The organism is Variovorax sp. N23 (genome assembly GCF_025486315.1).
Classification (GTDB): Bacteria; Pseudomonadota; Gammaproteobacteria; order Burkholderiales; family Burkholderiaceae_C; genus Variovorax.
In genome coordinates this window covers 1-56206 of sequence record NZ_JAOOPY010000022.1, presented here as the reverse complement: position 1 = coordinate 56206, position 56206 = coordinate 1, and the positions used below count along the sequence as shown (strand labels likewise).

The following is a 56206-nucleotide window of genomic DNA, read 5'->3' as shown; positions in this document are numbered from 1 at the left end:
CGCACCAGGCCATGCAGATGGGCGCCGCGCATGGCCGCGGCGGCTTCGTCGTTGAGTTCGAGCAGCCGGTGCGCATAGGCCAGCATGGTCTGGCCCGCGTCGGTCAGTTCCAGGCCGCGGCCGGCCTTGCGAAACAGCGCCGTGCCGGCCTGCACCTCGAGCTTCTTGAGCTGCGCGCTCACCGCCGATGTCGACCGGCCCAGTCGGTCGGCGGCGCGCGCGTAGCTGCCGAGGGCGATGCCGCTCGCGAAGCTGCGAAGCGCGTCGAGGTCGAACATGGGTTGGGCCATGGAACAGTCCTGAATTTATGGATGGTCTGGCCCATATTTTCTGATATTCAGAACGGTTGCAAACTTCGACACTGCCGGCATGCCTTGCCATGCCTCCTCCACCGCAGCGCCGGCGCTGCTCGGCGGGTCCCCTTTCGACTCACGCCACCGCTGGAAGGTACTGACCGCCGGCGTGGTCGCGAACGCCGCTTTCTCCGTCGCCTTCAGCGGCATACCGATGACCGCGGTGCTGATGCGTTCCGGCTACCGGCTCGACACGGCCACCCTCGGACTCATGCTCGGCCTCATGGGCCTGGGCATCGCGTTGAGCGAGTTGCCCTGGGGATTGCTGACTGACCGTTGGGGTGACCGACCCGTGTTGCTGACAGGCCTGTCCAGCACCGCGGCCGCCTTGGCGGCCATGGCCCTGTGGGCTGCGCCGCACGGCGAACAGGTCCCACCGCTGAGCTGGCTCGCTGGCGGACTGCTGCTCGTCGGCCTGCTCGGTGGCAGCGTGAACGGCGCCAGCGGCCGGGCCGTGATGATGTGGTTCGGCGAAGGCGAGCGCGGCCTGGCGATGAGCATCCGGCAGACCGCCACACCACTGGGCGGTGCCATCGGCGCCCTGCTGCTGCCGGCGCTCGTCCTGCATGGCGGCTTCGGCGCGGTGTACGCCGTACTCGCCGGCCTGTGCGCACTGGGCGCGCTGCTCGTGATGGCCTGGGTGCACGAGCCACCTTCATCCGCAGGACGAACCCTGGCGCGCGACACGACGCGGGTACCGGCGAAGGTGCCGGTGAAAACGGCCTGCGTCGCCGTCGACCGGGGGCCGCTGCATGACCTGCGGGTCTGGCGCATCGTGGCCGGCATCGGCATCCTGTGCGGGCCGCAGTTCGCGGTGCTCTCCTTCGGCACGGTGTTCCTGCACGACTTCGGCCATGCGAGTCAGGCCACCATCACCGGGGCCATGGTGGCACTGCAGGTGGGTGCGATGGGCATGCGGATCTGGAGCGGCCGCTGGACCGACCGCCGCCGCAACCGGCCGGCCTATCTGCGCGGCTGCGCGCTGTTGAGCGTGTTGCTGTTCACGGCGCTGGGCATGCTGGCTCTCTCGGGCGGTCTGCTGACCGGCGCTTCCGCTGGACGCGTCGGCCTGGTCGTGCTGCTGGCGCTGACCGGCACCTGCGTGTCGGCCTGGCACGGCGTGGCCTACACCGAGCTCGCCAGCCTGGCCGGTGCCGCGCGCGCCGGCACCGCGCTCGGCATGGCGAACACCAGCGTCTTCGTGGTCTGCTTCGTCACGCCCTTGTCGATCCCGCATCTGATTGCGCTGCAGGGCTGGCCGCTGGTGTGGTTCGTCGCCGCGGCCTGTGCGCTGGTGGCCCGCCCGTTGCTGACGCCTTCGAGCGCACGGCCGATCCCATGACGGCGTGCAGAACGAAAAAGGCCGCCCGGGTCGAGGGCGGCCTTTTCGCTGGCGCAGAATGCCTTACTTCTTCTCGCCGCCCGGCACCTTGCCTTCGACGCCCTTGACGTAGAAGTTCACGCCCGACAGGAACTTGTCGTCGGCGACCGCGCCGGCAGCCACCAGCTCCTTGCCGTCCTGGCCGACGATCGGCCCCTTCCAGATCGAGAAGCTGCCGTCCTTCAGGCCGGCCTTGACGGTCTCGACCTTGGTCTTGATGTCGGCCGGCACGTCGTCGGCGATCGACACGATGTCGATGGCGCCTTCCTTCACGCCCCACCAGCTCGAGCCGGTCGCCCACTTGCCGTCGAGCGCGTCCTGCGTGGCCTTGATGTAGTACGGGCCCCAGTTGATGACCGCCGAGGCCAGGTGGGCCTTCGGGCCGTAGGCCGTCATGTCCGAATCCCAGCCGAAGGCGCGCTTGCCCTTTTCCTGTGCGGTCTTGAGCACGGCCGGCGAGTCGGTGTTCTGGAACAGCACGTCGGCGCCGCCGTTGATCAGCGCGGTGGCGGCTTCGGTTTCCTTCGGCGGGCTGAACCATTCGTTGACCCACACCACCTTGGTCGTGATCTTCGGGTTGACCGACTGCGCGCCCAGCGTGAAGCTGTTGATGTTGCGCAGCACTTCGGGGATCGGCACCGAGCCGACCACGCCGAGCGTGTTCGACTTGGTCATCGAACCCGCAATGATGCCGGCCATGTACGCGCCTTCGTAGGTGCGGCTGTCGTAGGTGCGCAGGTTCTCGGCCGTCTTGTAGCCGGTGGCGTGCTCGAACTTGATCTCCTTGTTGTCGGCGGCGACCTTGAGCATCGGCTCCATGTAGCCGAAGGTGGTGCCGAAGATCAGCTTGTTGCCCTGGCCCACCAGGTCGCGGAACACGCGCTCGGCGTCGGCCGATTCGGGCACGCTCTCGACGAAGGTGGTCTTGATCTTGTCGCCGAATGCCTTCTCGAGCGCCTTGCGGCCGTTGTCGTGCGCGAAGGACCAGCCGCCGTCACCCACCGGGCCGACGTAGGCGAATGCGATGTTCAGCGGCGCGGCCGGTGCGGGGGCGGCGGCGGCCGGTGCAGGGGCCGGCGGTGCAGCAGGAGCCGCCGCTTCTTCCTTCTTGCCGCAGCCGATCAGGGCAGCGGATGCGACGGCCGTGAGGGCAGCCAGCTTGAGCAGGGAGCGCTTGTTCAAATCATTCATTGTCGAGATCCTCGATGGTTGGCGGAAAAATCAAGAGCGATGGCGGTGGTCGAAACCGTCGCAGCCGAAGCGCGAACACCGCGGAACCGGCTCTGCCGGGCCGCTGGTGTTGCCCCTTGAGGGGGGCTCGGCTACACGAAGTGAGCCGATTCGGGGTGGACTGATTATGAGCCGGGGTAGAAGGGTTTCCCGATCGACGCAGGCATGTTGATGCGGATGAACGCGGGGTTGCGCGAGATCAGCGCCAGCACCACGATCGGCGCGATGTACTGCAGCATGCTCAGGAACTGGCTGGGCACGTCGACCCCGGTGCTCTGCAGGTGGAAGCCCAGCATCGACACGCCGCCGAACAAGTAGGCGCCCAGCAGCACGCGCACCGGCCGCCAGGTGGCGAAGGTGGTCAATGCCAGCGCGATCCAGCCGCGGCCGGCCACCATGCCCTCGACCCACAGCGGCGTGTAGACCGTCGACAGGTAGGCGCCCGCGAGGCCGCACAGCGCGCCGCCCGCCACCACCGCCATGAAGCGGATGCGCCGCACCGGGTAGCCCAGCGCATGCGCCGACTCCGGCGATTCGCCCACCGAACGCAGCACCAGGCCGGCGCGCGTGCGGTACAGGAACCAGATCAGGCCGATGGTCAGCGCCACCGCGAAATACACCATCGGGTGATGCCGGAAGAAGGCAGGGCCGACGAGCGGGATGTCGGCCAGCACCGGAATCGCATACGACACGCTCTCGGGCAGCTTGGCCTGCACGAAATTGATGCCGACGAAGGCCGAGAACCCCACGCCGAACAGGCTGAGCGCCAACCCGGTCGCGTACTGGTTGGTGTTGAGCCAGATCACCAGCACGCCGAAGATCGCGGCCAGCGCGGCCCCGGCCGCCATGCCGGCCAGGAAGCCGAGCCAGGGGTTGCGCGTGACCACCACCGTCGCGAAGCCGGCGATGGCGGCGCACAGCATCATGCCCTCGGCGCCGAGATTGACGATGCCGGCCTTCTCGTTGATCAGCAGGCCGAGCGCGGCGATGGCGAGCACGGTGCCGGCGCTGAGCGCCGAGCCGATGAGCAATGCGTACGAGTCCATCAGACGGTCCCCTCGGTGGTTCTGGCGGCCGGCGCGGTCAGCGGCGTGCTGGCCTGCAGCGACGAGGTGCTCGCCGCGGCGGACACCGGTTTGGCAGCGGCCTTGCGGCGGATGCGGTAGGCGATCAGCGTATCGCAGGCCAGCAGCGAGAACAGCAGCAGGCCCTGGAACACGCCGGTGAGCGACTTGGGCAGGCCCAGGCGCGACTGCGCCAGTTCGCCGCCGATGTAGAACATGCTCATCAGGATGGCCGAGAAGATCATGCCGACCGGATGCAGGCGCCCGACGAAAGCCACGATGATCGCCGCGAAGCCGTAGCCCGCCGGCACGTAGGGCGTGAGCTGGCCGATGGGGCCGGCCACTTCGAGCGCGCCCGCCAGGCCGGCCGCACCGCCCGAAGTCAGCAGCGCGATCCACACCGCCCGGCGCGACGAGAAGCCGGCGTAGCGCGCGGCGGCAGGCGCCAGCCCGCCGACCTGCTGCGCGAACCCTGCCCGCGTGCGGAACAGGAAGATCCACAGCGCACCCGCGCCGACCAGCGCGATGATCAGGCCGATGCTCACACGCGAGCCCTTGATGAGCCGCGGGATCTGCGTGACCGCGTCGAAGGTCTTGGTCTGCGGGAAGTTGTAGCCCATCGGGTCCTTCCACGGCCCGTAGACCATGTAGCCCAGCAGCAGCGTCGCGACGTACACCAGCATCAAGCTCACGAGGATCTCGTTGGCATTGCACTTGTCGCGCAGGAAGGCGACGATGCCGGCCCACACCATGCCGCCCAGGATGCCGGCCATGAGGATCGGCAGCACGATCCACGGGCCGGTGCCCTTGTCGGCCAGCAGCGCCACGCCGCCGGCCGCGATGGCGCCCATCACGAACTGGCCTTCGGCACCGATGTTCCACACGTTGGAGCGAAAGCAGACCGCCAGGCCGAGCGCGATGATGAGCAGCGGCGTGGCCTTGACCATCAGCTCGCCGAGCGCGTAGCCGCTCTTGATCGGCTCCCAGAAGAAGACGCCCAGGCCCTTGACCGGGTCCTTGCCGAGCAGCGCGAAGAGCGCGACGCCGATCAGCACCGTGATGACCAGCGCCAGGATCGGCGAGCCGTAACTCCAGAAGCGTGACAGCTGCGGGCGGGGTTCGAGCTTAAGCATGGGCCATCTCCTTCGCAGCGGTGGCGCCTTGCGCATCCCACAGCCCGCTCATCCATTCGCCGATCTGCGGCACGGTCGCCGCAGCCCGGTCGACCGAGGGCGACAACCGCCCCTTGGCGATCACGTAGAGCCGGTCGCTGATCTCGAACAGTTCGTCGAGCTCCTCGCTCACCACCAGCACCGCGCAACCGGCGTCGCGCAGCGCGAGGATCTCGTTGCGGATGAGCGCGGCGGCGCCCACGTCGACACCCCAGGTGGGCTGCGACACGATGAAGAGCTTGGGGTTGGCGTCGATCTCGCGGCCGACGATGAACTTCTGCAGGTTGCCGCCCGAGAGCGAGCGCGCCGCCGACTGCGGCCCACCGGCCTTCACGTTGAAGCGGCGGATGATCTCGCCCGCATGCCTGGCGAGCTGGCCGGTGCGAATCCATCCCCCCGCGCCGACCGCGTTGCTGCGCGTGAGCAGCATGTTGTGCGCGAGCCCGAGCGTCGGCACCGCGCCGCGGCCCAACCGCTCTTCCGGCACGAAGTGCACGCCCAGGGCACGGCGCTTGCGCGGGCGAAAGCGCGCCGCCGCCTGGCCGAAGACCTCGATCATCGCGGGCTCGGCGCGCGTGTCTTCGCCCGAGAGCGCATAGAGCAGTTCCTTCTGGCCGTTGCCCGACACACCGGCGATGCCGACGACCTCGCCGGCACGCACGTCGAGCGACACCGCGTCGAGGTCGACGCCGAACTGGTCCTCGCGCGCCAGCGTGAGTGCCTTGACCCGCAGCGCCACGGCGCCCGCCTTCAGTTCACGGTGCTGCAGCGGCGGCGGCTCGGCGCCGATCATCAGGCGCGACAGCGATTCATTGGTCTCGTTCTGCGGGTTGCACACGCCCGTGACCTTGCCGCCGCGCAGCACGGTGCACGCCGTACACAGCTCGCGGATCTCGTGCAGCTTGTGGCTGATGTAGAGGATGCTGCAGCCTTCGGACGCCAGCTTCTTGAGCACCACGAAGAGCTTGGTGACCGCCTGCGGCGTGAGCACCGAGGTCGGCTCGTCGAGGATCAGCAGCTGGGGGTCGGTGAGCAGCGCGCGGATGATTTCGACACGCTGCATCTCGCCGACCGACAGCGTGTGCACCGGGCGCGCGGGGTCGATGTCGAGCCCGTACTCGCTCGCCTTGGCCGTGATGCGGCGCGTGACCTCGGCCAGCGCCAGGTGCCTGTCGAGCCCGAGCCAGACGTTCTCGGCCACAGTCAGCGTATCGAACAGGCTGAAGTGCTGGAACACCATGCTGATGCCCAGTGCGCGCGCCTCCTGCGGGTTGCGCACGTTCACCGGCTGGCCGTTGAACATCACGCTGCCCTCGTCGGGCTTGACGGAGCCGTAGATGATCTTCATCAGCGTCGACTTGCCGGCGCCGTTCTCGCCGAGGACGGCATGCGTTTCGCCCGGCTGGACGATCAGCGACACGTCGCTGTTCGCCACCACCGCCGGGTAGCGCTTGGTGATGTGCGCGAGTTGGAGTCGTGGGGTTGTCATTCGATCGGTCTCAATGGATGTCCTTGGCGGCACCGGCCGGCGTGCGCAGCGATGCCGCCACCGACTTGATGCGGTCGCGCAGCCAGCGCGCGGAGCTCGACGCGTGGGTGCGCTCGTGCCACAGCTGGTAGTACATGAGGCGCGGGAAGTCGACAGGGCACGGCAGGATCCTCACCGGCAGCCGCGCGGCAAAACGCTCGCAGTACTGACGGCCGGTGGTCAGCACCAGCAAGCTCGATGCCACCATGTCGGGAATCAGGCTGAAATGCGCGCAGCGCGCCGTGATGTTGCGCTGCAGGCCCTGGGCGTCGAGCATCTGGTCGATGATGCCGCGCGCGCCAGGGTGCAGCGGCGTCGGCGCGATGTGCTCGGCGACGAGCCAGGTGTCGGCGTCCCAGCCGCGGCGAACCGCCGGGTGGTCGGTGCTCACCAGCGACACGATCTCGTCGCCGAAGAGCCGCGCCATGTGCAGGTCCTCCGGCGGCTTGAGCCAGTTGCCGATGACGAGATCGACATTGCCGAGCGCCAGGTGGGCGTGGTAGTTGGAGTCGGGCGACAGCGGGTGGATCTCGATCCGGCACAGCGGCGCCTGCGCCTTCACCTGCGTCACGAACATCGGCAGGAAGAGCGGGTCGAGGTAGTCGCTGGCGGCCACGCGGAAGGTATTGGTGGCGGTCTGCGGGTCGAAGCCGCGCGCGTCGCTGAACAGCACCTCCGCCGAGCGCAGGATGCTCGCGCTGGGCTCGATCATGCGCAGCGCGGCGTCGGTCGGCACCATGCCGGAGCCCGAGCGCACCAGCAGCGGGTCGCCCGACAGCGCGCGCAGCCGCTTGAGCGCCGACGACACCGCCGGCTGGTACATGCCCAGGCGGATGGCGGCGCGCGACACGCTGCGTTCGGTCAGCACGGTGTGGAGGACCCGAATCAGGTGAAGGTCGATCTTGTCGAAAAGGGCTTGGTCACGCATGCGGCGCCGCGGTGTGGAGGATGCGCAGCGTTATACCGCCGCTCAGGCCCCCGCCTGCACCGCGGTGATGGCATGGAGGATCGCCTCGCTGGTCGCCGGCGCGCGCAGCGGCGGGTCGACGCGGTGGCCGCCGGCGGCCGACACCGCGTCGCGGATCGCGAAGAACACCGAGAACGGCAGCAGCAGCGGCGGTTCGCCGACCGCCTTGCTGCGGTGGATCGAGTCCTCGAAATTCGGCCCCTCGAACAGCTTCACGTTGAAGACCGGCGGGCAGTCGTTGGCCGTCGGGATCTTGTAGGTGCTCGGCGCATGCGTGGTCAGCTTGCCGCTCTGCGGGTGCCACACCAGTTCCTCGGTGGTGAGCCAGCCCATGCCCTGGATGAAGGCGCCTTCAACCTGGCCGATGTCGATGGCGGGATTCAGCGACTTGCCGGCGTCGTGCAGGATGTCGGCGCGCAGCAGCTTCCATTCGCCGGTCAGCGTGTCGACGACGACCTCGCTCACCGCCGCACCGTAGGCGTAGTAATAGAACGGCCGGCCCTTGAGCGTGTCGCGGTCCCAGCTGAGGCCCGGCGTCGAATAGAAGCCGTCGGACCACAGCTGCACGCGGTCGAGGTAGGCCTCGCCGACCAGCGTGGCGAAGCTCAGCGTGCGGCCTGCCACCTCGACCTTGTCGTTGGCGAAGCGCACGTCGGCCGCCTCGCCGCCGTGGCGCGCCGCGGCGCAGGCCGCGAGACGTTCGCGAATACGGCGGGCGGCATCCTGCGCGGCCTTGCCGTTGAGGTCGGCGCCGGTCGACGCGGCCGTCGCCGAGGTGTTGGCGACCTTGGTCGTGTCGGTGGCCGTGGCGCGCACGCACTCGAAGCTCACGCCCAGCTCGTGCGCCACCACCTGCGCCACCTTGGTGTTCAGGCCCTGGCCCATCTCGGTGCCGCCGTGGTTCACCAGCACCGAACCGTCGTTGTAGACATGCACCAGCGCGCCGGCCTGGTTGAAGTGCGGCACGTTGAAGGAGATGCCGAACTTCAGCGGCGCCAGCGCGATGCCGCGCTTGAGCACGGGGCTGCGCGCGTTATGGGCCGCAATGGCGTCGCGCCGCGCCCGGTAGTCGCTGCTGGCCTCGAGTTCGCCGACCAGTTCGTGCACGATGTTGTCGGTCACGACCTGCGCGTAGGGCGTGACGTTGCGCTCGTCCTTGCCGTAGAAGTTGATGCGCCGCACCTCGAGCGGGTCGCGCCCGAGCCGGCGCGCGACCGTGTCGAGGATGTTCTCCACCGCGATCGCGCCCTGCGGCCCGCCGAAGCCGCGGAAGGCCGTGTTGCTCTGCGTGTTGGTCTTGCCCGAATAGCCGTGCATCGACACCTCCGGCAGCCAGTAGGCATTGTCGAAGTGGCACAGCGCACGGGTCATCACCGGCCCCGAGAGGTCGGCCGAGTGGCCGGCGCGCGAGACCATGGTGATCTCGGCGCCGAGCAGGCGGCCTTCGTCGTCGTAGCCGACCTCGTACTCGTACCAGAAGCAGTGGCGCCGGCCGGTGATCAGGAAGTCGTCGTCGCGGTCCAGCCGCAGCTTGACCGGGCGCTTGAGCTTGGCCGCCGCCACCGCCGCCACGCAGGCGAACAGGCCCGACTGCGATTCCTTGCCGCCGAATCCGCCCCCCATGCGCCGGCATTCGACATGCACCTCGTTGGCGTTGAGGTGCAGCGCGTGCGACACCAGGTGCTGCATCTCGGTCGGGTGCTGGGTCGAGCAGTGCACATGCATGCCGCCGCCCTCCTTCGGGATGGCATAGCTGATCTGGCCCTCGAGGTAGAACTGCTCCTGGCCGCCGACCTCCAGCGTGTCCTTGAGCCGATGCGGCGCGGCGGCGATGGCGGCGCGCACCGCCGCCTGCTCGTCGCCATCGGGGTCACTCGCGCTGCGCAGCAGGTGCATCGGCGGCATCACGTACTGGCCCTTGGCGTGCGCGTCCTGCGGCGTCAGCACCGGCGGGGCGGCCTCGATCGTCAGCACGTCCTTGGCGCGCGCGGCAACGCGGCGGGCCACCTCGCGCGTCTGCGCGATGACGGCGAACACCGGCTGGCCGAGGTAGCGGATCTCGCCGCTGCAGAGGATGGGGTCGTCGTGGACGATCGAGCCGCAGTCGTTGCTGCCCGGGATGTCCTCGGCCGACAGCACGGCCACCACGCCGGGCAGGGCGCGCAGCACGTCGAGGTCCATGCCCTTCAGCACGCCGTTGGCCACCGGCGACAGGCCGAGCGCGCAATGCAGCGTGCCGCGCAGTTCGGGGATGTCATCGATGTAGGTGGCCTCGCCAGCGACATGCAGCGCCGCAGATTCGTGCGGCCGGCTGATGCCGACGCGCGCGCCGCCGTCCTGCGCCTTGGCCTCGGCGCCGCGGTCGATGCGCGCGGCGATGTTGGCCTGGTAGTCGGCGAAGGGCTCCACGGGTTGGAGCAACGCGATGTCGATGGGCTTGTTCATCTCAGGCTCCTTGAACGGCTTGTGCCGCGGACGGCAGCACGTCGTGCGGCATCACGTTCCACACGCTGGTGGCGTCCGACGGCAGCGCGTCGGCCGTGCGGGTTTCGAGCCACAGGCGCTGGATCAGGTTCTGCGCCACCTGCAGCCGGTAGGCGGCCGAGGCACGCATGTCCGACAGCGGCTGGAAGTCGTCGGCCAGCGCCTGCTTCGCCGCATTCACCGACGCCTGCGTCCAGGGCTGGCCGACCAGCGCGGCCTCGGCCTTCGCGGCGCGCTTGACGATGCCGGCCATGCCGCCGAAGGCCAGGCGCACCTCCTTCACCACATCGCCGTCGAGCGCGAGGGCGAAGCCGCCGCACAGGGCCGAGATGTCGCAGTCGAAGCGCTTGCTGATCTTGTACGCCCGCACCTGGCGCCGCAGCGCGGCCAGCGGCACTTCCAGCCCCTGCACGAACTCGCCCGGCGCCAGCTGGTTCTTCATGTAGTCGACGTAGAAGTCGGTCAGCGGCAGGCGGCGCACCTGCGTGCCTCGGCGCAGCACGATCTGCGCATCGAGCGCCATCAGCACCGGCGGTGAATCGCCGATGGGCGAGCCGTTGGCCACGTTGCCGCCCATGGTGCCGGCATGGCGGATCGGCGGCGACGCGAAGCGCAGCCACACGTCGGTGAGCGAGGGCGCGCGCTGCGCCAGCGCGCGCCAGGCGTCTTCGAGCGAGGCGCCGGCGCCGATGTGCAGCGTGTCGCCGCGCGCCTCGACCGTCTTCAGCTCGGCCACGTCGCCGATGTAGATCAGATCGCCGACGTCGCGGAACTGCTTGTTGACCCACAGGCCGATGTCGGTCGAGCCGGCCAGCAGGCGGGCCTGGGGTTTGCGCTCGCGCAGCGCGGCGAGGTCGTCGAGCGTGGTCGGCGCATGGAAATGGTCGGTGCGGCCGTCGCGGACCGCCGCGTAGTCGAAGCTGCCCTCGCGCTGCAGCCGTGTCAGCGCCTGCACCACCGGCTGCGTGTCCAGCTGCATCGGCGGCAGGTCGAACATGCGCTGGCCGGCATCAAGGATCGGCCGGTAGCCGGTGCAGCGGCACAGGTTGCCCGACAGGTCGTCGGCCAGTTGCTGGCGCGTGGGCACGCTGCCGGCCGCACGGTGGTGCTCGTAGCTCGACCACAGCGACATCACGAAGCCGGGCGTGCAGAAGCCGCACTGCGAACCGTGGCAGTCGACCATCGCCTGCTGGACCGGGTGCAGGCACTGCACCGGGTGCTTGTCGTGGCGCCGCGCGTCGTGCGCCGTGCCGCCGTCGTTGAGCAGGCCGCTCTTGAGGTCTTCGACCGTGAAGAGCGCCTTGCCGTGCAGCGTCGGCAGGAACTGGATGCAGGCGTTGACCGTCTGCAGCTTCAGGCCACCGACTGCGCCCACCGCGCCCGGCGTGCCCTCGGCCGCCAGTTCGCCGACCACCACCGTGCACGCACCGCAATCGCCCTCGTTGCACCCTTCCTTGGTGCCGGTGCAGTGGGCGTCCTCGCGCAGCCAGTCGAGCACCGAGCGCGTGGGATGGACGCCCGCCACCTCGACCGTGCGGCCCTGGTGGAAGAAACGGATGGGGGTGGAGATCGGGGACATACTCATGGTCGCTGGGGCTGGCTCGTTCTTTTACGGGGCGGAATGCGCCGACACTGGAACTTAAGGGCTGGGCGGACGGCATTCATACCGCCGCGCCGATAGTGCCTATACGCGAACGCCGGTGGCATGTCCGCGGCCCATGAAGGCAGAGCAATTGTCGCGCCATGCGGCGCCTGCCCTACGCGACCAAGTCCCGCAGCATCATCAGCACCGCGAAGCCCATCAGCGCGGTGCCGCCCCACCCCAGCCAGCGGGTGCGGCGGCTGGCGACGAAGGCGCCCATCACGTCCTCGCGCGCCACCAGCATCATCATCGCCGCCATGATCGGCACGGCGACCACGCCGTTGATGACGGCGCTCGCGTAGAGCGCCTTCATCGGGTCGACCGGCGTGAAGTCGAGCGCGGCGCCGGCGAGCGTCGCGACACCGATGAGGGTGTAGAACTTCTTGGCCTCGTGCCAGTGGCGCTCCAGCCCTTCCTCCCAACCGAAGGCCTCGGCCACCGCGTAGGCGGCCGACGAGGCCAGCACCGGCACGGCCAGCAGGCCGGTGGCGATGATGCCGCCGGCAAAGAGCCAGAACGCGAAGTCGCCCGCCAGCGGACGCAGCGCCTCGGCCGCCTGCGCCGCCGACGCGACGTCGTGGACGCCGGCCTTGAACAGCACCGCGCCGCCGACCACCATCACGAAGAAGGCGATGGCGTTCGAGAAGATCATGCCGATCCAGGTGTCGAGCTTCACGCGGCGCAGGGCGCGCCGGACCTCGGCGTCGCTGCCCCGCCGGCCGCCGCGCTGGCGCAACTCCTCGACCTCCTGCGAGGCCTGCCAGAAGAACAGGTAGGGCGAGATGGTGGTGCCCAGCAGCGCGACGATCATCATCCAGTAGTCGCTGCGCCATTGCAGCCTGGGCACGACCAGGTCGTGCAGCACGCGCGCCCACGGCACATCCACCACGAACACGGCGGCCACATAGGCGAACAGGGTGAGCGTGAGCCACTTCAGGATGCGCGCCAGCCGCCGGTACGGCACGAAGATCTGCAGCAGCACCGTGACCACGCCGAACGCCAGCGAATGGAAGCGCTGGCCGCCGCCGACCACCAGTTGCAGCGCCTCGCCCATGGCGCCGATGTCCGCCGCGATGTTGATGGTGTTCGCGATCACCAGCAGACCGACCAGCCCCAGGAGCAGCCAGCGCGGCATGTGGTCGCGCAGGTTGGCGGCCACCCCCTGGCCCGTGACCCGGCCGATGCGCGCCGACACCATCTGGATGGCGATCATGAAGGGCAGCGAGAGGAACACGGTCCACAGCAGCCCGGTGCCGAACTGCGCGCCGGCCTGGGTGTAGGTGGCGATGCCGGACGGATCGTCGTCGGCGGCACCGGTGACGACGCCCGGGCCGACATGGCGCAGGAAGGAGGGGATGCGTTGCTTCACGGGCGCGACGCTATCACGCGTCTGTTCGTCCAAACGGACCCACGCGGACGAACGCGGCGAAACTAGCGGTCTCGCTTGTCGTCCTTGCCTCGGAGCCCACCCTTGTCATCCAAAGCCTTCCGCATCGCCCTCGCCGCCTCGGCCGCCGCCGTCGGCGGCATCGCGACCTACTGGACGCTGCTCGCCACGCGGCAGGGCCACATCCTCTTCAACGCCCGCAAGCTGCCGGTGGTGCCGCTGTCCGACGACTTCTCGACCTATTCGCACCCGGTGCCTGGCGGCATGGTGCGTGGCTATGTCTACCACCCGCATGGCGAAGACGCGCTGCAGGACCTGTTCATCTACTTCGCGGGGCGCGGCGAAGACGTGCGCGCCACCGCCAAGGCGCTGACCTGGCTGCCGGCGGGCTTCGGCTTCGCGGCGATCAACTACCGCGGCGTCGCCGACTCGGAGGGGCACCCGTCGGAGATCGCATCGGTGGAGGACGCGAACCAGTTCGCCAGGCACCTGCGCCGCGCCTTCCCGCAGGCGCGGCAGCACGTCGTCGGCCGCAGCCTGGGCACGGGGGTCGCGATCCAGCTGGTGGCGCGGCAGGACTTCGCGAGCCTGCAGCTGATCACGCCCTACGACTCGATGCTGGAAGTGGCCAAGCGGCGCTTTCCGCTGGTGCCGCTGTCGCTGCTGCTGCGCCACCGCTTCGACTCGCTCATGCACAGCCGCGAGGTCGCGGCCAAGACGCAGGTGCTGCTGGCCGAGCACGACGATGTCGTGCTGCCGGTGCGCTCGCAGAAGCTCATCGACGCCTGGCCCACGCCGATCCACGTGCAGACGGTGCCGGGCTCCGACCACCACAACATCCTGCAGCTCGAAGCGACCTGGCTGTACCTGGTCGACTTCGCGCTGACGGCGGTATTGCCCGAGCCCAAGGCTGCGTGATTCATGCGGACGGACAATCCGTCCGATGACCGCAGCTTCGACTTCCCCCCGCTACGCCGGGCTCGACCAGCGCGCTGCGGCGCTGGCCTTGCGCATGGCCTGTGCGGCCATCCTCGCCTTCTCCATCGCGGCCGTGCTGCACGTCCAGAACGCCTACTGGGCCGCCATGCCGGTCTGGGTGGTGGCCCAGTCGCAGCGCGGCCTGCTGTTCGAGCGCGGCTTCTTCCGCATCGTCGGCACGCTGCTCGGTGCCGCCGCCGGCTTCGTGCTGATCCAGGTCGCGCACAGCCCCTTCGTGCTGCTTCTTCTGTTGGGCGTGTGGGTCGCCTTGAGCGCCGGCGCGACGCATCTCCTGCCGGGCGTCGTGTCGTACGGCGCCACGCTGGCCGGCATGACCGCCGCGGTGGTGGTGCTGCCGTCGCTCGACGCGCCACAGCGCATGGTCGAGCTGGCCGCGGCGCGCGTCGAATGCACCCTGATCGGCGTGGTGGTCGTCACGCTGGTCACCGGCTTCTTCACGCCGGCATCGCCGCGGCAGGATTTCTACGCGCGCATCCGGCAACTCTGCGCCGACGCGGGCGACTTCGCCGCGCAGGCCGTGTCGGGCGTGTCGTCGACCCAGATGGCTGCCCTGGAGCGGCGCGTGCTGGCCGAACTCAGCGAAGCCGATGCCGCGGCGCGCACCTGGGCGGCCGGTTCGCTCGACGGCTACCGCCGCCTGCGGGCCAGCCGTGCGTTGGTGTCGGCCGCGCTGTCGATGATGGCTGCGGCCGTCGCGCTGCGTGGGCGGCTCGCGCGGGGTGCCGCGGTCGACGAGGGTCTTGCAGCGCGCGTGTCGGCGCATGCGCTCGCCTTGCGCGATGCGGCGCCGGGACCGGGCGCCGCGGCCCGGCCATCGCCGCCGACGACACCACGAGCCGGACCCGAGACGCGCCTGCACGACGCGATGGCGATGCTGGAGACGGCCGAGCTTGCACTGTTCGCCACCGCGCCGTCCACCAGGCAGTTGCCGCCGGCCCTTTCTCCGCCGCGCGACTGGCGGCGCGCGCGCATCAGCGGCCTGGTCTCGGGCATCGGCACCTTCGTCGTCGCATCGCTCGGTCACCTCTCGGGCTGGGGCGCCGCCGAGCTGACGGCGCTCGGCGTCTGCATCTTCTCGATGGTGCTGGGCTCGCTGCCCGAGCCGCGCCGGGTCGCGCCCAAAGTCATCGTCGGCGTGACGGTCGGCGTGCTGGTCGCGGCGGCCTACCGCTATGTCGTGCAGCCGCATGTGCACGACACGCTGGCCTTGATCCTCAGCGTGGCGCCCGTCATGGCCGTGGGTGCCTGGGCGCGCATGCACCCACGGATTGCGGCGCCGGCGCTGGATGCCAACATGTGCTTCTTGCTGGGCAGCCAGGCGGGCATGCCCGCCGTGCCGCTGGCGGTGATCGCCAACGGCGCGGCCGCGCTGCTGCTCGCGGCGCTCCTGGTCGCGGGCGGCTTCCTGCTGGCACCCGCCGGAGGTGCGGCCCGGCTGCGCAACGCGAAACAGGCGATCCGGCGTGACCTGGCACGGATGGTCGAACAACGGGGGCCTGCCACGACGACCGCTGCCTCGTCCGCGCGCAGGGACCGCCGCCTGCAGCGGCTCGCATTGGATCTGCAGCGCCTCCTGCGCCACGAAGGCAACGCCGGCGGTCTGCTGGCGATGCTGAACGTCGGCCACGGCGTGACCGCGCTGCAGCGCAGCGCCGACACGGTGCCCGGGGCCGCGGCCGTGCTCGCCACGCTGTCGGGCCACATGGACGACCCCGCCGCCGCGGGTCGCGCCCTGGCCGTCACGGGCTCCGGACTGGCGCAGCCCGTCGCCGACATCGTGCGCGACCTGGCCGACGCGCTGGCGCAGGTCGCCCCCTTGTGGAGCGATCCCGCGGGCCGGTCATAGTTGGCAGGAAGCCCATCTGGATCGTGGGCACCCCGCCAATCCGAAATCGGGGCGTGCGAGTTCGCACGCAGGGGTGCACGCGTCAGCGGCGGCAACACGCCGCTGGCCAGCGGGCTCTTCACGCCGGTCGACGGGCGCGCATGAGTTCTTCGACAGCGCCTGGCTTGTCATGGATGGCGAAGCGATCCACCAGGGTGGCGCTGGCCTCGTTCAGGCCGATGACGTCGACCGCGATGCCTTCCCGCTTGAACTTCATTACGACCTTGTCGAGCGCGCTCACCGCCGTGATGTCCCAGAAGTGCGCATGGGTCAGGTCGATGCGGACCTGTCGCACCGCCTCCTTGAAGTCGAAGGCGCGGACGAAGGCCTCCGACGATGCGAAGAACACCTGGCCGACGATGGCGTAGGTGCGGACTTCTCCGCCGGTATCGCTGGACCGATCCACCCGGAACACGCGCCCCACCTTGTGCGCGAAGAACAGGCCCGAGAGCAGCACGCCGACGAACACGCCCTTGGCGAGGTCATGCGTCGAGACCGTGACGACCACGGTCGCCACCATCACCAGCGACGAACTCGGCGGGTGCTCGCGCAGCTTGCGGACGGAGTCCCAGCTGAAGGTGCCGATGCTGACCATGATCATCACGGCCACCAGCGCCGCCATGGGGATCCTGCTGACCCACGGCCCCAGAAAGACCACCATCAGCAACAGGAAGATGCCGGCGACGAAGGTCGAGAGCCGCCCGCGGCCGCCCGACTTCACGTTGATCACCGACTGGCCGATCATGGCGCAGCCGGCCATGCCGCCGATGAAGCCGGTGGCGACGTTGGCGACACCCTGGCCGATGCACTCGCGGTTCTTGTTGCTCTCGGTGTCGGTGAGATCGTCCACGATCGACGCGGTCATCATCGATTCCAGCAGGCCCACGACCGCCATCGTTGCTGCGTAAGGGAAGATGATCTTCAGCGTTTCGAGGTTCAACGGGATGTCGGGCAGCAGGAACATCGGCAGGCTGTCGGGCAACTGGCCCATGTCGCCGACGGTGCGGATGTCCAGGCCCATCGCCAGCGCCACGCCGGTGAGCACGACGATGCAGACCAGCGGCGAAGGCACCGCCTTCGTGAGATACGGGAAGCCATAGATGATGGCCAGGCCGGCTGCGGTCATCGCATAGACCACCCAGGTCACGTTCGTGAGTTCGGGCAGCTGGGCCAGGAAGATCAGGATGGCCAACGCGTTCACGAAGCCGGTGATGACCGAGCGGGAGACGAAGCGCATCAGCGAGCCGAGCTTGAGGGCGCCGGCGATCATCTGGAGCACGCCCGTCAGCACGGTCGTCGCGAACAGGTACTGCAAGCCGTGCTCCTTCACCAGCGTGACCATGAGCAGTGCCATGGCACCGGTGGCGGCGGAAATCATGCCGGGGCGCCCGCCGACGATGGCGATGACGACCGCCATGCTGAAGGAGGCGTACAGGCCGACCTTGGGGTCGACGCCCGCGATGATGGAAAAAGCGATCGCCTCGGGAATGAGGGCCAGCGCCACAACGAGGCCCGCGAGCAGATCGCCACGGATGTTGGACAACCAGTCCTTGCGGATGGAAGAAGGAAGCATGGGAGGACTGGGCGGCACGGGGTCACCGGCCGTCTGAAAACGAGAAAGAGGACATGACGCCGCGGGCGGCCTGCCGGCCGGGTGGAGTCAAGAAGAGAGAAGAGGATGCCGCCGCGCTATGGCGGCGTGACCGCGCAGAAATAGCCGCGCGGAAGCTCCCGGCCCGGGCGGTGGACCGGGTTCAGCAGGAGGTGGCTGGAGCGATTGCGCATGGCGGCGATCTTAGCGAAGGAAGTCGGGAGCGGGCCGTCCGGAAGCGGGCGCGGGCACGCCCCCCCCTCTTCGCTCCCCCACGGAGCGACGACCCGAGCCATCTCCATGAGAATCTCCTATTGTTCGACTATGATTGAATCATGGAATCAAATGACGTCGTGCGCTCTCTCGCCGCCCTGGCTCAGCCCGTCCGCCTGCAGGTTTTTCGCTGCCTCGTGGTGGCGGGCCCCGAAGGGCTGACACCCGGCGCCCTCGTCGAAGCCATCGGCGTGCCCGCCACGAGCCTGTCGTTCCACCTCAAGGAACTGACGCACGCCGGCCTCGTGTCCCAGGAGCGCCAGGGCCGCCACCTCATCTACCGCGCCGCCTTCGACCGGATGAGCGCGCTGCTCGGCTACCTCACACAGAACTGCTGCCAGGGCGAGGCTTGCGTGGCCTCGGATGGCGCCATGCGTTGTTGACCTCCCTCCCCAACCCACCGACCATCATGACCGACACCCTCCACAACGTGCTGTTCATCTGCACCGGCAATTCTGCCCGGTCCATCCTGGCCGAAGGCCTGCTCAACCAGTTGGGCAGCAGCCGGTTCAAGGCCTTCTCCGCCGGCAGCCATCCCAAGGGCGCCGTGAATCCGCTCGCACTGGAAACACTGCGCACGCTCCGCATCGAAGACCGCGGCTACAGCAGCAAGAGCTGGGGCGAGTTCGCCAAGGACGGCGCACCGCCGATGGATTTCGTGATCACCGTCTGCGACCAGGCCGCGGGCGAGATGTGCCCGGTGTGGCCAGGCCAGCCGATCACCGCGCACTGGGGCCTGCCGGACCCCGCCGCGGTGGAAGGCACCGAGGAAGAGAAGAAGCGGGCCTTCATGGACACGGCCGTGACGCTCAAGCGCCGCATCGAGTTCATGCTGTCCCTGCCGATGGACAAGCTCGAGCGCATGGCCATCCAGCATGAGATGCGCGAGATCGGGACCCGCCAGTGACGACGAACATCCTGATCCTCTGCACCCACAACTCGGCGCGCAGCGTGCTGTCCGAGGGCATGCTCAACCACTGGGCGAAGCAGCTCGGGGTGGATGTGCGGGCGCACAGCGCCGGCAGCGCGCCGAGCGGGCGCACCAACCCGATGGCCATCGCGGTGCTGCAGGCCGCAGGCGTGGACACCGCGGGCTACCGCAGCAAGAGCTGGGACGAGTTCACCGCGCCCGGCGCGCCGCAGATGCGCGTGGTCATCACCGTCTGCGACAGCGCCGCGCAGGAGACCTGCCCCTACTGGCCGGGCTCGCCGGTCCAGATTCACTGGGGCTACCCGGATCCGTCCAACGCCGGCACGAACGACGACGAGAAGCGCGCCGCCTTCGAGTCCACCCGGCAAGCGATCGGCGAGCGCATGCGTCAGCTCGCGCTAGTGCCCTTCGCGTCGCTGGACGACGCGCAGCTGCGGGCCGCGCTCGAGAAGTTCTGAGCCGAGGCCGGGCGAACGCCCCGGCCTTTTTCCTGACACCCACAAGAAGCGCACATGCTGACGGCCATTCTCATCTTCATCTTCACGCTCGTCCTGGTCATCTGGCAGCCGCGCGGCCTGGGCATCGGCTGGAGCGCGTCGGCGGGCGCCGTGATCGCACTCGTCTTCGGGGTCGTTCAACTGAGCGACATCCCGGTGGTCTGGGGCATCGTCTGGAACGCGACCGCCACCTTCGTGGCCGTGATCATCATCAGCCTGCTGCTCGATGAAGCCGGTTTCTTCGAATGGGCGGCCCTGCACGTCGCGCGCTGGGGCGGCGGCCGCGGGCGGCTGCTGTTCGCCTTCATCGTGCTGCTCGGCGCGGCCGTGTCGGCGCTGTTCGCCAACGACGGTGCGGCGCTGATCCTCACGCCCATCGTCATGGCCATGCTGATCGCACTGGGGTTCACGCCGACGGCGACGCTGGCTTTCGTCATGGCGGCGGGCTTCATCGCCGACACCGCCAGCCTGCCGCTGATCGTCTCGAACCTGGTGAACATCGTCTCGGCCGACTTCTTCAAGATCGGCTTCGACGACTATGCGGCCGTCATGGTCCCCGTGAACATCGCCTCGGTGCTCGCCAGCCTGGTGGTGCTGATGCTGTACTTCCGGCGCGGCATCCCCGCCACCTACGACGTGGGGCAACTCAAGGCGCCGAGCGAGGCGATCAGGGACCGCGCCACCTTCCGGGCCGGCTGGGTCGTGCTCGTCCTGCTGCTGGTCGGCTTCTTCGGCCTGGAGCCGCTGGGCGTGCCGGTGAGCGCGGTGGCGGCTGTCGGCGCTGCGCTGCTGCTGGCCGTGGCGGCGCGTGGCTCGGTGATCAGCACGCGCAAGGTGCTGCACGGCGCGCCCTGGCAGATCGTGGTCTTCTCGCTCGGCATGTACCTGGTGGTCTACGGCCTGCGCAACGCGGGCCTCACCGACCGCATCGCCGGGCTGCTGAACGTCTTCGCGCAGAGCGGCGTCTGGGGCGCGGCGATGGGCACCGGCTTTCTCACGGCGCTGCTGTCCTCGGTGATGAACAACATGCCCACCGTGCTGATCGGCGCGCTGTCCATCGATGCGTCGAACGCCACCGGCGTGGTGAAGGAAGCGATGATCTACGCCAACGTGATCGGCTGCGACCTCGGTCCGAAGATCACGCCCATCGGCAGCCTGGCCACCCTGCTCTGGCTGCACGTGCTGGCCAAGAAGGGCACCACCATCGCCTGGGGCTACTACTTCCAGGTCGGTATCGTGCTGACCGTGCCGGTGCTGTTCGTGACCCTGGCCGCGCTGGCCCTGCGACTCGGCTGAACCCCGACGACCATCCTTTCATCGACCCCCCATGACCGACATCACGATCTATCACAACCCCGCCTGCGGCACCTCCCGCAACGTGCTCGCGCTGATTCGCAATTCCGGCGAGGAGCCGGAAGTGATCGAGTACTTGAAGAACCCACCAGACCGCTCGACGCTCGAAGGTCTGATCGCCGCGATGGGCGTGCCCGTGCGCGACGTGCTGCGCCAGAAGGGCACGCCCTACGACGAGCTCGGCCTCGGCGACCCCCAGTGGACCGATGCGCAGCTCATCGACGTCATGCTGCAGCACCCGATCCTGATCAACCGCCCCATCGTGGTCACGCCGCTCGGCACCCGGCTGTGCCGGCCGTCGGAGGCGGTGCTCGACCTCCTGCCGCAGCCGCAGCAGGGCGCATTCGCCAAGGAAGACGGCGAGGCGGTGGTCGATGCGAAGGGGCAGCGTGTCGCCAAGCCCTGAGCTCCCCAACGTCGACGCGGGGCTCTTTCATCGGCCGGACGCGGAACGCCTGCATCCGGCCGAACGCGCCACGCACCCGCCGCGCATCCTGCTGCTCTACGGTTCGCTGCGCGAGCGCTCGTACAGCCGGCTGCTGACCGAGGAAGCGGCACGGCTGCTGCAGGCCCTGGGCGCGGAGCCGCGCATCTTCGATCCGCGCGGCCTGCCGATGCCGGACGACACCCCCGAGGACCACCCGAAGGTTCAGGAACTGCGCGCGCTGGCGCAATGGGCCGAGGGCATGGTCTGGACATCGCCCGAGCGCCACGGCGCCATGACCGGCATCATGAAGGCGCAGATCGACTGGATCCCGCTGTCCATCGGCGCGGTGCGGCCGACGCAGGGCAAGACGCTGGCGGTGATGGAGGTGTCGGGCGGCTCGCAGTCCTTCAATGCCGTCAACCAGCTGCGGGTGCTCGGGCGCTGGATGCGCATGATCACCATCCCCAACCAGTCCTCCGTCGCCAAGGCCTTCCTGGAGTTCGACGACGCCGGCCGCATGAAGCCGTCGTCGTACTACGAGCGGGTGGTCGACGTGATGGAAGAGCTGGTGAAGTTCACCCTGCTCACCCGCGACGCGGCCGGCTACCTGGTGGACCGCTACAGCGAACGCAGGGAAAGCGCGGAGCAACTCTCGGCACGCGTGAATCAACGCGCCATTTGAGGCGCGCGCTCAAAGAATCAGCAGCGCCCGGAAGTCGTTGACGTTGGTGTGCGTCGGCCCCGTGACCAGCAGGTCGCCGATCGCATCGAAGTAGCCGTAGGCATCGTTACGGTCGAGATGATCGGCGAGCTTGCGGCCCTGCGCCGTGGCGCGCGCCAGCGTGTCGGGCGTGACGAAGGCACCCGCGTTGTCTTCCACGCCGTCGATGCCGTCGGTGTCGGCGGCCAGCGCCCACACGTCGGGCTGGCCGGCCAGCGCGCCGGCCAGACCCAGGCAGAACTCGCCGGCGCGGCCGCCGCGGCCCTTGGCCTGGCCAGGCTGGCGCGGGCGGATCGTCACCGTGGTCTCGCCGCCCGAGAGGATCACGCAGGGCTTCGCGAAGGGCGCGCCGCGCAACGCGACCGCGCGGGCCAGCGCGCCGTGCACCTTGCCGACCTCGCGCGATTCGCCTTCCATCTCGTCGCTCAGGATGTGCGCGTCGATGCCTGCCGCGCGCGCGGCCGCGGCGGCCGCTTCGAGCGACTGCTGCGGCGTCGCGATGAGGTGTGTGGTGTGGCCCTGGAACACGGCGTCGGACGGCTTCGGCGTCTCGAGCGCGCCGCGCTCCAGCTGTGCACGCACGGGTGCCGGCACCGCGATGCCGTAGCGGTCGAGGATCGCCATTGCGTCGGCGCAGGTGGTGGCGTCGGGCACGGTCGGGCCGCTCGCGATGACGGCCGGGTCGTCGCCCGGCACGTCGCTGATGGTGAGCGTCACCACCTGCGCCGGTGAACACGCCGCGGCCAATCGTCCACCCTTGATGCGCGACAGGTGCTTGCGCACGCAGTTCATCTCGCCGATGTGGGCACCGCTCTCGAGCAGCTGCCTGTTGATGCGCTGCTTGTCTTCGAGCGTCAGCCCGTCGGCCGGCAGCGTGAGCAGTGACGAACCGCCGCCGGAGATCAGGCACAGCACCAGGTCGTCGGCCGTGAGGCCTTCGGTCAATGCCAGGATGCGCTCGGCCGCCTTCAGCCCGGCGGCGTCGGGCACCGGGTGCGCGGCCTCCACGATCTCGATGCGCGCCGCGAGCCCCTCGGGCCGCAGCGGGATGTGGCCGTAGCGCGTGACGACCAGGCCCGACAGCGGCGCATCCGCCGGCCACAGCGCTTCGAGCGCCTGCGCCATCGAGCCGCCGGCCTTGCCGGCGCCCAGCACCAGCGTCCGCCCCCTGGGCGGCCTCGGCAGGTGCGGCGCCATGCTGGCGAGCGGCAGTGCGCGCGCAACCGCGACGCCATACAGATGCGCGAGGAAATCACGCGGCGACGTGCGTGCATCGGGCACGCGGGGCACTTCAAAAGGGGGGTTCGATGCGATCATTTGCGTTGTCTCCACGCTCTATTTTGTCTGCTCGCGCCATGACCACCCTGCTGATCCGCAACGCGACCTGTGTCGCCACCTTCGACGACGCGCGCACCGAATGGCACGACGCCTCGGTCTTCGTGCACGGCCATCGCATCGAGGCGATCGGGCCGGCCGCCCACCTGCCGCAGACCGCGGATGAAGTGATCGACGCGCGCGGCCACCTCGTCGTGCCAGGGCTGGTCAACACGCACCACCACATGTACCAGTCGCTCACCCGCGCCATCCCGGCGGTGCAGGACGCGGAACTGTTCTCGTGGCTGCGCGGCCTCTACCCGATCTGGGCCGGGCTCACGCCGGAGATGGTGTACGTGTCGACGCAGCTCGCCATGGCCGAGCTGCTGCTCGCCGGCTGCACCACGAGCAGCGACCACCTCTACGTCTACCCCAACGGCGTGCGGCTGGACGACAGCATCGACGCGGCGCGCGAGATCGGCATGCGCTTCGTCGCGGCGCGCGGCAGCATGAGCGTCGGCGCATCGCAGGGCGGCCTGCCACCCGACCGCATGGTCGGGCGCGAGGACGCCATCCTGAAGGACACGCAACGCCTGATCGAAACGCACCACGACGCCGCGCACGGCGCGATGGTCAACGTGGCGGTGGCGCCCTGCTCGCCCTTCAGCGTGAGCCGCGACTTGATGCGCGAATCGGCCATGCTCGCCCGCTCTTTCAAGGGTCAAGGCGTGCGGCTGCACACGCACCTGGCCGAAAACGACCACGACATCGCCTACAGCCGCGAGAAATTCAACTGCACGCCCACCGAATACGCGCAGGACCTGGGCTGGCTCGGCCACGATGTGTGGCACGCACACTGCGTGAAGCTCGATGCGCCGGGCATCGCGCTGTTCGCGAAGACGAAGACCGGCGTGGCGCACTGCCCCTGCAGCAACATGCGCCTGGCCTCGGGCATCGCGCCGATCCGCCGCATGCTGGATGCGGGCGTGCCGGTCGGCCTGGGGGTGGACGGCAGCGCCAGCAACGACGGCGCGCACATGGTGAACGAGGCCCGGCAGGCCCTGCTGCTGGCCCGCGTGGGCCGGTCGCTCGAACCCTTCGGCTGCGACCATGGTCCTTCAGAAATGACGGCGCGCGACGCGCTCGCCATTGCCACGCGCGGCGGCGCCGAGGTGCTGGGCCGTGCCGACATCGGCCACCTCGCGCCGGGCATGTGTGCCGACCTCGCACTGTTCGACTTGAACACCGTCGCCTTTGCCGGCGGCGCGGTGCACGACCCGGTCGCGAGCCTGCTGCTGTGCGCCAGCCCGCAGGCGGCCTACACGGTGGTCAACGGGCGCGTGGTGGTCCGCCAAGGCCAGTTGGCGACAGTCGATCTCGGGCCGCTGGTGGAACGGCACAACCGGCTGGCGAGGCAGTTGGCACTCGATGCACGCTGAGCGCGCCGGCGCTCACTTCGTCGGTGCGCCGGCCAGGAACCAGGTGCCGATCAGTGCACGTTCGGCATCCGTGATGCCGGTCGCGTTGTTCATCGGCATGATCTTCGTCACCACCACCTGCTGGTAGACCGCCTGGGCGTGCAATGCGACCTGGTCGGGCGCGTCGAGCCGCACGTTCTTCATCTGCACCGTCGCGCCGTGGCACAGGTAGCAGCGCTGCTCAAGCACCTTCTGCACGTCGCCGAACGCGACCTTCGGTGCCACCGCGCCGGGCGCCGGTGCCGCCACGGGCTCGGGCTTCATCCAGACGATGGTGAGGCCGAGCACGGCGATGCCGACCATCGCGTAAGGCAGCGGATTTTTCGCGTTGCCCAGCTTGAAGCGATGCCGCACCACGAAGAATTGACGGATCGCCGCGCCGCCGAGCATGATCAGCAGCAGCACGATCCAGTTGTACTTGTGCGTGTAGGTGAAGCTGTAGTGGTTGCTCAGCATCGCGAACAGCACCGGCAGCGTGAAGTAGGTGTTGTGCACGCTGCGCTGCTTGCCGCGCTGGCCGTGGATCGGGTTGACCGGCTTGCCCTGGCGCATCAGCGCGACGTTCTCGCGCTGGCCGGGGATGATCCAGAAGAACACGTTGCCGCTCATGGTCGTGGCCATCATCGCGCCGACCAGCAGGAAGGCGGCGCGGCCGGCGAACCAGTGGCAGGCCAGCCAGGCCGCGAAGGCGACGAAGAGCGCGACCAGCACGCCGACGATCGCGTCGCCGTGCTTGCGGCGGCCGAAGATCTGGCAGATGCCGTCGTAGACGATCCAGAACACGACGAAGAAGGCCAGCGCCACCGAGATGGCTGCGCCGGGCTGCCAGTCCATCTTCGACTTGTCGATGAGATACGTGCTGGCATTCCACAGGTACGACATCGTGAAGAGCGCGAAGCCGGTGATCCAGGTCGTGTAGCTTTCCCAGTACGACCAGTGCAGGTGGTCCGGCAGCTTCTTGGGCGCCAGCGCGTACTTCTGCATGTTGTAGAAGCCGCCGCCGTGCACCGCCCATTGCTCGCCGCCGACGCCCTTGTCGAGCGATTCGGCGTCCTGCGGCTTCTCGAGGCTGTTGTCCAGCATCACGAAGTAGAAGGAGGCGCCGATCCAGGCGATGGCGGTGATGACGTGGACCCAGCGCAGCAGCAGGTTGGCCCAGTCGAGGTAGTAGCTTTCCATGCTCAACCTTGTCGGCGCGTGGGGGCGCCTTGTCGTTTTGGCCTGCTCACCACCGCGGGCGCTGTAAGCAGAAGAAAAGCCGCGAACGCAGGCCCCGGAAGGGCACCGGCTCCGCTGCGGCATGGAGTTGTGAACCGAAGTGTATGCACTTTATCGGCCTCGGGGCCGTCATCGTCAGTCGCTGTCGATCGATTGCAACAACTGTGCCGCCACCGCCACGGCGATCACCGCCGGCTCCTTGCCGCCGATGCCGGGCACGCCGATCGGGCAGGTGATGCGCGCCATCTCTTCCTGCGAGAAGCCGCGCGCCTCCAGCCGGTGGCGGAAGGTCGCCCACTTGGTCTTGCTGCCGATCAGGCCGACGTAGGGCAGGTCGCCGTGCAGGCGCAGCCGCTGCAGGCAGGCGATGACGATGTCGAGGTCTTCGGCGTGGCTGAAGCTCATGATCAGCACGCGCGAGCCGGGGGCCAGGTGGGCGACGGCCGACTGCACCGGCTCGGAATGCTCGGTCTCGACCTGCACGGGCAGCGCAGGCGGGAACACGCCTTCGCGGCTGTCGATCCAGCGCACCGCGAAAGGGAGCGTCGCGAGCAGCCGCGCCAGGGCGGCGCCCACATGACCGCCACCGAAAAGCGCCAACGGCTTCAGGTGCGCGCCGAGTTCGTCGCGCAGCGCGGGCGCGTCGGCGGCATCGATGCGGCGGAACTGCAGGAACACCACACCGCCGCAGCACTGCCCCAGGCTCGGCCCGAGCGGGTAGCGCCGCACGCCGCCGATCGGCTCGCCGCCCTCGAGCCAGGCGCGTGCCTCGCGCACCGCCTGGAATTCGAGCTGGCCGCCGCCAATGGTGCCGGTCAGCGCGCCGGGCCAGACGGCCATCCAGGTGCCGGCCTCGCGCGGCACCGAGCCCTCGGTGGCCTCGACGCGCACCAGCACACCCGGCCCGAGGCCGAGCCGGTGCAGCAGGTCGTCGAGGGCCGGGTTCATGCCGGGGATTGTCCCGCGGGATGACGCCCCGTTACCGGGCACGGCTGTATGCACGGTATAACCCCGGCGATGATTTGCAGCCTCTCACCGCGCCGTCTCGCCCTCGCCGGCGTCCTGTTCGCCACCCTGTGGCTCGCTGGCTGCGGCAGCAGCCCGACCGCGCCGATCACCGGCACCGTGCCCGGCCAGCTCAGCGGCGCGACGCCGGAGCCCGGCCCCGCCACCCGCACCGTGCCGCGCCCATCGGCCGCCGCCAATCCGCGCGACTACCGCAAGGACGCCGCCCGCCACATCTACGACGCCAACAAGGAACGCATCTACGGCGGCAAGCTGCCGCCGGTGCTCTACGCGGTCGGCACGCTGCAGGTCAACCTGGATGCGCAGGGCAAGGTGCTGTCGATGCACTGGATGCGCGCGCCGAAGCACGCACCGGAAGTCATCGCGGAGATCGAGCGCACGGTGCTCGAAGCCTCGCCTTTTCCGGCCGCGACACAACTCGGACGCGTGACCTGGACCGACACATGGCTGTGGGACAAGGGCGGTCACTTTCAACTCGACACGCTGACCGAAGGTCAGCCATAGCGCTCAGGAGCCGCGGTATGTCGAATAGCTCCACGGGCTCACCAGCAGCGGCACGTGGTAGTGCTGGTCGGTGTGCGCCACGCCGAAGTCGAGCGAGACCTTGTCGAGGAAGTTGGGCTCGGGCAACTGCACGCCACGCGCCTTGAAGTAGCCGGCCACATCGAAGGTCAGGCGGTAGGTGCCGACGCGGATGGTGTTGTTGTCGTAGAGCGGGCCGTCGCTGCGGCCATCTGCGTTGAGGGTGAAGCGCTTCACCAGCGTGGCGGTGTCGCCCTGCGTGGTGTACAGCGCCACGGCCATGCCCACGGCGGGCGCGCCGTGCATCGTGTCCAGTACGTGGGTGCTCAGGCCCATGGTTCGCTCCTTCGGTCTCCGGCACGCCGGCGGTTCGTTTCGTGAACAAAAGTGTATACAGTTATTGGCTTTGGGTCTATCATGAATCCATGGAGCCCTCCCCCACCGGCGCGATCGTCGATGCCCTGACCCGGGCCATCGTCGAGCATCGCCTGCAACCGGGCAGCAAGCTGGCCGAGCAGAAGCTCGCCGACCACTTCGGCGTGTCGCGCACGCTGGTGAGGCAAGCTTTGTTCCAGCTTTCGCAAAATCGCCTGGTGCGCCTCGAACCGGCGCGCGGTGCCTTCGTGGCGGCACCGACGGTCGACGAGGCCCGGCAGGTCTTCGCCGTGCGGCGCATGCTCGAGGCCGAGATGACGCGCGCCTTCGTGCGCGAGGTGACGCCGGCGCGCATCAAGGCGCTGCGCGAGCACGTCGCCAACGAGAAGGCGGCGGTGGCCGCCGGCGTCGGCGCGCACGGCAACGAACTGCTCGGCGACTTCCATGTCCGCATGGCCGAGCTCATGGGCAATGCGGTGCTGGCACAGCTGCTGGGCGAACTGGTCTCGCGCTGCGCCCTCATCACGCTGATGTACCAGCGGCCGGTGGCGGCCCAGCACTCGAATGAAGAACATGCCGACATCGTGAAAGCGCTGGCGGCCAGGGACGAAGAACGCGCAGTGCGCCTGATGACCGACCACCTTCTGCACGTCGAGGCCAGCCTGACCTTCGACGGGAAGGTGCCGACCAATGACATTTCCCTTGCGCTGTCCTGAGCAGCGCCTTCCCCCATGAGCGATTCCGTCCCCACCCCCTACCCCCGCGACCTCGTCGGCTACGGCCGCAACGTTCCCCACGCCCAATGGCCGGGCCAGGCGAAGATCGCCGTCCAATTCGTCCTCAACTACGAGGAAGGCGGCGAGAACAACCCACTGCACGGCGACCCGACCTCCGAGACCTTCCTGTCGGAACTCATCACCGCGCAGGCCTACGAGAACCGCCACATGACGATGGAGTCGATGTACGAGTACGGCTCGCGCGTCGGCGTCTGGCGCATCCTCAAGGAATTCGAGTCGCGCGGCCTGCCGCTCACGGTGTTCGGCATCGGCATGGCGCTGCAGCGCTATCCGGAACTGGTCGAGACCTTCCTGAAGAACGGCTACGAGATCGCCAACCACGGCCTGCGCTGGATCCATTACCAGAATCTGCCGATGGCCACCGAGAAGCGCCACCTCGACCTCGCCACGCACGTCATCCGAGACATGACCGGCGGCCAGTGGCCGCTGGGCTGGTACACCGGCCGCGACAGCCCCAACACCCGCCGCCTGGTGGTCGACCAGGGCAGCTACGAATACGACAGCGACTACTACGGCGACGACCTGCCCTTCTGGATGCAGGTCGAGAAGAGCGACGGCAGCATCGCGCCGCACCTGGTGGTGCCCTACTCGCTCGACACCAACGACATGCGCTTCGTGCAGACGCAGGGCTTCAACACCGGCGACCACTTCTTCACCTACCTGCGCGACAGCTTCGACGCGCTCTACGCGGAAGGCGAAGAGGCGCCGAAGATGATGAGCATCGGCATGCACTGCCGCCTGCTGGGCAAGCCGGGCCGCATCGGCGCGCTGCGCCGCTTCCTCGACCATGTTCAGGCGCACGAGCGTGTGTGGATCTGCCGCCGCATCGACATCGCCCGGCACTGGCAGCAGGTGCACCCGTTCCAGCCCACCACCGGAGAATGACATGCCGCTGAGCATCGACGCACTCAACGCCGCGTCGCCCACCGAGGCGCTCGCCCTGCTCGACGGCGTGTACGAGCATTCGCCGTGGATCGCCGAGCGCGCGCTCGCCGCCCGCCCTTTCCGCTCGCTGCAGCACCTCAAGCACGCGATGGCGCGCGTCGTGAACGATGCCAGTGCCGATGCGCAGCTCGGCCTGATCCGCGCCCACCCCGAGCTCGCCGGCAAGGCGATGACGGCGAACACGCTCACCGCGGAATCGACCCACGAGCAGCGCAAGGCCGGCCTAACCGACTGCACGCCCGAAGAGCTCGAGAAGATCCGCCAGCTGAATGCCGCCTATGGCGCGAAGTTCGGCTTCCCCTTCATCCTGGCCGTGCGCGGGCCGCGCGGCACCGGGCTGCGCAAGCAGGAGATCATCGACACCTTCGAGCGCCGGCTGGACAACCACGCCGACTTCGAGCGCGCCGAGTCGCTGCGCAACATCCACCGCATCGCCGAGATCCGCCTGAACGACAAGTTCGGCGTGACGCCCGCGCTGGGCAACGACGTGTGGGACTGGCACGAGCAGCTCGCCGTGCACAGCGACCCGGGTTTCAAGGAAAAGGGCCAGCTCACCGTCACCTACCTGACCGAGGCGCACCGCGCCTGCGCCACGCAGATCGCCGCGCTGATGCGCGAGGTCGGCTTCGACTCGGTCGAGATCGACGCCGTGGGCAACGTGGTCGGCCGCTACGAAGCCTCCGTGCCGGGCGCGCGCGCGCTGCTCACCGGCTCGCACTACGACACCGTGCGCAACGGCGGCAAGTACGACGGCCGCCTGGGCATCTTCGTGCCCATCGCCTGCGTGCGCGAACTCGCGCGCCAGGGCCGGCGCCTGCCCTTCGGCTTCGAAGTCGTCGCCTTCGCCGAGGAAGAAGGCCAGCGCTACAAGGCGACCTTCCTCGGCTCGGGCGCGCTCATCGGCCACTTCGACGCCGACTGGCTCACGCAGAAGGACGCGCAGGGCGTGACCCTGCGCGAAGCCATGCAGCACGTCGGCCTGCGCGAGCAGGACATCCCCGCGATCCAGCGCGACCCGGCGCGCTACCTGGGCTTCGTCGAGGTGCACATCGAGCAGGGCCCGGTGCTCAACGAGCTCGACCTGCCGCTGGGCATCGTCACCTCCATCAACGGCGGCGTGCGCTACGTGTGCGAGGTGATCGGCATGGCCAGCCACGCCGGCACCACGCCGATGGACCGCCGGCGCGACGCTGCCGTGGCGGTCGCGGAGCTCATGCTCTACGCCGAGCAACGCGCCGCGCAGGACGGCGACTCGGTCGCCACCGTCGGCATGCTCGAGGTGCCCAACGGCTCCATCAACGTGGTGCCCGGCCGCTGCCGGTTCAGCCTCGACATGCGCGCACCGACCGACGCCCAGCGCGATGCGATGGTGGCCGACGTGCTCGCTAGGCTCGACGCGATCGTGCAGCGCCGCGGGCTGCGCCAGACGCGCGAACTCGCCATGCAGGCCTCGGCCGCGCCCAGTGCGCCCGACTGGCAGCAGCGCTGGGAGCGCGCGGTCGACGCCCTGGGCGTGCCGCTGTTCCGCATGCCCAGCGGCGCCGGCCACGACGCGATGAAGCTGCACGAAGTCATGCCGCAGGCGATGCTCTTCGTTCGCGGCCTGAACGCCGGCATCAGCCACAACCCGCTCGAATCGAGCACCAGCGACGACATCGAACTCGCGGTGCAAGCCTTCCAGAACCTCCTCGACAACCTGGCGACCGAACCGACGCCCGCGACCCCATGACCGATTACGCCAAGCTCGACGCCTGGATCGACGCCCACTTCGACGAGGAAGTGCGCTTCCTGCAGGAACTCGTGCGCGTCCCCACCGACACGCCGCCCGGCAACAACGCGCCGCACGCCGAGCGCACTGCCCAGTTGCTCGAAGGCTTCGGCCTGCACGCCGAGAAGCATCCGGTGCCGGCGCAGCAGGTGCAGGACTACGGCCTCGAATCGATCACCAACCTGATCGTGCGCCGCGCCTACGGCCCCGGCCGCACGGTGGCGCTCAACGCCCATGGCGACGTGGTGCCGCCCGGCGACGGCTGGTCGCACGACCCGTACGGCGGCGAGATCGACGGCGGTGCCCTCTACGGCCGCGCAGCGGCCGTCAGCAAGAGCGACTTCGCCAGCTTCACCTTCGCGCTGCGCGCGCTCGAAGCGGTGGCCAAGCCGACGAAGGGCGCCGTCGAGCTGCACTTCACCTACGACGAGGAATTCGGCGGCCTGCTCGGGCCGGGCTGGCTGCTCAGCCAGGGGCTGACCAAGCCCGACCTGATGATCGCCGCCGGTTTCAGCTACGAGGTCGTCACAGCCCACAACGGCTGCCTGCAGATGGAAGTGACGGTGCACGGCAAGATGGCCCACGCGGCCATCCCATCGACCGGCGTCGACGCGCTGCAGGGCGCGGTGCACATCCTCAACGCGCTGTATGCACAGAACACGCTGTACGGGCAGGTGACGTCGGCCGTCGAGGGCATCACGCACCCCTACCTGAACGTGGGCCGCATCGAAGGCGGCACCAACACCAACGTCGTGCCGGGCAAGGTCGTGTTCAAGCTCGACCGCCGCATGATCCCCGAGGAGAACCCGGCCGAAGTCGAGGCCACGATCCGCCGCGTGATCGCCGAGGCGGCGGCGCAATGCCCAGGCATCACGGTCGGCATCAAGCGCCTGCTGCTGGCCAATTCGATGCGCCCGCTGCCGGGCAACCAGCCCCTGGTCGACGCCATCCAGACGCACGGCCGGGCCATCTTCGGCGAGCCGATCCCCGCCATGGGCACGCCGCTCTACACCGACGTGCGGCTGTACGGCGAGGCCGGCATCCCCGGCGTCATCTACGGTGCGGGGCCGCGCACCGTGCTCGAGTCGCACGCCAAGCGCAACGACGAGCGCGTGGTGCTGGACGACCTGCGCGGCGCCACCAAGGTCATCGCACGCACGCTGGCCGACCTGCTGGGCTGACCGCTCACCTTCGGCGTCGAGCGCCGTCCCCGCCCTCCAGGCCCGCCGCGTGCGGGCCTGCTGCGTTCTGGCCCACTGCGTTCGCGCCCCACTGCGTTCTGGCCCACTGCGCACCAGGAACGGACGTGTCGTGCACTGCAATCGACCAGACTTCGATCGCCGACGATAGTTGTATACAAATATCGTTGCTGATTGCTGGCCCGCAATTTGCTGGCGAGTCGCAGACCACCCAGGCGTTTCACTCCCACACACCCATGACTGCTGCTGGTCGCGTCGTTCGTCCTTCCGGGCCGGTGCCTGGCGGCAGGGCGTCTGCGCCACGGCCCGACCATCCGCCGCAGACCGCGCGAAGCCGGCGCCACGCGGTCTGGCATCCCCCATCGCACCATGCCACGCGCCCCCAAAGCCCCCTCCGCCGCCCTCGCCAGCCCTTCGGCGCCCTCCGGGCCATCGACGAAGGCCGTGACGATCGAGGCCATCGCGCAGGACATCGCGACGGCCATCATCGAAAAGCGCCTGCCGCCCGGCACCTGGCTGCGCGAGGAAGCTCTGGGACGCGTCTATGGCGTCAGCCGCACCAAGGTGCGCGCCGCCCTGCTGACGCTGTCGAAAGACAAGCTCGTCGAGATGATTCCGGACAAGGGCGCTTTCGTGAACAAACCGAGCGTGCAGGAGGCGCGCGAGGTGTTCGGGCTGCGGCGCATTCTGGAGAGCGAGGTGGTGCGCCTGTTCGCGGCCAAGGCGCGACCGCGCGACTACCAGCGTCTCACGCAGCACATCCGCTTCGAGCGCAGCGCGTTGCGTCCGCATGCGACGACCGGCACCGTTCGCGAGACATTGCTGGGCGACTTCCATGTGGCGCTGGCGGAGGCCACCGGCAACCACACGCTCGCCGAACTGGTTCGCGAACTGGTCGCGCGCAGTTCGTTGATCGCCATGCTCTACCACTCGGCGAACGACTCCCATTGCTCGTCCGGCGAACACGCCGACTTTCTGCGCCTGTGCCGCAGCGGCCAGACAGAGGCCGCCGTCGCCTGCATGACCGAGCACCTGATGCGCATCGAGGCGAGCCTGCAGTTCGTGCCGGACGGCCCCGACCGTCAGCTGGACCTCATCAACGCCCTGCTCGCCTGAGGCTCATGCCTGCGACCAGTGCCCTCATCGTCGCGGCCTGTCAGCCCGAGATGCACCCCACACGGCACTCCCGCCGCGTCTGTCGAAACCCAAAAAAACCTCAGGGAAGCTCCTCATGAAAGAAAGTCATCACGGCGTACCAGGCTCTGACCTGCGCCTCATCAACGAAGACCTGGCACCCATTCCGGCCGGGAAACGCACCTGGTCGGCCTACAGCGTCTTCGCGATGTGGATGTCCGACGTCCACAGCGTCGGCGGCTACACCTTCGCGGCCAGCCTCTTCCTGCTGGGACTCAATGGCTGGCAGGTGCTGGGTGCACTGGTGATCGGCATCGCGATCGTGAACGTGCTGATGAACCTGATCGGCAAGCCGAGCCAGCAACACGGCATCCCCTACCCGGTGATGGCGCGTGCCAGCATGGGCGTGATGGGCGCGAACTTCGCCGCGCTGATCCGCGGCATCGTCGGCGTCGTCTGGTACGGCGTGCAGACCTACTTCGCCTCCAAGGCCGTCGCCACGCTCGTGCTGGTGTTCTTCCCCGACGCGGCGGCGCTGCAGGCCACCCGTTTCCTTCGGCTCGACCTGCTGGGCTGGGCCTGCTTCTTCTTCATGTGGATCTTCCAGCTGCTGATCTTCCAGCGCGGCATGGAAGCCATCCGCAAGTTCATCGACTTCTGCGGCCCGGCCGTCTACATCGTGATGTTCCTGCTGATGGGCTGGATCCTCTGGAAGGCCGGCTGGGACTCGCTCGACCTGTCGCTCAGCGACAAGGTGCTCAGCGGCGGCGAATCCTTCGTCGCGATGGGCAGCGCCATCCTGCTGGTGGTGAGCTACTTCGCCGCCCTGCTGCTGAACTTCGGCGACTTCTCGCGCTATGCCAGGACGGAGCGCGACATGAAGGTGGGCAACTTCCTGGGCCTGCCGGTCAACTTCATCCTCTTCGCCATCATCGTCGTCATCGTGACGGCCGGCAGCGCCAAGGTGTTCGGCCACATGATCATGGACCCGATCGAGATCGTCTCGAAGATCGACAACAAGTGGGCGGTGGTGCTTGGCAGCGTGACCTTCATCATCGCGACCATGGGCATCAACATCGTGGCGAACTTCGTCTCGCCGGCCTATGACTTCGCCAACCTGTTCCCCAAGTACGTGGACTTCAAGCGCGGCGGCCTGATCACCTCGATCCTGGCCGTGATGGTCTGCCCGTGGATCTTCGTCGACAGCCCGAAGGCCATCACCATCTTCGTCAGCGTATTCGGTGCGGTGCTTGCACCGCTGTTCGGCGTGATGGTGGCCGATTTCTACCTGCTGAAGAAGCAGGTGCTGAAGACCGAGGATCTCTACACCATGGCGCCCGGGGGCCGCTACCACTACGACGGCGGCTGGAACAAGGTCGGCGTGGCGGCGCTGGTCCTGGCGAGCGTCCTGTCGATCGGGTGGGAGCTGTGCACACAGTTGCTCAAGGTGCTGCCGGAGAACAACTTCGGATGGGTCATCGGCGCCATCGGAGGTGCCGTCACCTATGTGGCGCTGATGCGGGGCGCACGCCGCGTCTAGGTCGGCGCCACGCCGGCGAGCAGGTCCCTGAACGCCGACGCCACCGGCGACAGCGAATTGCCCGGCGCGCGCAACAGCACCAGCGTGCGCGCCAGCTGTGGCCGCCCGATGGCGCGCACGTCGAGGCCGTGCCACTGCGCCAGCGGGCGCAGCGCCATCGTGACCACCGCGATGCCCAGTCCCTCGCGCGCCAGGCCGACGGTGGTCCAGGGCAAGGCGATCTCGAAGGCGTAGTCGAGCGCGATGCCGCGCTCGGCGAGCTTGTCGTCGAGCAGGCGACGCACCGGATTGCCCGGCAGGTAGCCGATGATCGATTCGCGCGCGAGCTGCGACCATTCGAGCGAACGCTTCGCCGCCAGTGGATGCCCGGGCGGCAGCACCGCCACGAACTGGTCGGTGAACAGCGGCGTGACGACCAGGTCGGTGCGTGCGTCGGTCTGGGTCGCGATGCCCAGGTCGGCCGCGCCGCTGCGCACCAACGCATGCACCTCGTGCTCGGGCACATCGTGCAGCACGACGCGCACACCCGGATGCGCCGCGCGAAAGGTGCGGATCACCGGCGGCAGCAGGAGCGCGCACTGGGCATTGGGCGCCGCCACGTCGATGCGGCCGCGCGCGAACACCGCGAAGTCGTGCGCGCTTTCCATCAGCTGGTCCCAGTCGGCCACCAGCCGGCGCGCCGCCGGCAGCAGCGCGGTGCCGGCCTCGGTCGGCTTGCAGGCCCGCGTGTGGCGGTCGAACAGACGCGTTCCGAGCATCTTCTCGAGCTTGCCCAGCGCGGCGCTGAGCGAGGACTGCGACATGCCGAGCCGCTCGGCCGCGCGCGTGAAGTGCCCGCTCTCGGCCACCGCGACGAAGACGCGAAGCTCGGCCAATGAAGGTTTCATCGTGAATCCTGATTGATTTATTCGATTGTCCGGCTTTATCGATCTGACGTGAAACCCTATCCTCGCGGCGATTCATCCCCTTCGGCCCGTCCGCCGGCCATCGTTCAGGAGCCTCCCATGCGTGATTCCGCCTCCCCCGCCGTTCATCCGGTCGACCAGAAGCTGCCGGCCGGCAAGCTGGCCGCGCTCGGTCTGCAGCACGTGCTCGTGATGTACGCCGGCGCGGTCGCCGTGCCGCTGATCGTCGGCCGCGCGCTCAAGCTGAGCCCGAGCGAGGTCGCGCTGCTGATCTCGGCCGACCTGTTCTGCTGCGGCATCGCCACGCTGATCCAGTCGCTGGGCGCCACGCAGTGGTTCGGCATCAAGCTGCCGGTGATGATGGGCGTGACCTTCGCGTCGGTGGCGCCGATGGTCGCCATCGCCAATGCCAACCCCGGAGTGGCGGGTGCGCAACTGCTCTTCGGCTCGATCATCGGGGCCGGCGTGATCTCGATCCTCATCGCGCCCGCGGTGAGCCGGCTGCTGCGCTTCTTCCCGCCGGTGGTGACGGGCACGATCATCGCGGTGATCGGCATCAGCCTGATGCGCGTGGGCATCAACTGGATCTTCGGCAACCCCTTCGGCCCGACCGCGCCGGCCATCGTGGACCCGGCCTACGCCAAGTGGCTGGCCGACGTCACCTCGCCCGGCAGCGCGATCCCGCCGGTGCCCAAGGGCTTCGCCATCCTGCCGACCGTGCCCAACCCCAAGTACGCCGACCTGACCGGCTTCGGCGTCGCCGCGCTGGTGCTGGTGTCGATCCTGCTGATCGTGAAGTACGCCAAGGGCTTCATCGCCAACATCTCGGTGCTGCTGGGCATCGTGATCGGCGCGGTGGTGGCCACGGCCATGGGCATCATGACCTACGAGAAGGTCGGCAAGGCGCCGTGGTTCGACGTGGTGCTGCCCTTCCACTTCGGCATGCCGCAGTTCGACCCGATCCTGATCCTCACCATGACGCTGATCATGATCGTCGTGATGATCGAGTCGACCGGCATGTTCCTGGCGCTCGGCGAGATGACCGACCGCAAGATCAGCCAGAAGGACCTGGCCAAGGGCCTGCGCACCGACGGCCTGGGCACGCTCATCGGCGGCATCTTCAACACCTTCCCGTACACCAGCTTCTCGCAGAACGTCGGCCTGGTGGCCGTCACCGGCATCAAGAGCCGCTACGTGTGCGTGGCCGGCGGCGTGATCCTCGTGGTGCTGGGCCTGCTGCCGAAGATGGCGGCGCTGATCGAGTCGCTGCCCACCGTGGTGCTGGGCGGCGCCGGCCTCGTGATGTTCGGCATGGTGGCCGCCACCGGCATCCGCATCCTGTCGGGCGTGGACTTCAAAACCAACCGGCACAACCCGATGATCGTGGCGGTGTCGATCGGCGTGGGCATGATTCCGCTGATCGCACCCAATTTCAAGCAGTGGATGCCGCACGGCCTGCACTCGCTGATCGAGTCGGGCATCCTGCTGGCGTCGATGACGGCGGTGCTGCTGAACCTGTTCCTGAACGGCGCGACGCACGACGAGGCCGCGATCATCGCTGCGGCCAAGCAGGCCGAGGCGCACTGAGCGGGCCTGCCCGCGGGCCCGGCCGCCCACGCGCGGTCGCGGTCTGTGCTGACGCTTTCGTGGCATCGTGCGCGGGGCAACGGCGCCCGCCTCGGCTACAGTCGAGGCGCCCATGATCTCTCCCCAACTCCAGCGCGGCTTCTTCCTCTTCCTGCTGGCGGCCGTCACGGTCGCCTTCTTCTGGATACTGCTGCCCTTCGGGGGCGCGGTGCTGTGGGGCGTGGCCCTGGCCATCCTCTTCAACCCGCTCTACAAGCGGCTGCTGGCGAAGATGGGCAAGCAGCGGCGCACGCTGGCGGCGCTCGCCACCCTCGGGATCTGCCTGGTGATCGTGTTCCTGCCGCTGTCGATGATCGCCGCATCGCTGGTGCAGGACGTGTCCACCGTCACGCAGCGCATCCGCACGGGCGAGCTCAACTTCGTCAATTACTTCCAGCAGGTGGTCGGCGCGCTGCCGCGGCCACTGCTGAATCTCCTTGACCGCTTCGGGCTGGGCAACATGGAGGCGCTGTTGTCGAAGCTGTCCACCACGGCGGCGCAGGGCTCGCAGATGATTGCCCAGCAGGCGCTGAGCATCGGCCAGAACACCTTCGATTTCGTGGTGAGCTTCTTCGTGATGCTCTACCTGCTGTTCTTCCTGCTGCGCGACGGGGCCGACCTGTCCAGGACGATCCGCGAAGCGCTGCCGCTGGCCCGCCCGCACACGCACTACCTGCTCAACAAGTTCACCACCGTGATCCGTGCGACGGTCAAGGGCAACGTGGTGGTCGCTGGTGTGCAGGGCACCATCGGCGGCATCGCCCTGGCGGTGCTCGGCGTGCAGGGCGCGCTGCTGTGGGGCGTGGTGATGGCCTTCCTATCGCTGCTGCCGGCCGTGGGTGCGGCGCTGATCTGGGCCCCGGTGGCCATCTATTTCCTGGCCACGGGAGCGATCGCCAAGGGCCTCGGCCTGGTCTTCGTAGGCGTCTTCGTGATCGGCCTGATCGACAACATCCTGCGCCCGCTGCTGGTGGGCAAGGACACGCAGATGCCCGATTACGTGGTGCTGATCTCGACCATCGGCGGCATGGCGCTGTTCGGCATCAATGGCTTCGTGATCGGGCCCGTGGTCGCCGCGCTCTTCATGGCGGTGTGGAGCCTGTTCGTGGCCTCGAACGAGAGCGCCGATACCGCCGTCGGCGACAAGGACAGCGCGCCGCCCCTGTGACGCGCGCGCGGTCGCCCCTCCGGGGGTTCCCCCTGCAGGGGGACACGGCTTTGGGGTAGCCTCTCTCTGTTTTTTGCGACATCGAACGGAGAGCCCCCATGGCCACCAAACTTTCCCCCGCCGAAGAAGCGTTGCGCGAAGCCGCACGCGAGTACCACCGCAGCCCCGTCCGCGGCAAGATTTCGGTCACGCCGACCAAGCCGCTGCTGAACCAGCGTGACCTCTCGCTGGCCTATTCGCCCGGCGTGGCCTACCCCTGCCTCGACATCCAGGCCGACCCGAGCCTCGCGGCCGAGTTCACCGCCCGCGGCAACCTGGTCGGCGTGGTCACCAACGGCACCGCGGTGCTGGGCCTGGGCAACATCGGACCGCTGGCCGCCAAGCCGGTGATGGAAGGCAAGGGCGGCCTGTTCAAGAAGTTCGCCGGCATCGACGTGTTCGACATCGAGCTGGCCGAGAACGACCCCGACAAGCTGGTCGAGATCATCGCCGCGCTCGAGCCCACGCTGGGCGGCATCAACCTCGAGGACATCAAGGCGCCCGAGTGCTTCTACATCGAGCGCAAGCTGCGCGAGCGCATGAACATCCCGGTGTTCCACGACGACCAGCACGGCACCGCCATCATCTCGGCCGCCGCACTGATCAACGGCCTGGAACTGGTCGACAAGAAGATCGGGGACGTGAAGATCGCCGTGTCGGGCGCCGGTGCCGCCGCCATCGCCTGCCTCGACGTGATGGTGGGCCTGGGCGCCAAGCCGGCCAATATCTTCGCGGTCGACTCCAAGGGCCTGATCTACATGGGCCGCCCGGGCGGCTTCGACGAGTCGAAGTCGCGCTACGCGCAGAAGGACACCGGCGACCGCACCCTGGCCGACGTGATGAAGAACGCGGACGTCTTCCTCGGCTGCTCGGCGCCCGGCGTGGTCACGCAGGACATGGTCAAGAGCATGGGCACGCAGCCCATCCTGCTGGCGCTGGCCAACCCCGAGCCGGAGATCCGGCCCGAGCTGGCCAAGGCCGTGCGGCCCGACTGCATCATCGCCACCGGCCGCTCGGACTACCCGAACCAGGTCAACAACGTGCTGTGCTTCCCGTACATCTTCCGTGGCGCACTCGACTGCGGCGCCAGCAAGATCACCGAGGAAATGAAGCTGGCCTGCGTGCGCGAGATCGCCGAACTGACCAAGGCCGACATCAGCGAGGAAGTGGCCACCGCCTATGCCGGCCAGGAGCTGTCCTTCGGACCCGACTACATCATCCCCAAGCCCTTCGACTCGCGGCTGATCCTGCGCATCGCGCCGGCCGTGGCCAAGGCGGCCGCGGCCTCGGGCGTGGCGGCGCGCCCGATCGAGGACCTCGAAGCCTACCGCCAGCACCTCACCCGCTTCGTCTACCAGACCGGCATGTTCATGCGTCCGGTGTTCACCGCCGCCAAGGCCGCGACGGCCAAGCGCGTGGCCTATGCCGAGGGTGAGGACGACCGCGTGCTGCGCGCGGCCCAGCAGGCGGTCGACGAAGGCCTGGCGCGGCCGATCCTGATCGGCCGTCCGGCGGTGATCGAGGCCCGTATCAAGAAGGCGGGCCTGCACCTGCGCCTGGAGGTCGATGCCGACGTGGTCGACCCCGAGAACGACGCACGCTTTCGCCAGTACTGGGAGGCGTACCACAAGCTCATGGGCCGCCGCGGCATCACGCCCGAAGCCGCCAAGAGCATGGTGCGCCGCTCGAACACCAGCATCGCCGCCCTGATGGTGCACCTGGGCGACGCCGACGCCATGCTGTGCGGCCTGGTCGGCCGCTTCGACAGCCACCTGAAGATCCTCAACCAGCTGCTGGGCGTGAAGCGCGGCGCGCCGGGCTTCGCCACGCTCAATGCGCTGACGCTCGAGAAGTACACGCTGTTCATCGCCGACACCAGCGTGCACGAAGACCCGACGGCCGAGCAGCTCGCGCACATCGCGTTGATGGCGGCCGAAGAAGTGCGCCGCTTCGGCCTGCCACCGAAGGTCGCCTTCCTCTCGCACTCGAACTTCGGCACGTCGGAACGCGGCTCGGCCCGCAAGATGCGCATCGCCCGCGACCTGTTCGCCAAGATGGCGCCCGACGTCGAATGCGACGGCGAGATGCAGGGCGACGCGGCGCTGTCCGAAGACATCCGCCGCCAGTCGCTGCCCGCCAGCTCGCTCGGCGGCGAGGCCAACCTGCTGATCTGCCCGAACCTCGATGCCGCGAACATCCTGTTCAACGTGCTGAAGATGACGGGCGGCAACGGCATCACCGTGGGCCCGATCCTGCTCGGTGCCGCCTGCGTGGCGCACATCCTCACGCCGTCGGCCACGGTGCGTCGGGTGCTGAACATGACGGCGCTGGCCGTGGCACAGGCCGCCATTCAGAAGTAGTGCGCCACGGGTGATCAACGCCCCGGCATGGTGCGCCTGCCGGGGCGTTTTCATTGGCGCGTCGTCAGCGCACCCATTTGGGACAAGATGGAGGTTCGCACCAATGGCGTGCGGGCACCGATATTGCTTGAATCGGTGACATTCCATTGCAAAGAGACCCCGCCCATGAACAAGCGCCACCTGCTCCAGTCCTTCCTCGCCGCCTCGGCGCTCTGCTTCGGCGTCGGTGCCGCACAGGCGCAGACCCCGATCAAGTTCCAGCTCGATTGGCGCTTCGAAGGTCCGGCCGCGCTGTTCCTGCACCCGGCCGCCAAGGGCTACTTCAAGGCGGCCGGCCTCGACGTGACCATCGACGCGGGCAACGGCTCGGGCGGCACGGTCACGCGCGTGGCCTCGGGCGCCTACGAGATGGGCTTCGCCGACCTGGCCGCCCTGATGGAATTCCATGCCAACAACCCCGACAGCCCGAACAAGCCGGTCGCGGTCATGATGGTCTACAACAACACGCCGGCCTCGGTCATGGCGCTCAAGAAGAGCGGCATCACCAAGCCGGCCGACCTGGCGGGCAAGAAGCTGGGCGCGCCGGTGTTCGACGCCGGCCGCCGCGCCTTCCCGATCTTCGCCAAGGCCAACAACATCGGCGCCGTGCAATGGACCGCCATGGACCCGACGCTGCGCGAGACCATGCTGATGCGCGGCGACATCGACGCCATCACCGGCTTCACCTTCACCTCGCTGCTGAACCTCGAAGCGCGCGGCGCCAAGGCGTCGGACGTGGTGGTGCTGCCTTACCCCGACTACGGCGTGAAGCTCTACGGCAACGTGATCATCGCGTCGCCCAAGCTCATCAAGGAGAACCCGGCCGCGGTGAAGAAATTCCTCTCGGCCTTCGCCAAGGGCGCGAAGGAAGTCATCGCCAACCCGGCGGTGGCGATCGAGTCGGTGAAGGCGCGCGACGGCATCATCGATTCCAAGCTCGAGACGCGCCGCCTGCAACTGGCCATCGACACCGTGATCAACAGCCCCGACGCCAAGGCCGAAGGCTTCGGCACCGTCAACGCCGGCCGCCTGGCGCTGATGGCCTCGCAGGTGTCGGACGCGTTCAACACCAAGTCGCGCGTGAACCCCGATGCCGTCTGGAACGGCACGATGCTGCCGAGCGCGGCCGAACTCAACATCCTCAAGAAGTAATGGCCGACAACGCCAGCGCTGTCGCCACATCTGCGCCCTTTGTCGACTTCCAGGACGTCTGGCTCGCCTACAACGAAGAACTGCTGCGCGAGAACCACTTCGCGGTCGAGGCGATCGACCTGAAGGTCAAGCGCGGCGAGTTCATCGCCATCGTCGGCCCGTCGGGCTGCGGCAAGTCGACCTTCATGAAGCTCACCACCGGCCTGAAGATGCCGTCGATGGGCCGCATCCGCATCGACGGCGCGCCCGTCACCGGCCCGCTGAAGATCTCGGGCATGGCCTTCCAGGCGCCGTCGCTGCTGCCCTGGCGCACCACGGTCGACAACGTGCTGCTGCCGCTGGAGATCGTCGAGCCCTACCGCTCGAACTTCAAGGCCAAGCGCAAGGAATACGTCGAGCGCGCACGCAAGCTGCTGCAGAAGGTCGGCCTTGCAGGCTATGAAGACAAGTTTCCCTGGCAGCTCTCCGGCGGCATGCAGCAGCGCGCCAGCATCTGCCGCGCGCTCATCCACGAGCCGAAGATGCTGCTGCTCGACGAGCCCTTCGGCGCGCTCGACGCGTTCACGCGCGAGGAGCTGTGGTGCATCCTGCGCGACCTCTGGACCGAGCAGCAGTTCAACGTGATCCTGGTGACGCACGACCTGCGCGAATCGGTGTTCCTGGCCGACACGGTCTACGTGATGAGCAAGTCGCCCGGCCGCTTCGTGGTCAAGCGCGAGATCGAACTGCCGCGCCCGCGCGAGCTGGAAGTGACCTACACCAAGGAGTTCACCGACATCGTGCTGGAGCTGCGCGGGCACATCGGGGCCATCCGGAACACCGGCATCAGCCAGGCGCAGACCGCGGCCGCAGGAGCCGCCTCATGATGAAGAACAGCAAGCAGATCGAGCGCTGGTCGCCCTGGTTCCTGCTGATCGCGGTGCTGCTGCTGTGGGAGATCGTCTGCCGCGGCTTCGGTGTGTCGGACTTCATCTTCCCGAGCCCCTCGCGCATCTGGGAACAGTTCTGGGAGTACAAGGAAATCATCGCGGGCCACGCTTGGCGCACCTTCTGGGTGACGATGGCGGGCTTCGGCCTGGCGATCGTGGTGGGCGTGCTGCTGGGCTTCGTCATCGGCAGCTCGCGCCTGGCCTACGCGGCGATGTACCCGCTGATGACGGCCTTCAACGCGTTGCCCAAGGCGGCCTTCGTGCCGATCCTGGTGGTGTGGTTCGGCATCGGCGTCGGCCCGGCCATCCTCACGGCCTTCCTGATCAGCTTCTTCCCGATCATGGTGAACATCGCGACCGGCCTGGCCACGCTCGAACCCGAGCTGGAAGACGTGCTGCGCGTGCTGGGCGCCAAGCGCTGGGACGTGTTGATGAAGATCGGCCTGCCGCGCTCCATGCCCTACTTCTTCGCGTCGCTCAAGGTCGCGATCACGCTGGCCTTCGTCGGCACCACGGTGAGCGAGATGACCGCCGCGAACGAAGGCATCGGCTACCTGCTCATCTCCGCCGGCTCGGCCATGCAGATGGGCCTGGCCTTCGCCGGCCTGATGGTGGTGGGTGCGATGGCGATGGGCATGTACGAACTCTTCAGCGTCATCGAGAAGCGCACCACCGGCTGGGCGCATCGGGGTTCGCAGGGCGAATAGGCGCGGCCTGGCCGCACGCGATGGCGGGGGTGGTTACAGTGCGGGCTCCCGCCGTGACCATCGCCCCGCCCTTCGCCTCTTCGCCCCCTCGCCCGTGACCCAGATCCAAGCCCGCCGCCGACTCATCGTCGTCCTTCTTCTTTGCGTCGCCCTCGGCGGCGCGGTGCTCCGGCACCTGTCGGCGCCCGGCACCACGCAGCGCGATGTCGGCACGCTGCTGATGCTGCTGTGGATCCCGGTCATCGGCAACGTGATCGCCTGGCTGATCTCCAAGGTCAAGCGACCCGCTGCGGCACCCGTCGCCGGAACGGCCGCGCCGGAGCCGATCGCCTTCGAGGATCGGCCGTTCGCGGCACATGCCCGGGTCGAGCTGACCCTGCGCCCCGCGGGCGTTCCGGCCGAAGACATCCCGATCGCCGAGGGCGAGCACCATTGCGCGCTGGTGGTGGGCAACGAGGGCTTCTCGGCGCGCTGGCAGGTGGCGCCGGGCGGGTCGTTCCGGCGCGGCACCTTACAGACACTGCCGGTCGAGTTCCGTGCGCCGGCCGCGGCACTGGCGCGCCTGCAGCCGGGTGTGGCCTTCCGCATGCTCGTCGGCGAGGCCTTCATCGGCGACGGCCGCGTGCTGAGCCACGCGACGGTGGACCCGCTCAGTACGCCTTGAAGTTCGCCGCGACGCGCTGGTTCAGAAAGTCGCCGGCCGTGATCGGCGGGTGCGTCTTGCCGGGGCTTTCGATGAGGGCGTCGCGGTTGGCCTGCGCGAAGAAGGCGATGCTGTAGCGCGGGCCCATGTACTCGCCCGGCAGCGGGTTCTTCACGCGGTGGAAGTTGCTCGGCAGCTGGTCGTCGCTCCAGCGCATCAGCATGTCGCCGATGTTGCAGGTGATGGCGTCGCCGTCGGGCGGGATCGGCGTCCATTCCTGCGCGTCCATCTCCTTGCCCGGGCAGACCTCGAGGCCGCCCTGCCCCTGGCGCTGGTACAGCAGCGTCAGGCAGTCGAAGTCGGTGTGGGCACCGGCGCGCCACAGGTCGAGCTTGTCCTGCACCTCGGCGGGGATCGCGTAGTAATGCAGCAGGCGCAGCGTGCTCTGGTAGCTGGGTTGGCCCTGGTCGTGCGCACGGGTGAAGAATTCGTCGTCGAAGCCCAGCTTGTAGGCGAAGCATGAGAGCACGCGCATGGCGATCTCCCAGCTCTGGCGCTCGAAGCGCAGCATCTTCTCGACGAAGCCCGGCAGCTCTTCGTCGGTGGGAAAGAGCTCGCCCATGTGCGGGCGGGTGATCTGGTAGCTCTCCTTCTGGTCCGGCGTGCCCGTGGACGGCCGCACCTGTGCCCGGCTTTCCCAGCCGGCGTTGAGCGCCTTCTTCAACGGGTACTGGCGTTTGACGCTCTCGGGCAGTGCGAAGAAGCGCTCGGCCATGTCGAAGGCGCCGCGGATCTCGCCGAGGTCGATGCCGTGGTGGACGAGCTGGAAGAAGCCGACGTCGACGGCCGCGTCCCAGAGCTGGTCGGCGATCTCGGCCTTGCGGGCCTCGAAGTCGGACAGGTCGATGCGGCGGATGTCGCGCGTCGTGTTGATGGAGCCCATCGCGCCCATGCGCGTTTCTCTCTGGAGCTCGGTGAGGTCGTAGCCGACGGGGGGCGTTGCAGCGGTCATGGTCTTGGTCCTGAAAGTTGAAAACTTCAAGAGCAATTTCCTGCCAACCCCTGAAGGTCTTCTCGCAACGCGACTGGCTGGTGAACGCTTCTACTCTCGGGTGCGGATGATGCCGCGTCGACGCGGCGCTGGCAAAGACTCCCCGCTTTGACCCTGTGGCGCAGTCGAACTTGCCTGGGGCGGTGATGCCACGCCGTGGTGCACGGCGGGCCTTGCAGGCTGCGCATCGAATGGCACGGATCATGCAAATGCCAACGCAGAGTAGAAGCGTTCAGCGGCTCGCCCGCCCGGAAATTGCTCGTTCATCGCAGTTCTCCCAAAGGAAGCATTCCATGCAACGCCGTTCCCTCCTCCGCGCCGCCGGCGCCGGCACGCTTGTCGCCGCCACGCCCTTCGTCCGCGCCCAGGGCTCGCTCAAGCCCTTCAAGTTCAACCTCGGCTGGAAGGTCGAGGCCTCGGGTGCCGGCTTCCTGCTGGCGCACCAGCGCGGCTACTACAAGGACGCGGGCCTCGACGTGGCCATCGACACCGGCAACGGCTCGACAGCCGCCATCAGCCTGGTCGGCAGCGGCGCCTACGACGTGGCCTCGGCCGACCTGTCGTCGATGATCGAGTTCAACGTCGCCAACCCGCAGGCCGGGCTCAAGGCCGTCGCGATCCAGTACGACCTGAACCCCAATTCGATCATCGTGCGCAAGGACGGCGCCATCAAGAAGCCGGCCGACCTCGCAGGCAAGACCATCCTCGGCCAGCCCTTCAACGCCTCGCGCAAGCTGTTCCCCGTCTTCGCCAAGGCCCAGGGCTTCGACCCCTCGGGCGTGAAGTGGGAGAACGTGGCCCCGGACATCGGCGACACGCGCTTCGTCAAGGGCGACTTCGACGCCCTGGCCTACTTCTACTTCACCGGCCTGCTCAACCTCAAGGCGCGCGGCATGGGCGCCGAGCAGCTCACCGTGTTCCGCTTCTCCGACCACGGCATGAAGTCGTATGGCAACGGTCTGGTCGCCAACCCGAAGAGCATGGAGCAGGCCGACGCGATGCGCGCCTTCGTGAAGGCCACCACGCGCGGCTGGATCGACTGCATCGCCGACCCGAAGGCGGGCGGCGCTGCCGTGAAGACGCGCGAGCCGCTGGCCAACCAGGCGATCGAGACCGAGCGCCTGCAGCTCATCGTCGACGGCACCATGAAGACCGCCGACGTGCGTGCCAACGGCTGGGGCGCGGCGACCCCTGCGCGCCTGCAGGCCACCATCGACGAGACCGTCGCGGCCTTCGGCCTGAAGAGCACGCCGAGCGTGGCGGACTTCTTCTCCGACAGGTTCCTACCGTCGGCCACCGACCGCCAACTCAAGGCCTGAAGGGGAGTCGCGTCATGGGCATTCCGGTCCTCGACCTGACCGGCGCCCTGGCGCCCGGCGGTCCGCGCAGCGCCCAGGTGGCGCGCGAATTCCGCTCGGCAGCCATGGCGTCGGGCTTCTTCTACGTGCGCCACCATGGCATCGACGCCGCGATGGTCGAGCGCCAGTTCGACATCACGCGGCAGCTGATGGCGCTGCCGATCGAACGGCGCGAGGCGCTGTCGATCCAGCATTCGCCGATCATGCGCGGCTACGAAGGCCTGGGCGCGCAGACGCTCGACGCCGCGATGAAGCCCGACCTCAAGGAGAGCTTCTACTGCGGCATGGACTGGCCGGCCGACCACCCTTACGTCACGGCCGGCTACCAGACCTACGGCCCGAGCCAGTGGCCGGCCGAACTGCCCGACGTGCGCGCGCACTGCGAGGCCTACATCGACGCGATGAACACGCTGTCGCTGCGCCTCATGCAGCTGATGGCCCTGTCGCTCGACCTGCCCGAGGACTACTTCGACGCCGCCTGCCGCGACCCGATGGTCACGCTGCGCATGGTGCGCTACCCGCCCCACCCCGAGGGCGCCGACGAGCGCACCTTCGGCGCCGGCGCGCACACCGACTGGGGCGCGGTCACCATCCTCGCGCAGGATGCGCACGGCGGGCTCGAAGTGCAGATGCCCGACGGTAGCTGGGTCGCGGCGACGCCGATGGCAGGCACCTTCGTCGTCAACCTCGGCGACATGATCCCGCGCTGGACCAACGGGCGGTACCACTCGAACCCGCACCGCGTGCGCAACACCTTCTCGGGCGGCGCCGCGCGCTATTCCATCCCCTTCTTCTACGAGCCCGAATACCTCGCGCGCATCGTGCCCGTGCCCGGCACCGTGCCCGTCGGCGAAGCGCCGCGCTACACGCCCTGCACGGCCGGCGAACATCTGCAGGAGATGTATCGCAAGACCTATGGGCTGCAGAAGCAGGCCGCCGCGGCAGGTGCGGCATGACGCTGTGGTTCAACCTGCTGTGCCGCGACGTTGAGGCGCAGATGGCCTTCTATGCGCGGCTGCTCGGCTGGCCGGAGGCCGTGCACAGCCGATCGCCCATCTACCGCGCGCTGGAGCACGAGGGCGTGCAGTTCGGCTTCAACGCGGCGCCGGCCTATGCCCTGCTCGGCCTGGCGGACCGCACACCCGATGCGACGGCCACGCCGCCGGTGACGGCCTACGCGACCTTCATGCTCGACACGCCCGATGCGGTCAACGCCGCCGTGCGAGAAGCCGCCGCGGCCGGCGGCCGGGTGCTGAAGGCGCCCTATGCCACCTACTACGGCCAGTGGCAGGCCGTGCTGAGCGACCCCGAGCAGCATGTGTTCCGCGTGAGCGCGGCGTCGCTGCCACCCGGCGTGGCACCGGCGCCGCGACCGGCCTGAGCCGTGCTACGATGCACTTCGCATGTAACACATCGAGGTCGTCCCCATGAGCGAAGCCACCTTCACATTTCGTGTTGAAGAGACTTTGAAAGCGGAGTTTTCCAACGCCGCCAAGGCCAATGACCGTACCGGCGCCCAACTCCTGCGCGACTTCATGCGGGACTTCGTTCAACGCCAACAAGAGGCGGCCGACCATGACGCCTGGTTTAGACGCCAAGTTCAGCTAGGCCTCGATGCCGCCAAGGCTGGAGATCTGTTGCAGGCTGAGGAAGTCGAAGCCGAGGCCGCCGCTTGGCGAGCCGAGACGCGACGCGGGCTCACTCGCGCTCGCAAGCCGTGAAACTGGTTTGGACCCGGCTGGCGCAAGAGGACCGACGTGCCATCCGCGAATACATCGCGGGTGACAACCCGCGTGCAGCGTTGGCGATGGATGCGTTGGTTTCGGAAAAAGCCGCGCGCTTGGTCTCTTTGCCCGAGATGGGCAAGCCGGGCCGCGTGCTGGAAACCCGTGAACTTGTCATTCACCGCAGCTACATCTTGATCTACGCGATCAAGAGCGATCAGGTACAGGTGCTGCGCGTGCTGCACACAGCGCGCCGGTGGCCGCCCACAGGCAAAGGACCGTCGTCGTAGTTCTGCACGATCGGCTTGAAGGATTCAAGCCCAGCCGGTTTCGATCTCGGTCGTGGTCTCGGTCATCAGCTTGTGGACCGGGCACTTGGCGGCCACGCGCAGCAGTTCGGCGCGCTGGCTCTCGTCGAGCGCACCCGTCACGCGCAGCGAGGTCTTCAGGCGATAGATGCCCTTGCGCTCCTCGCTGTCGTCGCGGTCGACCAGCACCTCGATGTCCTCGACCGGCATGTTCTTGCGCTGGGCATAGAGCATCACCGTGAGCGCCTTGCAGGCCGCCAGCGAAGCGTCGTACAGGTCGTGCGGCGTGGCGGGGCCCTGCCCGTCGGGCTGCAACGCGTCGGTGCCGAAGGCCTCGTTGCGGATGCGCACTGTGTGGCGGGTGCCTGTCGTGCCGTCGCGGCGGACTGAAATGCTCATGGGGTCTCCTGATGAATGTGTGTCGGGAAGGAACGGTCAGCCCGCGCCACCGTAGCGTTCGGTCCGGATCCGACCGGCCGGCACGCCCGCGTCGAGCAGGCCGGTGCTGACCGCCTCGACGAAGCGGTTGGCGCCGCAGACGAAGACATGGGCCGGCACGTGGCCCCAGTCGGTCAGCAGCCGCTGCAGCGCCGCGCTGTCGAGCCGCCGAACCAGATCGCCCGGCCGATGGACCGTGTCGCGCGTCGTGACCGCGACGAAGCGCAGCAGCGGCGCGCGCGCCTGCAGCGCGATCAGCTCGTCGCGAAAGGCCAGGTCGCCCCAGGTGCGCGCGGACACGACCAGCAGCAAGGGGATGGCCACGCCGGACGCGTGCCAGTCCCGCACCATCGCCATCAGCGGCGCGACGCCCGAGCCGCCGCCCACCAGCAGCAGCGGGCCGCCGTCGGCCGGGCGCCAGACGAAATGCCCGCCGAGCGGGCCGCGCACCTCGAGGTGGTCGCCGGCCGCCACCACCTCGTGGAAGAAGGGCGACACCTCGCCGTCCTCCAGCTTCTCGACGATGAGTTCGATCGGCATGGCGCCAGGCGCCGAAGCGATCGAATAGCTGCGCTGCGCGGCATAGCCGTCGGACGCGGTGAGCCGCACCACCAGGTGCTGGCCGGCCAGCCCGGGGGCCAGCGGCGAGCGCAGGAAGACGCTGACGATGCGCGGCGTGAGTACGGCGACGCGCTCGACCACCGCGTCATGCCAGGGCGAGGGCCACGCCGGCGGCGGTGCGCCGGTCACGGGTCGTCCGAGTAGCGCTGCTGCTTCCACGGATCGCCGCGCAGGTGGTAGCCGCGCAGCTCCCAGAAGCCGGCCTCGTCGCGCGCCGTGAAGCGCAGGCCCTTGATCCACTTGGCGCTCTTCCAGAAGTAGAGGTGCGGCACCAGCAGCCGCGCCGGCCCGCCGTGCTCGGCCGCGAGCGGCGCGCCGTTGAAGCGGGTCGCGACCATCGCGCGGCCGTCGAGCAGGTCGGCGGCGGGCACGTTGGTGTCGTAGTCGTCGTGCGAGATCGCGAGCGTGTAGGCGCTGGGTGCAGCCACACCCGCCGCGGCGAGCAGGTCGTCGATGGTGACGCCTTCCCAGGTCGTGTCGAACTTCGACCAGGTGGTGACGCAGTGGATATCGCCTTGCCACACGGTGTGCGGCAAGGCCTCGAACTCCTCCCAGTTCCAGCTGGCCAAGGGCCTCGGCCCGTCGCTGAGCGTGAAGCGCCAGGTGGCGAGGTCGACGTGCGGCGTCGGCCCCTTGGACAGGACGGGAAAGTCGTCGGTCTCGAACTGCCCCGGCGGCAGCCGGCTCGCGAAAGCAGCGCTCGGGCGTCGTCCGGTGAAGCCTCGGGTGGCCATGGTCGAACTCCTTGAAGGGAGAACGATGGTAGCGCCGCATGGCGGCGGGCGCTGCGCCTCCAAAGTGGCATGTCGGCCCACATCCGATGCCGGGCAACCGGTCCATATTGGCATGTGTCCTGCATGTATCGTCGCAACCTCATGAAATCGAAGAACACTCTCCCCCACCCCATCGAAGTCACACTGGACGAACGCGACGGCCGCTATCTGCGCAAGGCCATCTTCTGGTCGCATGCCGGCGGGCGGCGCGGCAACCGGCCCTTCGGCGCCGTCATCGTCTCGGCCGATGGCGAGGTGCTGGCCGAGGGCTACTGCAACAGCGCCGAAACCGGCGACGTCACCGGCCATGCCGAAGTCACCGCCATCCGCGCGCTGGCCGCCCGGCGCCCGGGCCGCGAGCTGATGGCCGGGGCCACGCTGTACTCGTCGGCCGAGCCGTGCGTGATGTGCGCGGGCGCGATCTTCTGGGCCAACATCGGCCGCGTGGTGTTCGGCATCGACGCCGAACGGCTGCGGCTGTTCCGCGGCGAGCGCGGCGACCAGCGCGATGCCGAGCTGTCCTGCCGCGACGTGTTCGCCGCCTCGCCGCACCCCATCGAATGCATCGGCCCCGCGCTCGTCGGCGAGGCGAGCGCCGCGCACGAAGGCGCCTGGAAGGACTGAGCGCGTTCGGCCGTGGCCGCCTTCCGGCCCGCCGATAGACTCCCCGCATGCCCTGGCACGCCCGACTCGCGCTCGACTACAGCGCCGAACAACAACGCAGCGTCGCACGCTTCCGTCACGACGGTCCGCTGCGCATCCTGCAAAGCCTCTATCCCGAGGGCGACGCGGTCTGCCACAACGTGCTGGTGCATCCGCCCGGCGGCCTGGTCGGCGGCGACACGCTCGACATCGCCATCACCGGCGCGGCCGGCAGCCACGGCCTGGTCACCACGCCGGGCGCGACGCGCTTCTACCGCTCCGAGGGCGAAGCCGCCGTGCAGCGCACCCGGATCACGCTGGCCGACGGCGCGCGCCTCGAATGGCTGCCGCTGGAAGCGCTCTGCTACAGCGGCTGCAAGGCCGAGAACCGCCTGCGCCTCGAACTCGCACCCGGCGCCGAGCTGCTGGGCTGGGACGTGACCGCCCTCGGCCTGCCCAACGCCGGCCTGCCCTTCGAGCGCGGCAGCCTGCTGCAGCACATCGAGGTGCCGGGCGTGTGGCTCGAACGCGGCCGCATCGACGCGGCCGACCACCGCCTGCTGCAGAGCCCGATCGGCCTGGCCGGCCAGCGCTGCATCGCATCGCTCTTCTTCGTGGCCGGCGCGCCGATCCCGAAGGCGCGCCGCGCCATGCTGCTCGACAGTGCGCGGGCACTGGCCGATGCGCATCCGCTGGCGATGAGCGCGGGCGCCACCGCGCCGCACGCCGAGGTGGTCGTGCTGCGTGTGCTGGCGCCGGTGGTCGAACCGGCCATGCAGCTGTTGCGGCAGGTGTGGCTGGCCTGGCGCGCCGAGCTCTGGCAGTTGCGCAGCGCCGCGCCACGCATCTGGTCGATGTAGAGCCTGTGGACCCTATCTCAGTTTTCCATAGCGCTACGCGCCGCGCGAATCGAATGAAACCGGCACGGCCGAGGCCAGGGCACCCGCGGAACTGGCTCCGCCAGGCCGCCGGGTGCGCCCCCTTGAGGGGGAGGCGGCGACACGCAGTGCGCCGCATCGGGGGTGGGGTTCGTTCAAGCAACCTCGACCCGGTCGCGGCCTTGCGCCTTGGCCCGGTAGAGCGCTGCATCGGCGCGTGCGAGCAGTGCGTCGAGCGTGTCGGCCGGCCCCTGAAACACCGCGACACCGATGCTGATGCTGAGGCGGCCGATGCCGGTGGCCGCCAGCGGTGAGGGGGCCGTGAAGGGCTCGCCCGCCTCTTTGCGCAAGCGCTCGGCCACGGCCCGTGCGCCGTCGTGCCCCAGGCCAGGCAGGACGACGACGAACTCCTCACCGCCGTAGCGCCCCAGCCACGCCGCTGGCGGCAGCGGCGTCTGCAGGCGCAGCGTCAGCTGGCGCAGCGCCTCGTCGCCGGCCTGGTGACCGAATTCGTCGTTGACGCGCTTGAAGTGGTCGGCATCGAGCATCAGCAGCGCCAGCGCACCGTCGCCGTCGCCACGCTGGGCGCGGATGACTTCGCGTTCGCAGCGCTCGATCAGTGCGCGCCGGTTCAGCACGCCGGTCAGCGGGTCGTGGGTGGCCATGAACTCGAACTCCAGGCGCAACCGGTCGGTGGCCATCAGCACGCCCGCGATGCTCAGCATCAAGGCGGTGAGCGAGTACATGACGATGTACAGCGACTGCAGCCATGTGGTGTCGAGCATCCCGATGCCCGCTTCGCCGAGGACCGCGCTCAGGCAGCGCAGGCCCGCCGCCAGCGACTGCAGCAGCAGCAGGCTCGTCATGAGGTGCATGCCGACCCGCTTCGCCCGGCGGCGCAGGTAAAGCCGGGCATGCGCGAAGAACAGCCACGAGATCGCCAGCGTGAAGACCGCCAGGCGTGTCGGATAGCTGGGCTGCACTTCGGAAAACCAGAACAGCACCACGCCCAGGACGAGCGTAACGACGCTCCAGATGCGCGTGTCGCGCTCATGGCCCAGGAAGAGCTGGCTGCCCGCGTAGTACAGGATGCAGCCCTGGAACAGCACCATGTTGGCCAGCACGATGCTGAAAACGTCCGGGAGCACACCGCGCAGCGCGAAGAGCACGGTGCTGACGAAGCTGGCGAGCGGCGCGAGCGTCCACTCGCGCAGGCCGCGGATGCTCGGCGGGTAGCTGCGCCGCATCGAGAACATCACGATGGACATCAGCAAGCCCATCACACCGGCGAGCACGATGATGGAGCGCGGGTCCAGGGCGGGCGACAGGAGCGGCATGAAGCGGGGAGACTGCAAACGGTGGAGCGGGTTTTCTAGGTTACCGCACCACCAACCTCAGCCTCACTGCGCAAGCATCGATGGCCTTGCGCGTCTGTTCAGGGAATACGCCTCAGCGCACCGCGCGGCGTCGTGCGTCGGCCACCGCCCAGGCGAAGATGCCCAACCCTGCCAGCCCCAGCAAGGCGCCGACCCAGCCGGTCGACGTCCAGCCCAGGCCCGCGCTGATCGCCAGGCCGCCGAGCCAGGCGCCGAGCGCGTTGGCCATGTTGAAGGCCGAATGGTTGAGCGCGGCGGCGAGCGTCTGCGCGTCGCCGGCCACGTCCATCAGGCGGATCTGCAGCGCCGGCCCGATGGCCACGACGGTACCGATCAGGAAGGTGGCGATGGCGGCCGTGGCCACATGCTGCGCCGCGAAGACGAACAGCACCAACACCGCCACCGACCACACCAGGAGGCCGCCGATGGTGCGCATCAGCGACTTGTCGGCCAGTCGCGCGCCGACCAGGTTGCCCGCCACCATGCCCAGGCCGAACAGCGCGAGCACGAAGGGCACGTGGCCCACCGACAGCCCGGCCACTTCGGTCAGCGTCGGCTTGATGTAGCTGAAGACGGCGAACATGCCGCCGAAGCCGATGGCGCCGATGCCCAGCGTGAGCCAGACCTGCGGCCGGCGCAGCGCGTCGAGTTCGCGCAGCGGACTGGCACCGGCCGCAGCCCGGATGTCCGGCACGCCACGCCGCAGCAACACCATCGCCAGCACCGCGATGAGCCCGACGAAGACGAAGGCGGCGCGCCAGCCGAAGTGCTGGCCCAGCCAGGCCGCGATGGGCACGCCGACCAGCGTGGCGCCGGTCAGCCCGAGCATCACCAGCCCGACGGCGCGTGCGCGCCGCCCCGGTGGCGCCAGCGTGGCCGCCACCAGCGCCGCGACGCCGAAGTAGGTGCCGTGCGGCAGGCCGGTGAGAAAGCGCATCAGGTTGAGCGACAGGTAGCCCGGTGCCAGCGCCGATGCGAAGTTGCCGAGCGCGTAGATGCCCATCAGCGCGATCAGCAGCGCGCGGCGCGGCCAGCCGGCGGCCAGCACGGCGAGCACCGGCGCACCGATCACGACACCCAGCGCGTAGGCGCTGATGACATGGCCGGCCTGGGGAATGCTCACGCCGATGTCCCGAGCGACTTCGGGCAGCAGGCCCATGATCACGAATTCACCGGTGCCGATGGAGAAGCCGCCCACACCGAGCGCCAGCACGGCACGCAGCAGGGTGCGGTCGGCATCGGGCGCGCGGACGGACGAAGACGCCGCGGCGTCGAGTTCGGGAGACAGGGAAGGCGTGGTCATGGCGGAGCGAGCGTGCGAGCGGGCCGGGCTCGCGAACGAGGCCCAACGACCAGGGGTTAACCCTGGGCCGCCGGACCATAACACGCAAGGCGCGCCGCAGCAGGCGGCGGGCCCAACGGTTCAGATGGCGACAAGCTGCCGTACGCCGTTGGCTTCCATGTCCTTGCCGAGCCCGCGCGCGATGACCTCCCCGCGCTCCATCACGAGGTAGTCGTCGGCCAGCTCCTGCGCGAAGTCGTAGTACTGCTCGCACAGCACGATGGCCATGTCGCCACGGTCGGCCAGCATGCGGATGACGCGGCCGATGTCCTTGATGATCGACGGCTGGATGCCTTCGGTCGGCTCGTCGAGGATCAGCAGCTTGGGTTTGGGCGCGAGTGCGCGGGCGATGGCCAGCTGCTGCTGCTGCCCGCCCGACAGGTCGCCGCCGCGGCGGTGGATCATCTGCTTGAGCACGGGGAACAGCTCGAACAGCTCGGCCGGGATCGGCGTGCTGCCGCTCTTGTAGGCCAGGCCCATGCGCAGGTTCTCCTCCACCGTCAGCCGCGCGAAGATCTCGCGCCCCTGCGGCACGAAGCCCATGCCGGCGCGGGCGCGTTCGTAGGGCGTCTTCTTCTGGATCGGCTGGCCGTCGAATTCGATGCTGCCGCTCTTGATCGGCACCAGGCCCATCAGCGACTTGAGCAGCGTGGTCTTGCCGACGCCGTTGCGGCCGAGCAGCACGGTGACCTTGCCGAGCGTCGCGGTGAAGCTCACGTCGCGCAGGATGTGGGAGCCGCCGTAGTACTGGTGGATGTTTTTGACTGTGAGCATTTGCTTTCCTCCTCAGTTGTTCGGAGCGCGTCCGTTTTCCTTGGGTACGGCGCCCGGCAGGCGGTGCGGGCCAGCCGACCCCGGTGCGCCGGCCGCTGCGCGGCTGCCCTGCGGTGCTCGCGCCATCGGCTGCGTCGCAGAACTCGCTGCGC

The 56206-nt window shown here is 68.8% G+C and carries 53 protein-coding genes (1 of these 53 cut by a window edge); 31 read left to right on the top strand and 22 right to left on the bottom strand.

Annotated elements, in window-relative coordinates; genetic code table 11:
• Positions 1-290 carry the 5' end (the start) of a LysR substrate-binding domain-containing protein gene (locus tag N8A90_RS23960; RefSeq protein ID WP_262077759.1) on the bottom strand. 679 nt of this gene lie to the left of the window's left edge, so 290 of the gene's 969 nt are visible here — the first part of the coding sequence; its start codon is at positions 288-290; its stop codon lies beyond the left edge, outside the window.
• A gap of 79 nt (positions 291-369) precedes the next feature.
• On the opposite strand from N8A90_RS23960, the gene N8A90_RS23955 reads away from it, so the two are divergent.
• Positions 370-1695 carry an MFS transporter gene (locus N8A90_RS23955; RefSeq protein ID WP_262077758.1) on the top strand — a complete coding sequence of 442 codons (1326 nt, stop codon included), beginning with the start codon at positions 370-372 and terminating at the stop codon, positions 1693-1695.
• 63 nt (positions 1696-1758) lie between these two features.
• On the opposite strand, the gene N8A90_RS23950 is transcribed toward N8A90_RS23955, so the two are convergent.
• The 8 genes from N8A90_RS23950 to N8A90_RS23915 form a co-directional block, all read right to left on the bottom strand.
• Positions 1759-2925, bottom strand: a complete 1167-nt coding sequence (locus N8A90_RS23950; protein ID WP_262077755.1) for a BMP family ABC transporter substrate-binding protein — start codon at positions 2923-2925, stop codon at positions 1759-1761.
• A gap of 164 nt (positions 2926-3089) precedes the next feature.
• The gene (locus N8A90_RS23945; RefSeq protein WP_262077753.1) at positions 3090-4010 is read right to left on the bottom strand and encodes an ABC transporter permease; all 921 of its coding nucleotides are present in this window, start codon (positions 4008-4010) and stop codon (positions 3090-3092) included.
• Positions 4010-5161, bottom strand: a complete 1152-nt coding sequence (locus N8A90_RS23940) for an ABC transporter permease (protein WP_262077751.1) — start codon at positions 5159-5161, stop codon at positions 4010-4012. Before N8A90_RS23940 ends, N8A90_RS23945 begins: the two co-directional genes overlap by 1 nt.
• Entirely contained in the window at positions 5154-6689 is a 1536-nt protein-coding gene (locus N8A90_RS23935; protein ID WP_262077750.1) for an ABC transporter ATP-binding protein, read from the bottom strand. The genes N8A90_RS23940 and N8A90_RS23935 overlap by 8 nt, the downstream gene beginning before the upstream one ends.
• 10 nt (positions 6690-6699) lie before the next feature.
• The gene (locus N8A90_RS23930; RefSeq protein ID WP_262077749.1) at positions 6700-7656 is read right to left on the bottom strand and encodes a LysR family transcriptional regulator; all 957 of its coding nucleotides are present in this window, start codon (positions 7654-7656) and stop codon (positions 6700-6702) included.
• A 42-nt stretch (positions 7657-7698) separates the two neighbouring features.
• Positions 7699-10140, bottom strand: coding sequence for a xanthine dehydrogenase molybdopterin binding subunit (gene xdhB, locus N8A90_RS23925; protein ID WP_262077748.1), 2442 nt, complete (start codon positions 10138-10140; stop codon positions 7699-7701).
• 1 nt (position 10141) lies between these two features.
• Positions 10142-11764, bottom strand: coding sequence for a xanthine dehydrogenase small subunit (gene xdhA, locus N8A90_RS23920; protein ID WP_262077746.1), 1623 nt, complete (start codon positions 11762-11764; stop codon positions 10142-10144).
• A gap of 172 nt (positions 11765-11936) precedes the next feature.
• Positions 11937-13190, bottom strand: coding sequence for an Nramp family divalent metal transporter (locus N8A90_RS23915; RefSeq protein WP_262077744.1), 1254 nt, complete (start codon positions 13188-13190; stop codon positions 11937-11939).
• A 102-nt stretch (positions 13191-13292) separates the two neighbouring features.
• On the opposite strand from N8A90_RS23915, the gene N8A90_RS23910 reads away from it, so the two are divergent.
• Both N8A90_RS23910 and N8A90_RS23905 read left to right on the top strand, forming a co-directional pair.
• On the top strand, positions 13293-14126 hold the full coding sequence (locus tag N8A90_RS23910) for an alpha/beta hydrolase (protein WP_262077743.1): 834 nt from the start codon (positions 13293-13295) through the stop codon (positions 14124-14126).
• 25 nt (positions 14127-14151) lie between these two features.
• Positions 14152-16053, top strand: a complete 1902-nt coding sequence (locus N8A90_RS23905; RefSeq protein WP_262077742.1) for an FUSC family protein — start codon at positions 14152-14154, stop codon at positions 16051-16053.
• A 118-nt stretch (positions 16054-16171) separates the two neighbouring features.
• On the opposite strand, the gene N8A90_RS23900 is transcribed toward N8A90_RS23905, so the two are convergent.
• Entirely contained in the window at positions 16172-17665 is a 1494-nt protein-coding gene (locus tag N8A90_RS23900; protein ID WP_262077741.1) for a SulP family inorganic anion transporter, read from the bottom strand.
• Between the two features lie 353 nt (positions 17666-18018).
• Between N8A90_RS23900 and N8A90_RS23895 the strand changes: the two genes are divergently transcribed.
• Genes N8A90_RS23895 through arsH form a run of 6 tightly spaced genes read left to right on the top strand, consistent with a single transcriptional unit; the run spans position 18019 to position 21846 of the window.
• A complete protein-coding gene (locus N8A90_RS23895) occupies positions 18019-18339 on the top strand; it encodes an ArsR/SmtB family transcription factor (RefSeq protein WP_262077740.1) in 321 nt (106 codons plus the stop codon).
• Between the two features lie 26 nt (positions 18340-18365).
• Positions 18366-18863: an arsenate reductase ArsC gene (locus tag N8A90_RS23890; protein ID WP_262077739.1), complete on the top strand. Its 498-nt coding sequence runs from the start codon at positions 18366-18368 to the stop codon at positions 18861-18863.
• A complete protein-coding gene (locus N8A90_RS23885) occupies positions 18860-19345 on the top strand; it encodes an arsenate reductase ArsC (RefSeq protein ID WP_262077738.1) in 486 nt (161 codons plus the stop codon). The genes N8A90_RS23890 and N8A90_RS23885 overlap by 4 nt, the downstream gene beginning before the upstream one ends.
• Positions 19346-19399: 54 nt before the next feature.
• Positions 19400-20680, top strand: a complete 1281-nt coding sequence (locus N8A90_RS23880; protein ID WP_262077737.1) for an arsenic transporter — start codon at positions 19400-19402, stop codon at positions 20678-20680.
• A gap of 31 nt (positions 20681-20711) precedes the next feature.
• Positions 20712-21143 carry an arsenate reductase (glutaredoxin) gene (arsC, locus tag N8A90_RS23875; RefSeq protein ID WP_262077736.1) on the top strand — a complete coding sequence of 144 codons (432 nt, stop codon included), beginning with the start codon at positions 20712-20714 and terminating at the stop codon, positions 21141-21143.
• A complete protein-coding gene (gene arsH / locus N8A90_RS23870; RefSeq protein WP_262077735.1) occupies positions 21112-21846 on the top strand; it encodes an arsenical resistance protein ArsH in 735 nt (244 codons plus the stop codon). Before arsC ends, arsH begins: the two co-directional genes overlap by 32 nt.
• A 9-nt stretch (positions 21847-21855) precedes the next feature.
• On the opposite strand, the gene N8A90_RS23865 is transcribed toward arsH, so the two are convergent.
• Positions 21856-23202 carry a glycerate kinase gene (locus N8A90_RS23865; protein WP_262077734.1) on the bottom strand — a complete coding sequence of 449 codons (1347 nt, stop codon included), beginning with the start codon at positions 23200-23202 and terminating at the stop codon, positions 21856-21858.
• 38 nt (positions 23203-23240) lie between these two features.
• Here N8A90_RS23865 and N8A90_RS23860 point away from each other — a divergent pair, with 38 nt between their 5' ends.
• On the top strand, positions 23241-24638 hold the full coding sequence (locus tag N8A90_RS23860) for an 8-oxoguanine deaminase (protein ID WP_262077733.1): 1398 nt from the start codon (positions 23241-23243) through the stop codon (positions 24636-24638).
• Positions 24639-24650: 12 nt separating this feature from the next.
• Here N8A90_RS23860 and N8A90_RS23855 read toward each other — a convergent pair whose 3' ends face one another.
• On the bottom strand, positions 24651-25856 hold the full coding sequence (locus N8A90_RS23855) for a urate hydroxylase PuuD (RefSeq protein ID WP_262077731.1): 1206 nt from the start codon (positions 25854-25856) through the stop codon (positions 24651-24653).
• Positions 25857-26030: 174 nt separating this feature from the next.
• A complete protein-coding gene (gene xdhC, locus N8A90_RS23850; protein WP_262077730.1) occupies positions 26031-26843 on the bottom strand; it encodes a xanthine dehydrogenase accessory protein XdhC in 813 nt (270 codons plus the stop codon).
• Between the two features lie 69 nt (positions 26844-26912).
• Here xdhC and N8A90_RS23845 point away from each other — a divergent pair, with 69 nt between their 5' ends.
• Positions 26913-27425, top strand: coding sequence for a hypothetical protein (locus N8A90_RS23845; protein ID WP_262077729.1), 513 nt, complete (start codon positions 26913-26915; stop codon positions 27423-27425).
• A 3-nt stretch (positions 27426-27428) separates the two neighbouring features.
• Here N8A90_RS23845 and uraH read toward each other — a convergent pair whose 3' ends face one another.
• Positions 27429-27779, bottom strand: coding sequence for a hydroxyisourate hydrolase (gene uraH / locus N8A90_RS23840; protein WP_262077728.1), 351 nt, complete (start codon positions 27777-27779; stop codon positions 27429-27431).
• Positions 27780-27868: 89 nt separating this feature from the next.
• Here uraH and N8A90_RS23835 point away from each other — a divergent pair, with 89 nt between their 5' ends.
• The 6 genes from N8A90_RS23835 (at position 27869) to N8A90_RS23810 (ending at position 35201) form a co-directional block, all read left to right on the top strand.
• A complete protein-coding gene (locus N8A90_RS23835; protein WP_262077727.1) occupies positions 27869-28534 on the top strand; it encodes a GntR family transcriptional regulator in 666 nt (221 codons plus the stop codon).
• Between the two features lie 15 nt (positions 28535-28549).
• Positions 28550-29500 (top strand): allantoinase PuuE, encoded by a 951-nt coding sequence (gene puuE / locus N8A90_RS23830; RefSeq protein WP_262077725.1) that lies wholly within the window; start codon positions 28550-28552, stop codon positions 29498-29500.
• Position 29501: 1 nt separating this feature from the next.
• A complete protein-coding gene (gene uraD / locus N8A90_RS23825) occupies positions 29502-31289 on the top strand; it encodes a 2-oxo-4-hydroxy-4-carboxy-5-ureidoimidazoline decarboxylase (RefSeq protein WP_262077724.1) in 1788 nt (595 codons plus the stop codon).
• On the top strand, positions 31286-32509 hold the full coding sequence (locus N8A90_RS23820) for a M20 family metallopeptidase (protein ID WP_262077722.1): 1224 nt from the start codon (positions 31286-31288) through the stop codon (positions 32507-32509). The genes uraD and N8A90_RS23820 overlap by 4 nt, the downstream gene beginning before the upstream one ends.
• 387 nt (positions 32510-32896) lie before the next feature.
• Positions 32897-33643, top strand: coding sequence for a GntR family transcriptional regulator (locus tag N8A90_RS23815; RefSeq protein WP_262077721.1), 747 nt, complete (start codon positions 32897-32899; stop codon positions 33641-33643).
• 115 nt (positions 33644-33758) lie between these two features.
• Positions 33759-35201, top strand: coding sequence for an NCS1 family nucleobase:cation symporter-1 (locus N8A90_RS23810; RefSeq protein WP_262077720.1), 1443 nt, complete (start codon positions 33759-33761; stop codon positions 35199-35201).
• On the opposite strand, the gene N8A90_RS23805 is transcribed toward N8A90_RS23810, so the two are convergent.
• Positions 35198-36088: a LysR family transcriptional regulator gene (locus N8A90_RS23805; protein WP_262077719.1), complete on the bottom strand. Its 891-nt coding sequence runs from the start codon at positions 36086-36088 to the stop codon at positions 35198-35200. The genes N8A90_RS23810 and N8A90_RS23805 overlap by 4 nt on opposite strands.
• Positions 36089-36205: 117 nt before the next feature.
• Here N8A90_RS23805 and N8A90_RS23800 point away from each other — a divergent pair, with 117 nt between their 5' ends.
• The 7 genes from N8A90_RS23800 (at position 36206) to N8A90_RS23770 (ending at position 44790) form a co-directional block, all read left to right on the top strand.
• Positions 36206-37693, top strand: coding sequence for a nucleobase:cation symporter-2 family protein (locus N8A90_RS23800; protein WP_262077718.1), 1488 nt, complete (start codon positions 36206-36208; stop codon positions 37691-37693).
• Between the two features lie 112 nt (positions 37694-37805).
• A complete protein-coding gene (locus N8A90_RS23795; protein ID WP_262077717.1) occupies positions 37806-38900 on the top strand; it encodes an AI-2E family transporter in 1095 nt (364 codons plus the stop codon).
• A 98-nt stretch (positions 38901-38998) separates the two neighbouring features.
• The gene (locus N8A90_RS23790) at positions 38999-41299 is read left to right on the top strand and encodes an NADP-dependent malic enzyme (protein WP_262077716.1); all 2301 of its coding nucleotides are present in this window, start codon (positions 38999-39001) and stop codon (positions 41297-41299) included.
• Positions 41300-41464: 165 nt separating this feature from the next.
• Positions 41465-42490 carry an ABC transporter substrate-binding protein gene (locus tag N8A90_RS23785; protein WP_262077715.1) on the top strand — a complete coding sequence of 342 codons (1026 nt, stop codon included), beginning with the start codon at positions 41465-41467 and terminating at the stop codon, positions 42488-42490.
• The gene (locus tag N8A90_RS23780; RefSeq protein WP_262077714.1) at positions 42490-43356 is read left to right on the top strand and encodes an ABC transporter ATP-binding protein; all 867 of its coding nucleotides are present in this window, start codon (positions 42490-42492) and stop codon (positions 43354-43356) included. Before N8A90_RS23785 ends, N8A90_RS23780 begins: the two co-directional genes overlap by 1 nt.
• Positions 43356-44126 (top strand): ABC transporter permease, encoded by a 771-nt coding sequence (locus N8A90_RS23775; protein ID WP_262077784.1) that lies wholly within the window; start codon positions 43356-43358, stop codon positions 44124-44126. Before N8A90_RS23780 ends, N8A90_RS23775 begins: the two co-directional genes overlap by 1 nt.
• 94 nt (positions 44127-44220) lie before the next feature.
• Positions 44221-44790, top strand: a complete 570-nt coding sequence (locus N8A90_RS23770) for a hypothetical protein (protein WP_262077713.1) — start codon at positions 44221-44223, stop codon at positions 44788-44790.
• On the opposite strand, the gene N8A90_RS23765 is transcribed toward N8A90_RS23770, so the two are convergent.
• Positions 44777-45781 carry an isopenicillin N synthase family dioxygenase gene (locus N8A90_RS23765; RefSeq protein WP_262077712.1) on the bottom strand — a complete coding sequence of 335 codons (1005 nt, stop codon included), beginning with the start codon at positions 45779-45781 and terminating at the stop codon, positions 44777-44779. The genes N8A90_RS23770 and N8A90_RS23765 overlap by 14 nt on opposite strands.
• Before the next feature lie 332 nt (positions 45782-46113).
• Here N8A90_RS23765 and N8A90_RS23760 point away from each other — a divergent pair, with 332 nt between their 5' ends.
• From N8A90_RS23760 to N8A90_RS23740, 5 genes are read left to right on the top strand one after another with little or no spacing between them, the layout of a single operon-like run.
• Positions 46114-47139, top strand: coding sequence for an ABC transporter substrate-binding protein (locus tag N8A90_RS23760; RefSeq protein WP_262077711.1), 1026 nt, complete (start codon positions 46114-46116; stop codon positions 47137-47139).
• Positions 47140-47153: 14 nt separating this feature from the next.
• Positions 47154-48134 (top strand): isopenicillin N synthase family dioxygenase, encoded by a 981-nt coding sequence (locus tag N8A90_RS23755; RefSeq protein WP_262077710.1) that lies wholly within the window; start codon positions 47154-47156, stop codon positions 48132-48134.
• Positions 48131-48559: a VOC family protein gene (locus tag N8A90_RS23750; RefSeq protein ID WP_262077709.1), complete on the top strand. Its 429-nt coding sequence runs from the start codon at positions 48131-48133 to the stop codon at positions 48557-48559. Before N8A90_RS23755 ends, N8A90_RS23750 begins: the two co-directional genes overlap by 4 nt.
• Before the next feature lie 46 nt (positions 48560-48605).
• A complete protein-coding gene (locus tag N8A90_RS23745) occupies positions 48606-48899 on the top strand; it encodes a CopG family ribbon-helix-helix protein (protein WP_262077708.1) in 294 nt (97 codons plus the stop codon).
• A complete protein-coding gene (locus N8A90_RS23740) occupies positions 48896-49192 on the top strand; it encodes a type II toxin-antitoxin system RelE/ParE family toxin (protein WP_262077707.1) in 297 nt (98 codons plus the stop codon). Before N8A90_RS23745 ends, N8A90_RS23740 begins: the two co-directional genes overlap by 4 nt.
• 24 nt (positions 49193-49216) lie before the next feature.
• Here N8A90_RS23740 and N8A90_RS23735 read toward each other — a convergent pair whose 3' ends face one another.
• From N8A90_RS23735 to N8A90_RS23725, 3 genes are read right to left on the bottom strand one after another with little or no spacing between them, the layout of a single operon-like run.
• Positions 49217-49609: an OsmC family protein gene (locus N8A90_RS23735; RefSeq protein ID WP_262077706.1), complete on the bottom strand. Its 393-nt coding sequence runs from the start codon at positions 49607-49609 to the stop codon at positions 49217-49219.
• 36 nt (positions 49610-49645) lie between these two features.
• Positions 49646-50398, bottom strand: a complete 753-nt coding sequence (locus N8A90_RS23730) for an FAD-binding oxidoreductase (RefSeq protein WP_262077705.1) — start codon at positions 50396-50398, stop codon at positions 49646-49648.
• Positions 50395-51003, bottom strand: a complete 609-nt coding sequence (locus tag N8A90_RS23725; RefSeq protein ID WP_262077704.1) for a sulfite oxidase-like oxidoreductase — start codon at positions 51001-51003, stop codon at positions 50395-50397. The genes N8A90_RS23730 and N8A90_RS23725 overlap by 4 nt, the downstream gene beginning before the upstream one ends.
• Positions 51004-51144: 141 nt before the next feature.
• On the opposite strand from N8A90_RS23725, the gene N8A90_RS23720 reads away from it, so the two are divergent.
• Together N8A90_RS23720 and N8A90_RS23715 are read left to right on the top strand one after the other, a co-directional pair.
• The gene (locus N8A90_RS23720) at positions 51145-51666 is read left to right on the top strand and encodes a nucleoside deaminase (RefSeq protein ID WP_262077703.1); all 522 of its coding nucleotides are present in this window, start codon (positions 51145-51147) and stop codon (positions 51664-51666) included.
• Between the two features lie 47 nt (positions 51667-51713).
• Positions 51714-52544 carry an urease accessory protein UreD gene (locus tag N8A90_RS23715; RefSeq protein WP_262077701.1) on the top strand — a complete coding sequence of 277 codons (831 nt, stop codon included), beginning with the start codon at positions 51714-51716 and terminating at the stop codon, positions 52542-52544.
• Positions 52545-52717: 173 nt separating this feature from the next.
• Here the strand turns inward: N8A90_RS23715 and N8A90_RS23710 are convergent, their stop codons facing one another.
• The 3 genes from N8A90_RS23710 to urtE form a co-directional block, all read right to left on the bottom strand.
• Entirely contained in the window at positions 52718-53899 is a 1182-nt protein-coding gene (locus tag N8A90_RS23710; RefSeq protein WP_262077699.1) for a GGDEF domain-containing protein, read from the bottom strand.
• Between the two features lie 112 nt (positions 53900-54011).
• A complete protein-coding gene (locus tag N8A90_RS23705; RefSeq protein ID WP_262077698.1) occupies positions 54012-55241 on the bottom strand; it encodes an MFS transporter in 1230 nt (409 codons plus the stop codon).
• Positions 55242-55361: 120 nt separating this feature from the next.
• Entirely contained in the window at positions 55362-56054 is a 693-nt protein-coding gene (gene urtE / locus N8A90_RS23700; RefSeq protein WP_262077696.1) for an urea ABC transporter ATP-binding subunit UrtE, read from the bottom strand.
• Between the last annotated feature and the right edge of the window lie 152 nt (positions 56055-56206).

Bases quoted from the DNA above. Each gene is read 5' to 3' on its own strand.
- N8A90_RS23955 (WP_262077758.1), top strand. From the start codon at position 370: ATGCCTTGCCATGCCTCCTCCACCGCAGCGCCGGCGCTGCTCGGCGGG.
- N8A90_RS23950 (WP_262077755.1), bottom strand. From the start codon at position 2,925: ATGAATGATTTGAACAAGCGCTCCCTGCTCAAGCTGGCTGCCCTCACG.
- N8A90_RS23945 (WP_262077753.1), bottom strand. From the start codon at position 4,010: ATGGACTCGTACGCATTGCTCATCGGCTCGGCGCTCAGCGCCGGCACC.
- N8A90_RS23940 (WP_262077751.1), bottom strand. From the start codon at position 5,161: ATGCTTAAGCTCGAACCCCGCCCGCAGCTGTCACGCTTCTGGAGTTAC.
- N8A90_RS23935 (WP_262077750.1), bottom strand. From the start codon at position 6,689: ATGACAACCCCACGACTCCAACTCGCGCACATCACCAAGCGCTACCCG.
- N8A90_RS23930 (WP_262077749.1), bottom strand. From the start codon at position 7,656: ATGCGTGACCAAGCCCTTTTCGACAAGATCGACCTTCACCTGATTCGG.
- xdhB (WP_262077748.1), bottom strand. From the start codon at position 10,140: ATGAACAAGCCCATCGACATCGCGTTGCTCCAACCCGTGGAGCCCTTC.
- xdhA (WP_262077746.1), bottom strand. From the start codon at position 11,764: ATGAGTATGTCCCCGATCTCCACCCCCATCCGTTTCTTCCACCAGGGC.
- N8A90_RS23905 (WP_262077742.1), top strand. From the start codon at position 14,152: ATGACCGCAGCTTCGACTTCCCCCCGCTACGCCGGGCTCGACCAGCGC.
- N8A90_RS23900 (WP_262077741.1), bottom strand. From the start codon at position 17,665: ATGCTTCCTTCTTCCATCCGCAAGGACTGGTTGTCCAACATCCGTGGC.
- N8A90_RS23895 (WP_262077740.1), top strand. From the start codon at position 18,019: ATGGAATCAAATGACGTCGTGCGCTCTCTCGCCGCCCTGGCTCAGCCC.
- N8A90_RS23890 (WP_262077739.1), top strand. From the start codon at position 18,366: ATGACCGACACCCTCCACAACGTGCTGTTCATCTGCACCGGCAATTCT.
- N8A90_RS23880 (WP_262077737.1), top strand. From the start codon at position 19,400: ATGCTGACGGCCATTCTCATCTTCATCTTCACGCTCGTCCTGGTCATC.
- arsC (WP_262077736.1), top strand. From the start codon at position 20,712: ATGACCGACATCACGATCTATCACAACCCCGCCTGCGGCACCTCCCGC.
- arsH (WP_262077735.1), top strand. From the start codon at position 21,112: ATGCGAAGGGGCAGCGTGTCGCCAAGCCCTGAGCTCCCCAACGTCGAC.
- N8A90_RS23865 (WP_262077734.1), bottom strand. From the start codon at position 23,202: ATGATCGCATCGAACCCCCCTTTTGAAGTGCCCCGCGTGCCCGATGCA.
- N8A90_RS23860 (WP_262077733.1), top strand. From the start codon at position 23,241: ATGACCACCCTGCTGATCCGCAACGCGACCTGTGTCGCCACCTTCGAC.
- N8A90_RS23855 (WP_262077731.1), bottom strand. From the start codon at position 25,856: ATGGAAAGCTACTACCTCGACTGGGCCAACCTGCTGCTGCGCTGGGTC.
- xdhC (WP_262077730.1), bottom strand. From the start codon at position 26,843: ATGAACCCGGCCCTCGACGACCTGCTGCACCGGCTCGGCCTCGGGCCG.
- N8A90_RS23845 (WP_262077729.1), top strand. From the start codon at position 26,913: ATGATTTGCAGCCTCTCACCGCGCCGTCTCGCCCTCGCCGGCGTCCTG.
- uraH (WP_262077728.1), bottom strand. From the start codon at position 27,779: ATGGGCCTGAGCACCCACGTACTGGACACGATGCACGGCGCGCCCGCC.
- N8A90_RS23835 (WP_262077727.1), top strand. From the start codon at position 27,869: ATGGAGCCCTCCCCCACCGGCGCGATCGTCGATGCCCTGACCCGGGCC.
- puuE (WP_262077725.1), top strand. From the start codon at position 28,550: ATGAGCGATTCCGTCCCCACCCCCTACCCCCGCGACCTCGTCGGCTAC.
- uraD (WP_262077724.1), top strand. From the start codon at position 29,502: ATGCCGCTGAGCATCGACGCACTCAACGCCGCGTCGCCCACCGAGGCG.
- N8A90_RS23820 (WP_262077722.1), top strand. From the start codon at position 31,286: ATGACCGATTACGCCAAGCTCGACGCCTGGATCGACGCCCACTTCGAC.
- N8A90_RS23815 (WP_262077721.1), top strand. From the start codon at position 32,897: ATGCCACGCGCCCCCAAAGCCCCCTCCGCCGCCCTCGCCAGCCCTTCG.
- N8A90_RS23810 (WP_262077720.1), top strand. From the start codon at position 33,759: ATGAAAGAAAGTCATCACGGCGTACCAGGCTCTGACCTGCGCCTCATC.
- N8A90_RS23805 (WP_262077719.1), bottom strand. From the start codon at position 36,088: ATGAAACCTTCATTGGCCGAGCTTCGCGTCTTCGTCGCGGTGGCCGAG.
- N8A90_RS23800 (WP_262077718.1), top strand. From the start codon at position 36,206: ATGCGTGATTCCGCCTCCCCCGCCGTTCATCCGGTCGACCAGAAGCTG.
- N8A90_RS23795 (WP_262077717.1), top strand. From the start codon at position 37,806: ATGATCTCTCCCCAACTCCAGCGCGGCTTCTTCCTCTTCCTGCTGGCG.
- N8A90_RS23790 (WP_262077716.1), top strand. From the start codon at position 38,999: ATGGCCACCAAACTTTCCCCCGCCGAAGAAGCGTTGCGCGAAGCCGCA.
- N8A90_RS23785 (WP_262077715.1), top strand. From the start codon at position 41,465: ATGAACAAGCGCCACCTGCTCCAGTCCTTCCTCGCCGCCTCGGCGCTC.
- N8A90_RS23780 (WP_262077714.1), top strand. From the start codon at position 42,490: ATGGCCGACAACGCCAGCGCTGTCGCCACATCTGCGCCCTTTGTCGAC.
- N8A90_RS23775 (WP_262077784.1), top strand. From the start codon at position 43,356: ATGAAGAACAGCAAGCAGATCGAGCGCTGGTCGCCCTGGTTCCTGCTG.
- N8A90_RS23765 (WP_262077712.1), bottom strand. From the start codon at position 45,781: ATGACCGCTGCAACGCCCCCCGTCGGCTACGACCTCACCGAGCTCCAG.
- N8A90_RS23760 (WP_262077711.1), top strand. From the start codon at position 46,114: ATGCAACGCCGTTCCCTCCTCCGCGCCGCCGGCGCCGGCACGCTTGTC.
- N8A90_RS23755 (WP_262077710.1), top strand. From the start codon at position 47,154: ATGGGCATTCCGGTCCTCGACCTGACCGGCGCCCTGGCGCCCGGCGGT.
- N8A90_RS23750 (WP_262077709.1), top strand. From the start codon at position 48,131: ATGACGCTGTGGTTCAACCTGCTGTGCCGCGACGTTGAGGCGCAGATG.
- N8A90_RS23745 (WP_262077708.1), top strand. From the start codon at position 48,606: ATGAGCGAAGCCACCTTCACATTTCGTGTTGAAGAGACTTTGAAAGCG.
- N8A90_RS23735 (WP_262077706.1), bottom strand. From the start codon at position 49,609: ATGAGCATTTCAGTCCGCCGCGACGGCACGACAGGCACCCGCCACACA.
- N8A90_RS23725 (WP_262077704.1), bottom strand. From the start codon at position 51,003: ATGGCCACCCGAGGCTTCACCGGACGACGCCCGAGCGCTGCTTTCGCG.
- N8A90_RS23720 (WP_262077703.1), top strand. From the start codon at position 51,145: ATGAAATCGAAGAACACTCTCCCCCACCCCATCGAAGTCACACTGGAC.
- N8A90_RS23715 (WP_262077701.1), top strand. From the start codon at position 51,714: ATGCCCTGGCACGCCCGACTCGCGCTCGACTACAGCGCCGAACAACAA.
- N8A90_RS23710 (WP_262077699.1), bottom strand. From the start codon at position 53,899: ATGCCGCTCCTGTCGCCCGCCCTGGACCCGCGCTCCATCATCGTGCTC.
- N8A90_RS23705 (WP_262077698.1), bottom strand. From the start codon at position 55,241: ATGACCACGCCTTCCCTGTCTCCCGAACTCGACGCCGCGGCGTCTTCG.
- urtE (WP_262077696.1), bottom strand. From the start codon at position 56,054: ATGCTCACAGTCAAAAACATCCACCAGTACTACGGCGGCTCCCACATC.